46 protein-coding genes and 1 tRNA gene (2 of these 47 cut by a window edge) are annotated in these 57,671 nt (G+C 63.0%); 19 read left to right on the top strand and 28 right to left on the bottom strand.

All coding sequences use genetic code 11. The features are described 5' to 3' along the window. The 3 genes from VKV28_08225 to VKV28_08215 form a co-directional block, all read right to left on the bottom strand. Positions 1-22, bottom strand: partial view of a DUF2007 domain-containing protein gene (locus VKV28_08225; protein HLH76776.1) — the 5' end (the start) only. The gene continues 212 nt to the left of window position 1, outside the view; 22 of the gene's 234 nt are visible here — the first part of the coding sequence; the start codon lies at positions 20-22; the stop codon falls past the left edge of the window. A 177-nt stretch (positions 23-199) separates the two neighbouring features. Then, positions 200-847, bottom strand: a complete 648-nt coding sequence (locus VKV28_08220) for a DedA family protein (protein ID HLH76775.1) — start codon at positions 845-847, stop codon at positions 200-202. A gap of 82 nt (positions 848-929) precedes the next feature. After that, positions 930-2,744, bottom strand: coding sequence for a glycoside hydrolase family 15 protein (locus VKV28_08215; protein HLH76774.1), 1,815 nt, complete (start codon positions 2,742-2,744; stop codon positions 930-932). A gap of 242 nt (positions 2,745-2,986) precedes the next feature. On the opposite strand from VKV28_08215, the gene VKV28_08210 reads away from it, so the two are divergent. Both VKV28_08210 and ggt read left to right on the top strand, forming a co-directional pair. After that, positions 2,987-3,397 carry a c-type cytochrome gene (locus VKV28_08210; protein ID HLH76773.1) on the top strand — a complete coding sequence of 137 codons (411 nt, stop codon included), beginning with the start codon at positions 2,987-2,989 and terminating at the stop codon, positions 3,395-3,397. 19 nt (positions 3,398-3,416) lie between these two features. Further along, the gene (ggt, locus tag VKV28_08205) at positions 3,417-5,144 is read left to right on the top strand and encodes a gamma-glutamyltransferase (GenBank protein HLH76772.1); all 1,728 of its coding nucleotides are present in this window, start codon (positions 3,417-3,419) and stop codon (positions 5,142-5,144) included. A gap of 4 nt (positions 5,145-5,148) precedes the next feature. Here the strand turns inward: ggt and VKV28_08200 are convergent, their stop codons facing one another. From VKV28_08200 to VKV28_08185, 4 genes are all read right to left on the bottom strand, one after another. After that, positions 5,149-5,637: a YkvA family protein gene (locus VKV28_08200; protein HLH76771.1), complete on the bottom strand. Its 489-nt coding sequence runs from the start codon at positions 5,635-5,637 to the stop codon at positions 5,149-5,151. 101 nt (positions 5,638-5,738) lie between these two features. Next, entirely contained in the window at positions 5,739-6,896 is a 1,158-nt protein-coding gene (locus VKV28_08195) for an LLM class flavin-dependent oxidoreductase (GenBank protein HLH76770.1), read from the bottom strand. A 309-nt stretch (positions 6,897-7,205) separates the two neighbouring features. After that, on the bottom strand, positions 7,206-7,712 hold the full coding sequence (locus VKV28_08190; GenBank protein ID HLH76769.1) for a hypothetical protein: 507 nt from the start codon (positions 7,710-7,712) through the stop codon (positions 7,206-7,208). A gap of 14 nt (positions 7,713-7,726) precedes the next feature. Beyond that, positions 7,727-8,260, bottom strand: a complete 534-nt coding sequence (locus tag VKV28_08185; protein ID HLH76768.1) for a hypothetical protein — start codon at positions 8,258-8,260, stop codon at positions 7,727-7,729. Between the two features lie 288 nt (positions 8,261-8,548). On the opposite strand from VKV28_08185, the gene VKV28_08180 reads away from it, so the two are divergent. Then, a complete protein-coding gene (locus VKV28_08180; GenBank protein HLH76767.1) occupies positions 8,549-9,226 on the top strand; it encodes an HAD-IC family P-type ATPase in 678 nt (225 codons plus the stop codon). A gap of 48 nt (positions 9,227-9,274) precedes the next feature. Then, positions 9,275-9,823: a manganese efflux pump gene (locus tag VKV28_08175; GenBank protein ID HLH76766.1), complete on the top strand. Its 549-nt coding sequence runs from the start codon at positions 9,275-9,277 to the stop codon at positions 9,821-9,823. A 26-nt stretch (positions 9,824-9,849) separates the two neighbouring features. Here the strand turns inward: VKV28_08175 and VKV28_08170 are convergent, their stop codons facing one another. Beyond that, positions 9,850-10,431 carry a histidine phosphatase family protein gene (locus VKV28_08170; GenBank protein HLH76765.1) on the bottom strand — a complete coding sequence of 194 codons (582 nt, stop codon included), beginning with the start codon at positions 10,429-10,431 and terminating at the stop codon, positions 9,850-9,852. A gap of 431 nt (positions 10,432-10,862) precedes the next feature. On the opposite strand from VKV28_08170, the gene VKV28_08165 reads away from it, so the two are divergent. Further along, a complete protein-coding gene (locus tag VKV28_08165; protein ID HLH76764.1) occupies positions 10,863-13,112 on the top strand; it encodes a protein kinase in 2,250 nt (749 codons plus the stop codon). Positions 13,113-13,125: 13 nt separating this feature from the next. Here VKV28_08165 and VKV28_08160 read toward each other — a convergent pair whose 3' ends face one another. Further along, the gene (locus VKV28_08160) at positions 13,126-13,575 is read right to left on the bottom strand and encodes a c-type cytochrome (GenBank protein HLH76763.1); all 450 of its coding nucleotides are present in this window, start codon (positions 13,573-13,575) and stop codon (positions 13,126-13,128) included. A 187-nt stretch (positions 13,576-13,762) separates the two neighbouring features. Between VKV28_08160 and VKV28_08155 the strand changes: the two genes are divergently transcribed. Further along, the gene (locus VKV28_08155) at positions 13,763-14,857 is read left to right on the top strand and encodes an amidohydrolase family protein (GenBank protein HLH76762.1); all 1,095 of its coding nucleotides are present in this window, start codon (positions 13,763-13,765) and stop codon (positions 14,855-14,857) included. Between the two features lie 34 nt (positions 14,858-14,891). Here VKV28_08155 and VKV28_08150 read toward each other — a convergent pair whose 3' ends face one another. From VKV28_08150 to VKV28_08135, 4 genes are read right to left on the bottom strand one after another with little or no spacing between them, the layout of a single operon-like run. Then, positions 14,892-18,035, bottom strand: a complete 3,144-nt coding sequence (locus tag VKV28_08150) for an efflux RND transporter permease subunit (GenBank protein HLH76761.1) — start codon at positions 18,033-18,035, stop codon at positions 14,892-14,894. 15 nt (positions 18,036-18,050) lie between these two features. Then, positions 18,051-21,236 carry an efflux RND transporter permease subunit gene (locus tag VKV28_08145; GenBank protein HLH76760.1) on the bottom strand — a complete coding sequence of 1,062 codons (3,186 nt, stop codon included), beginning with the start codon at positions 21,234-21,236 and terminating at the stop codon, positions 18,051-18,053. Positions 21,237-21,256: 20 nt separating this feature from the next. After that, positions 21,257-22,414, bottom strand: coding sequence for an efflux RND transporter periplasmic adaptor subunit (locus tag VKV28_08140; GenBank protein HLH76759.1), 1,158 nt, complete (start codon positions 22,412-22,414; stop codon positions 21,257-21,259). A 30-nt stretch (positions 22,415-22,444) separates the two neighbouring features. Next, positions 22,445-24,052, bottom strand: coding sequence for an efflux transporter outer membrane subunit (locus tag VKV28_08135; GenBank protein ID HLH76758.1), 1,608 nt, complete (start codon positions 24,050-24,052; stop codon positions 22,445-22,447). Between the two features lie 227 nt (positions 24,053-24,279). Here VKV28_08135 and VKV28_08130 point away from each other — a divergent pair, with 227 nt between their 5' ends. The 7 genes from VKV28_08130 (at position 24,280) to VKV28_08100 (ending at position 29,750) form a co-directional block, all read left to right on the top strand. Then, positions 24,280-24,513: a hypothetical protein gene (locus tag VKV28_08130; protein HLH76757.1), complete on the top strand. Its 234-nt coding sequence runs from the start codon at positions 24,280-24,282 to the stop codon at positions 24,511-24,513. A gap of 10 nt (positions 24,514-24,523) precedes the next feature. Continuing rightward, positions 24,524-25,735 carry a CoA transferase gene (locus VKV28_08125; GenBank protein ID HLH76756.1) on the top strand — a complete coding sequence of 404 codons (1,212 nt, stop codon included), beginning with the start codon at positions 24,524-24,526 and terminating at the stop codon, positions 25,733-25,735. Beyond that, entirely contained in the window at positions 25,736-26,923 is a 1,188-nt protein-coding gene (locus VKV28_08120; protein ID HLH76755.1) for a CoA transferase, read from the top strand. A gap of 119 nt (positions 26,924-27,042) precedes the next feature. Further along, a complete protein-coding gene (locus VKV28_08115) occupies positions 27,043-28,047 on the top strand; it encodes a hypothetical protein (GenBank protein HLH76754.1) in 1,005 nt (334 codons plus the stop codon). Between the two features lie 326 nt (positions 28,048-28,373). Beyond that, a tRNA-Pro gene (locus VKV28_08110) sits at positions 28,374-28,451 on the top strand. Positions 28,452-28,542: 91 nt separating this feature from the next. Then, complete coding sequence (locus VKV28_08105; GenBank protein ID HLH76753.1) at positions 28,543-29,154, top strand: glycerol-3-phosphate acyltransferase; 612 nt, start codon at positions 28,543-28,545, stop codon at positions 29,152-29,154. 257 nt (positions 29,155-29,411) lie between these two features. Beyond that, positions 29,412-29,750 (top strand): P-II family nitrogen regulator, encoded by a 339-nt coding sequence (locus VKV28_08100; protein ID HLH76752.1) that lies wholly within the window; start codon positions 29,412-29,414, stop codon positions 29,748-29,750. Positions 29,751-29,785: 35 nt separating this feature from the next. On the opposite strand, the gene VKV28_08095 is transcribed toward VKV28_08100, so the two are convergent. Then, positions 29,786-30,115, bottom strand: coding sequence for a hypothetical protein (locus VKV28_08095; protein HLH76751.1), 330 nt, complete (start codon positions 30,113-30,115; stop codon positions 29,786-29,788). A 177-nt stretch (positions 30,116-30,292) separates the two neighbouring features. Here VKV28_08095 and VKV28_08090 point away from each other — a divergent pair, with 177 nt between their 5' ends. Next, a complete protein-coding gene (locus tag VKV28_08090) occupies positions 30,293-31,633 on the top strand; it encodes a glycine--tRNA ligase (GenBank protein HLH76750.1) in 1,341 nt (446 codons plus the stop codon). A gap of 82 nt (positions 31,634-31,715) precedes the next feature. Next, entirely contained in the window at positions 31,716-34,457 is a 2,742-nt protein-coding gene (ppdK, locus tag VKV28_08085; GenBank protein ID HLH76749.1) for a pyruvate, phosphate dikinase, read from the top strand. A gap of 443 nt (positions 34,458-34,900) precedes the next feature. Here the strand turns inward: ppdK and VKV28_08080 are convergent, their stop codons facing one another. Genes VKV28_08080 through cas10 form a run of 7 tightly spaced genes read right to left on the bottom strand, consistent with a single transcriptional unit; the run spans position 34,901 to position 42,567 of the window. Then, positions 34,901-36,151, bottom strand: coding sequence for a TIGR02710 family CRISPR-associated CARF protein (locus VKV28_08080; protein ID HLH76748.1), 1,251 nt, complete (start codon positions 36,149-36,151; stop codon positions 34,901-34,903). 8 nt (positions 36,152-36,159) lie between these two features. Then, positions 36,160-37,251, bottom strand: coding sequence for a hypothetical protein (locus VKV28_08075; protein ID HLH76747.1), 1,092 nt, complete (start codon positions 37,249-37,251; stop codon positions 36,160-36,162). Beyond that, complete coding sequence (gene cmr6 / locus VKV28_08070) at positions 37,248-38,372, bottom strand: type III-B CRISPR module RAMP protein Cmr6 (protein HLH76746.1); 1,125 nt, start codon at positions 38,370-38,372, stop codon at positions 37,248-37,250. The genes VKV28_08075 and cmr6 overlap by 4 nt, the downstream gene beginning before the upstream one ends. Positions 38,373-38,377: 5 nt before the next feature. Then, a complete protein-coding gene (locus tag VKV28_08065; protein ID HLH76745.1) occupies positions 38,378-38,722 on the bottom strand; it encodes a type III-B CRISPR module-associated protein Cmr5 in 345 nt (114 codons plus the stop codon). Continuing rightward, the gene (gene cmr4 / locus VKV28_08060) at positions 38,722-39,633 is read right to left on the bottom strand and encodes a type III-B CRISPR module RAMP protein Cmr4 (GenBank protein ID HLH76744.1); all 912 of its coding nucleotides are present in this window, start codon (positions 39,631-39,633) and stop codon (positions 38,722-38,724) included. Before cmr4 ends, VKV28_08065 begins: the two co-directional genes overlap by 1 nt. 22 nt (positions 39,634-39,655) lie before the next feature. Beyond that, positions 39,656-40,807: a type III-B CRISPR module-associated Cmr3 family protein gene (locus VKV28_08055; protein HLH76743.1), complete on the bottom strand. Its 1,152-nt coding sequence runs from the start codon at positions 40,805-40,807 to the stop codon at positions 39,656-39,658. Between the two features lie 14 nt (positions 40,808-40,821). After that, positions 40,822-42,567, bottom strand: a complete 1,746-nt coding sequence (gene cas10 / locus VKV28_08050; GenBank protein HLH76742.1) for a type III-B CRISPR-associated protein Cas10/Cmr2 — start codon at positions 42,565-42,567, stop codon at positions 40,822-40,824. A 1,961-nt stretch (positions 42,568-44,528) separates the two neighbouring features. Here cas10 and VKV28_08045 point away from each other — a divergent pair. Beyond that, positions 44,529-45,278, top strand: coding sequence for a HAMP domain-containing sensor histidine kinase (locus VKV28_08045; protein HLH76741.1), 750 nt, complete (start codon positions 44,529-44,531; stop codon positions 45,276-45,278). A 9-nt stretch (positions 45,279-45,287) separates the two neighbouring features. Here VKV28_08045 and VKV28_08040 read toward each other — a convergent pair whose 3' ends face one another. Next, a complete protein-coding gene (locus VKV28_08040) occupies positions 45,288-46,871 on the bottom strand; it encodes a phospholipid carrier-dependent glycosyltransferase (GenBank protein HLH76740.1) in 1,584 nt (527 codons plus the stop codon). 338 nt (positions 46,872-47,209) lie between these two features. Further along, positions 47,210-47,623: a nuclear transport factor 2 family protein gene (locus VKV28_08035; GenBank protein ID HLH76739.1), complete on the bottom strand. Its 414-nt coding sequence runs from the start codon at positions 47,621-47,623 to the stop codon at positions 47,210-47,212. 156 nt (positions 47,624-47,779) lie between these two features. Here VKV28_08035 and VKV28_08030 point away from each other — a divergent pair, with 156 nt between their 5' ends. Then, complete coding sequence (locus tag VKV28_08030; protein ID HLH76738.1) at positions 47,780-48,151, top strand: 2Fe-2S iron-sulfur cluster-binding protein; 372 nt, start codon at positions 47,780-47,782, stop codon at positions 48,149-48,151. A gap of 12 nt (positions 48,152-48,163) precedes the next feature. After that, positions 48,164-48,889, top strand: coding sequence for an FAD-dependent oxidoreductase (locus VKV28_08025; protein HLH76737.1), 726 nt, complete (start codon positions 48,164-48,166; stop codon positions 48,887-48,889). 100 nt (positions 48,890-48,989) lie between these two features. Here the strand turns inward: VKV28_08025 and VKV28_08020 are convergent, their stop codons facing one another. The 5 genes from VKV28_08020 to VKV28_08000 form a co-directional block, all read right to left on the bottom strand. Beyond that, positions 48,990-49,931, bottom strand: coding sequence for an alpha/beta hydrolase (locus tag VKV28_08020; protein ID HLH76736.1), 942 nt, complete (start codon positions 49,929-49,931; stop codon positions 48,990-48,992). 68 nt (positions 49,932-49,999) lie between these two features. Then, positions 50,000-52,303: a molybdopterin cofactor-binding domain-containing protein gene (locus VKV28_08015; protein ID HLH76735.1), complete on the bottom strand. Its 2,304-nt coding sequence runs from the start codon at positions 52,301-52,303 to the stop codon at positions 50,000-50,002. Positions 52,304-52,335: 32 nt separating this feature from the next. Continuing rightward, positions 52,336-54,636 (bottom strand): molybdopterin cofactor-binding domain-containing protein, encoded by a 2,301-nt coding sequence (locus VKV28_08010; protein HLH76734.1) that lies wholly within the window; start codon positions 54,634-54,636, stop codon positions 52,336-52,338. A 3-nt stretch (positions 54,637-54,639) separates the two neighbouring features. After that, the gene (locus tag VKV28_08005; protein ID HLH76733.1) at positions 54,640-55,110 is read right to left on the bottom strand and encodes a (2Fe-2S)-binding protein; all 471 of its coding nucleotides are present in this window, start codon (positions 55,108-55,110) and stop codon (positions 54,640-54,642) included. 131 nt (positions 55,111-55,241) lie between these two features. Further along, positions 55,242-56,444 carry an acyl-CoA dehydrogenase family protein gene (locus tag VKV28_08000; protein HLH76732.1) on the bottom strand — a complete coding sequence of 401 codons (1,203 nt, stop codon included), beginning with the start codon at positions 56,442-56,444 and terminating at the stop codon, positions 55,242-55,244. A gap of 145 nt (positions 56,445-56,589) precedes the next feature. On the opposite strand from VKV28_08000, the gene icd reads away from it, so the two are divergent. Then, positions 56,590-57,671 carry the 5' portion of an NADP-dependent isocitrate dehydrogenase gene (gene icd, locus VKV28_07995; protein HLH76731.1) on the top strand. It continues 166 nt past the right edge of the window, so 1,082 of the gene's 1,248 nt are visible here — the first part of the coding sequence; its start codon is at positions 56,590-56,592; the stop codon falls past the right edge of the window.

Genomic DNA, 57,671 nt, shown 5'->3' with positions numbered 1-57,671 from the left:
CGGGATTGATCGCGTCGTTCATAAGCTCCTCCATTCCTGGTAGGGTGCTGGGAAACCCAGTCCTGCGAGGCCGGTGCACACGCCTGAAAGCAGCACCCTGCGTAAAAGATGGTTTCCTTCCTCAATCTTCTCCCCCTGACCAGGGGGAGATAAGAGAGAGGGAGCAGGTTGCGGAGGCTTTTTCCGCAGCCTGCCAAGCTTAGCACGGAAGCTGCTTTGCCAGCGCCGTCTTGGAGGTCGGCGAGCGTAGGCGCAGATAGACAAAAGCCGCGGCCGCCAACACAATCAGGGCAACGATCGCATTGTCGAAGCGATGCAGATAAGGAGCCAGGGCGCGCCAATGCTGCCCCAGCTTCATGCCGGCGAAGGCCAGCGCCAGGCACCACAGGTAGGAGCCGAGCAAGGTGTAAATGCTGAAGCGCCACAGCTCCATTCGCGCCACGCCGGCGGGAAAGGCGATAAAGGTGCGAATCACCGGCATCAGGCGGGCAAAGAAGACCGTGAGCGAGCCCCAGCGGGCAAAGAAGCGCTCGGCCAAAGCCAGTTCGTGCTGGGAGATGAGGACGTAGGCGCCGTAGCGAATGAAGGCGCGCCGCCCGCCGGTCAGACCGACCAAATAGGCGACGTAGGAACCCAACAGGCAGCCGATCGCGCCGGCCACCGCCACGGCTTGCAGTTGGAAGCGGCCGGTGGAGACCAGGTAGCCGGCAAACGGCATGATCACTTCCGAGGGCAGCGGAATGCAGGCGCTCTCCACCCCCATCAGGGCCACCACTCCGCCGTAACCCAGGGTCGCGATCGCTACGATGATCAGCGCCGACACCTGGGACATCAATTGCTCAGCCATGTGCAATTCTTTCCTTGCTGGGTTGAAGTGGCGGGGCTAGTTTAGCCGCTCGCGCGCAGCGGTAAAGCATTTGTAGCCCGGCTCAGGTCTCGGGCCCTTCGCTGCTACTAACCGCCCGCAAGCGCCGATTGAGGTCGTAAGCTGCGCTGATCAGGGCGACATGGGTAAAGGCTTGAGGAAAATTGCCCAAGTGCTCGCCGGCCGCGCCCAGCTCCTCGGAGTAAAGGCCCAGGTGGTTGGCGTAGGACAGGGCCTTTTCAAATAACAAGCGGGCCTGCCGCACGTCACCCGCGCGCGACAAACATTCGATGTACCAGAACGAGCACATGCCGAAGGTTCCTTCCTTGCCCGACAAGCCATCGGGAGTCTCGTAGCGATAGACCAGGGCGTCATCGAGCAGCTCGCGCTCGACCACATGCAAGGTTGATAGCCAGCGCGGATCGACCGGGCTCACGATCCGCATCAGCGGCATTATCAAGCAAGATGCGTCCACCGCGTTGGCGCCTTGATATTGCGCAAAGGCGCCACGTTTGGCGTCCCAGTATTTGGTCATGATGTCGCGATAGATCTGGTCGCGGATCGGATGCCAGCGCTCCAACGGCGCGGGCAAGGAGCGGCGCGTAGCCAGCCGAATCGCGCGGTCCAGCGCCACCCAGCACATCGCCTTGGAATAGAGATAGTCGCGCCGCTCCGAACGAAATTCCCAAATCGATTCGTCCTTGTCGCGCCAATGCACGCAGACCCATTCGATTAGGCGGGTAAGGTTGAGCCAAGTGTCATACGCGATCGGCTCGCCGAACTTGTCGTAGAGATAGACCGAATCCATCAGCTCGCCATAGATGTCCAATTGCAACTGGCTTAGCGCGCCGTTGCCAATTCGCACCGGCGCCGATTTGCGGTAGCCCTCCAGGTGCGGCAGGGTTTCCTCGGGAATGTCGGAGCGGCCGTCGATACCGTAGACCACCTGCAGGGAGCCGTCGGGTTTGAGTTCGGCGCAGCGCTGTTCCAGCCAGCGCATAAAGGCCCGCGCCTCCTCGGTGAAACCCAGGCGCATTAGGGCGTAGAGCGAAAAGGAGGCGTCGCGAATCCAGGTATAGCGATAGTCCCAATTGCGCGAGCCGCCAATTTGTTCGGGCAGGCCGAAGGTCGGCGCCGCCACCATCGAGCCATAGGTCTGCGAGGTCAGCAGCTTCAACGTTAGCGCCGAGCGATTGATCATGCCCAGCCAGCGGCCGTGATAACTGGAGCGCGCCAACCAGCGGCGCCAATAATTCATCGTGTCTTTGAAAGCAGTGGCGACGTAGTCGGGCGCGGTGGCGGGCGAATCCTCGCCCGAGATCGCCGGTTCCAGGACGAAATCCACGCTCTCGCCTGCTTTCAAGGTGAACTCCGCCACCGCCGCCCCCTCGTGCGCGCGCAAAGCCACCGTGGTGCGCAGATTGAGCGCGGTACGATCGGTGCCGGCGGAGATGAAACGGGCGCCCTGCTTGCCGATCTCGAGGTAATGATGGGCGCGAGCGTAGTCGAAGCGAGGTGCACAGATCATGCGGAACTTGACTTCGCCGCGCACCGTGCGTGCACGTCGCACCAGCGTGTGCGGCTCGCTGACCTCCTCCACCGGCATGAAGTCCGACACTTCGGCTACTCCCTGCTCGGAGAGAAAACGGGTGAGCAGAATGTTGGAATCGGGCAGATAAAGCTGTTTGTGCCGGACCTCCTCCAACACCGGCGCTAGGCCAAAGGTGCCACCGTGATGCTGATCGAGCATCGCGGCAAAAATCGTGGGAGAGTCGAAACGGGGAAAACACATGAAATCGATCGAACCGCTTTGGCTGACCAACGCCACGGTGTGCAAGTCGCCTACGATGCCGTAGTTCTCAATCGGGTGATAGGCCATATGTCCTCCCCGCCGCGTCTACCCACCGGCGAAAGTTTCATCTCCAGCATAGCAAGCCTGCCGCCAGCAGGCGCCAGGGCGCGCGCAGCGTACCCGCGCCGCCGGCCATGCTATTCTGCTCGCTTGGGCGCGGCTTTGAGACGGCGACCCTGCGCTATCTGACGTGGCGGAGGCCGGCATGCCATTGCTTACGCGACCACGAAGCGCACCATTATGAGGAGACGCGATACGAGGAGAAAACCATGAGGCAGCTATTTGCAATCGGCGCGGCCGCCATCCTGACCTCGCTAGCGCTGGTCCCGCGGGCGCGCGCCCAGGTCTCCGCGGGCGAAGCCGACTATCGCGACCATTGCGCAGTTTGTCATGGACCCACGGGAGCCGGCGATGGGCAGGCGGTGATGGTCCTGACCGGAATGCAGCCGGGAGATCTCAGCCTCCTGGCCAAGAACAATGGCGGCTCGTTTCCCACCGCGCGCGTGTTTGCCGCGGTCACCGGCCGCGACTCAATTCCGGCCCATCATCTGGGGCCCGGTGGGATGCCGCTGTGGGAAGGCGATATGCGCCGCGCTGGCGGTCCCAGTCTGACCAGTCCCGCGGCCGCTCAAGCCCGCGCCTGGGATCTGGTGCGCTACGTGCAAAGCCTACAGCGCTAAGCCGGTCAGGAGCGGGGAGATGATGGAAAGTAGTCAACTGCAAATCGCCAAAACCGAGTTGCATGTGGAAAACGGATGCGTGGTGGCGGCGCAGCCGCTGGCGGCCCAAGCCGGGGCCCAGATCCTGGCCGACGGCGGCAACGCGGTCGATGCCGCCGTCGCCACCGCCTTCGCCCTGGCCGTGGTCGAGCCGATGATGAGTGGGCTGGGCGGCGGCGGAGCGCTGCTGGTGGATCTGGCGAACGGGGGCGGCCAGCATGGAATCGATTTCCATCCGCGCGCGCCGATGGCCGCCTCGCCCAGCATGTTTGCACTCGATCGCGCCCGCAGTTCGGTAGGCATGTATGGTTGGCCGGCGGTGGTGGATGACGCCAACCTACTCGGCCATCGCGCCGCCGGCGTTCCCGGCGCGGTGGCGGGGTTGTGCCGCGCCTTGGAGAAATGGGGCCGGCTGAGTTTGGCCCAGGTCATGGCGCCGGCGATCGAACTGGCGCAAGAAGGTTTCGAGCCCGACTGGTTTCTAAGCGCGATGGTGGCCGCCGACGGCCGTGAAATTCGGCGTTGGCCCGCGCTGGCCCAGGTCTTTCTGCCCGACGGGTTGCCCCCGCCCGCCCGTATTCGCAGCTATTTGGCCGCGCCGCGCCTGCGCCAGCCGGACTTGGCGCGCACCCTGCACCGAATCGCCAGTCAGGGCGCGGCCGAGTTCTATCATGGCGAAACCGCTCAGCTCATCGTTGACGAGATGGCGCGCCGAGGCGGCCTGCTGGGTCGCGCCGACCTCGCCGCCTATCGCCCAATCGAGTACGACGGGCTGCGGGAAGTGAGCTATCGCCAGATAACTATTTCTTCGATCCCCAGTCCCAACGGCGCCACCACGATGCTGCAGGCGCTCAATCTGCTGGAGGGTTTCGATCTGGCTGGCGAAGGCTTTCTGAGCGCTGCCGCCTTGCATCTGATAGCCGAGGCGCAACGCCTGGCCTTCGCCGACCGGTTCGCCCATCTGACCGATCCCGCGGTTGCCGCGGTACCGCTTGATGGCTTGCTTTCCAAGCAGTACGCCGCCCAGCGCCGGCGGCTCATCGATCCCCGCCGCGCGGCCGCTCATCCCATGCCCGGCGATCCCTGGCCCTTCGACCCGCATGGCGGCACGCTTGGGGCCAACCCCAGCGGGCGCGAGCGCGAAGGCGGTCACACCACCCATCTGTGTGTCGTGGACCGCGAGCGAAACATGGTCTCGCTGACCAACACGCTACTGGATTTGTGGGGCAGCCATGTGATGGTGGAGCGCACCGGGGTCCTGCTCAACGACGCGATGGCGTGGTTCGATCCGCTACCCAATCGGATCAATTCGATTGCGTCGGGCAAGCGCCCGTTATGGGCGGGTAGCCCGGTGCTGGCACGACGCGACAATCGTCCCTGGTTGGCGCTGGGCGCGCCGGGTGGGCGCAGGATTATCTCCGCCGTGCTGCAGGTTTTGCTCAATCTGATAGATTACCAACGCGGGCCGCAGGATGCCGTAGCTGCGCCTCGTATCCATGCCGAAGGAGCGACGTTGGAGCTCGATTCGCGGCTGCACGCGCAGGCGGCTGCGCACCTGCGCGCGCTAGGCCACCAAGTTCAGCAGTCGGAGGAAAGCTTTCTGGTTGCGAACTTTGCGCGCCCAGTGGCCATTACAATCGAGCCGACCCACCCGCAGTTGCGCAGCGGTGTGGATGTCCTGCGCCCGGCCACCGCGGTCGGCTTCTGAGAGCTTACGACTCGACTTGTGGTTGCCCTTCGCTTCTCGTGCAAGCGGCCGAGGCCGTAAATTGCCCCTCGCGATCCCGCGCCACCGCCGCCAGACCCGCGCGTCCCAACCCGCGCATCAGGATCGCCAAGCCCTGAGGCGAACCGGGCCAATGTCTGGCCAAACGCTCGCGGCCGCTGCGGTCGGCGACCAAGCGCAGCACCACCAAGACGACCAGGATATCGTCGGCGCAGCCAAGGATCGGGATAAAATCCGGAATGATATTGACGGGCGCCGCGGCGATGTAGAAGCCCGCTCCACAAACCGCCATTCGAGAGCCGCGCGAAAGGCTGCGATCGCCCGCCAGCCGATAAAGCAAGCGCAAGGTATCGGGCATCAAAGTCAAGGCTTGGCCCAGCGACAAATCGCGCGGCTTGAGCAGCCAGGCCGCGAGCCCCGCGGTTGCCCAGAGCGATACCAAGGCCACCAGCGTCACAATCATCCAATGGCTCATGGAATGCCATTGTCCAATGCGATGGGCGGGGCGTTAAGGGTTTTTCGCGTGCCGGCGCGCCAATGGCACGCGGGCGCCTAATAGGTCGCCCGCGCGCGCACTTACTGCGCCCGGCCGCGGCTGGCCAGTTTGTCGATCTCTGCCTGAACGGCGGCGCTGGCCTGACTCACGAATTCGTCGCGATGGCCCACCGCAAAGGCGTAGCTGTCGCGCCGGGGCTCGCGACTGCCTTGAAAATGGGGATGGACATACTGCGCCATCAGCTCGTAATGGCGGCGAGTGGCAGGCCAGTCCGCCCAGTTGTGCGCCAGCTCGGTTATGACTCCGAATCCGCCCGAGCCCTTGAACAATCGTTCCAGATATTCGATCGCGTCGTCGGGGGTGCCGATACATGCGGTGCCGCTTTCTACCAGGAATCGCGAGGGGTCTTCCACCTCAGGCGGTAGGATGGGAAAAGTGGCGATTTCGCGAAAATAACGGCAAAACTTCTCCAAACCAAAGCTGACATTGGCGTGCGCCTGCTCGCGGCTCTCCGCGATGTGCAGCATTCCGACGATGCGCCAGTTGCGTCGATCGGGCTGATGGCCATGGGCGCGCGCGGTCTGCGCGTAGAGCGCCCAATTCGCGGCGTGCCGCTCCAGCGCTTGCGGCGAGGTCCCGCCGATCGACAGCATGCCGATCCCGTATTTGCCCGACGCCAGGGCCCCCACTGGCGAGCGCGAGGCCGCCACCGCCATCTCCAGGTGGGGACGGCTATAGCTGGCAAGTTGCAGCCGCGCCTGGTCGAGCGTGAACCAATCGGTCTTGCGGCTGACACTTTCGCCGCGCAGCAGTGCCACAATGACTTCCAGCGCCTCTTCCATCATCCGCCGTTGATCGCCCGGGGCGATGCCGATTTTCTTGGCGTCATGCACCAGCGCGCCGGGACCCACTCCGAACATGGCCCGCCCGCGGGTGAGATGATCGAGCAAGACCATGCGGTCCGCCAGGATAAAGGGGTTGTGATAAGGCAGGGAGACGACACCTGTACCCAAGCGAATATGACGAGTGCGGGCAGCGGCGGCCGCAATTATCAGATCGGGCGCCGCGATGATCTCGAAACCGCCGGAATGATGCTCGCCGATCCAGACTTCGTGATAGTTCAACCGATCCAGCAGCTCGATCAGCTCCAAGTCGCGCTCCAGCGCCAGGGTGGGGTTAACTTCGAGCTCGTGGAAGGGCGCCAGAAAGACGCCGCTGCGTAAATTTCGCTCGTCCATAACTGAGCTCTCAGCAGGACCTGTTAGATTAATTTTAACGCTCCTATAATCTGGAGAGCTTTGCAAATTCTGCGCGCCAGCATCTTGGCCAGCGCGCTCAAACCTCGCGAAACTGCGACAGGTGCGGCGTACAGGCTACCGGCGTACAGGCTACGCGATTACGTTGGCTTTTAAAGGACATGGCCGCTTTCATCACCGCCCGCCACGCGGGCGGTGCATCTGACACGTCAGCGATCCCGACGGTTACATGACCGAGCTTTCTTCCGACTCAGAAGCTAATTGACTCCGTCGAAGGCTGCGCTTTTCTCCTCACATAGCCTCGCAGGTGCCGCCCAGCACCAAAGTACTACCCATTATGGGCGTTACATAAATCACTTTGCCGCCAGCCCCGACCTCCAGGCTGGAATTCTCCTGCGTGCCGATGCAGTACTGCGAATTGTTCCCCGCATCGCCGGTATATTCCAAATTCCAGCTTCCGGTGCCGTTGGAGTTTAGGGTGTAGGTGCCCGAAGCCAACAGGTAGTTGCAAGTGGCGTAGGTGCCGTCTTGAGATGAGAGGACCGCGACCTTCTTGCTGGCGGTAATCGTTCCAGTCCCATTGGCGCTGAAGGTCGCGACCCCGTGGACATTTACGGTTTCCCCGGAGGGGAGAGTATTTACGCCCTGCAGGATACAACTATAGTTGCCATTAACGGTGGCGTTGGAATAGGTGGTTGCGGACTCGCCAGCGCTGGTTGCGCCCGAGCTGTCGGAGCTGCAAGCGGTAAGCAGCAGGACCAGGGATCCAAGAAGCGCGCCCCGCAGAGCCCGTTTCAAACTTCGGCTTGTTTTCACTGAGCAGTACATCTGGCTACCGACCCGTTCCAATATGAAGGACTGTTATCAATCAGGTTCACCGTGTTGCCGCTGTTGCTCCAGGTTGCGACGGCTGCCGTGAATGGCCCGAAGGCGCCACAATTTCTCTTCGGTAGCGGCAGGCTCGCGGGCTGCCAACCTTGGAGATATTGATTGCCGTTGGAAAGAGTCGCGACCGCACTTGAAGAATCGATCTGGTAGGTGTTCGGTGGTTGGGAGAAATTCCACAGCCCGCCGCTGGAGGCCGTGCTTTGGAACTGGCACCACAGGTTCGCCTGCTCCCAGATTTCTGATGTCACGCCGTAGGTTCCGTAACCAACATAGCTGCTGTTGGGATAGAGAAAAAATTGCGCCGTGGACGGATTGGTCGGCGCACTGAATGCTGACGTATAAAAAACCTGGGGCAGTGTTACCGTGCAGACGTAGGAAGAAGGCAGTTGCTGGCACGATTGGCCGCCACATACGATTGCAATCCCGATCAACAACAACCACGCCCGAATTCTTGGCATCTCCCTCCCCTGCGTCTGAAAGCGATTTAAACCGGAATTTCCGTATACGGACCTAGCCCCTGTGCGAAGGGGTCTTGAGCGTGATGACGTGATCCCGGTTGCATCCGTATATCCGGCCTCTGGAAATGGGGCGTTTGTGATGGCCCCGGCCCTGATGGATTTGCGCGCGTCTTGATCAATTTAACGGCCTTTAACCGGCGTTTCCATTATGACCCATTAACCGACGCTGGATGCTGCCTATTCCGCTCCAAATAAGTCAAGGCCCGCAGCCTTGTGAGACGTCGAAGCGTGCTGGGGTCTGAAAACGGACCAAGCGGCCATCTTCATGGCGCCAACAGCGCGCCGCCGCCGCCGCCGGCAGGTGAGCAGGGGTTTTCCACGCTATTACTGGCGGTGGAGGGCGAGCTGATCGCCTTGCTGCTATACTCCGATCAGATTCGCCCGGAATCGGCCGGCGTCATCGGCGCTTTGCGCCAACGCGGAGTGCGCGAGCTGGTGATGCTCACCGGAGACAACCAGGCCGCCGCGCGGGCGGTTGCCAACCAACTGGGCATCACGCATTTTCGCGCCGAGGTGCTGCCGCAGGAGAAGGTCGCGGTGGTCAAGGAACTGCGCGGGCGTGGACGAACGGTGGCGATGGTCGGTGACGGCATCAACGACGCTGCCGCGTTGGCTCTGGCCGACGTCGGCATTGCGATGAAAAATGGCGCCGATATTACTCATCAAACCGCCAACGTGGTCCTGATGCATGATGATCTGTCCAAGCTGCTGCTCGCCCTTGACCTATCCCATCAGGCCATCAACCTGGTCCATCAAAACTATGCGCTCGTGGCTGGCCTCAACGCAGTGGCGATGGCACTGTCGGTGGTGGGCGGGGTGCTTTCGCCCGAACTAACCGCGCTTTTGAGCAACGGTTCCGCAGTCGCCGCTAGTCTCAACGGCTTGCGCCCGGTGCTGCGGGTGTGAACGCCTCCCCGGCCCCGTCTGCCGCGGGTGCTGCCAAGACGAGCAAAAATGTTCCTGAAGCTGGCGATCCTGGCGGTGGCCCTGGGCTTGGACGTGTGGGCGGTGTCGGCCGCCGTTGGAGTAGCGCGCCCTGACCCCAGCCACAGCCTGCGGCTGGCGCTGCTATTTGCCACGGCGGAAATCGCCATGATGCTGGGCGGCTACGCCGTGGGACAAGGCGTAGGCCATCTGCTGGGCCAATTCGCCGCCTACGTTGGCTTTGCCCTACTGGCGCTGATCGGATTGTTGATGATGTTTCAGGCTGATGCCCCACGCCGCTTGTCGCTGGCGGGCGGGGCTGGGATAGCGCTCACCGCGCTTTCGATAAGTCTGGACTCGCTGGGTGTGGGTTTTGCGCTGCCCGCCGCTGGAGTATCGATGCCGGCGCTGGTCGCAACTGTGGCCGTGAGCACGGTATCGTCCACCTTTATGGGACTGGCCCTGGGCGCGCGCTTGGGTAAGCGCTACGGCTCAGTCACCGAAGTCATCGCTGGCGCGCTGCTGGTGATCCTGGCGGTGGTCTTCGCGCTAGAGCGCTGGCACGGAGGGCGCTTGTAATCCGCAATCCGCTCAGGAGCTGCCCCTCAAAGCGGGGCCACTCGATTCCACAGCCACAGCACGCGGTTGTGCCGCTCGTGGCCCAAAAGGCTGATCGAGCCCGGCTCCAGCCCCAGCATCCGGCCAGCGTCAGGGGGGAGTTCCAACCAGCAGGCGGCCAGGATGCGCAGGATGTGACCGTGGGCGAAACAGGCGACGTCGCCCTCGGTCGCGAGGGCGCGCTGGATCACGGCTCGAGCGCGCGCCGCGACCTGCTCCAGGGTTTCACCTTGCGGCACCGGGCCACTCCAGATCGACCAGTCGGGGACCTCCTTGCGAATGTCGGGGGTGGTGCGCCCTTCGTAGATTCCGTAGTCGTATTCCTGCAGGTTGGGTTCGATCTCGGCCACCCCGCCATAGCCGGCCAAGCGGCAGGTCTCGCGTGCGCGCTCGCGCGGGCTGGTCAGAACCAGGGCGAAGGAGCGGCCAGCAAGCTCTCGGCCCACTGCCAGCCCCCGCTGGCGGCCCAGATCGGTCAGCGGAATTTCCGTACGCCCGGTATGCTGACCTGATTGAGTCCATTCGGTCTCACCGTGACGAATCAGCCAGATAAGCTTACCGCTTGCCATAATAGCTTCTCCTTACGACTACGGCCCGCTTTTCCCAGGAGCCTTGGGCCGACGCAATTTCCAAACCCGCAGATGCGGTTGGTTTCTAATATGCGTTGTAAACATCTGATTCAACAAAAATGCTACCCTAAAGAAGCGGTAGCTTGCGCCGGAATTCCGTCTACCACAATTCGATCCAAGTGGGCCGAACTGGCCGATCGTGCAATATCCGCACTTGGCAAAGGGATGGCGAGACTGTTAAAAAAATTTGCGCGGTTTTCCCCTGCAAAGTTCTTACCTCGTGCCGCTGAACCAGAGCGGACGCGAGGTTTGAGTCCACTTTGCCCGGGGCTGTGGCTCGGGATGCGCGCCGTTGGGGAGATGCGGCCGGCTTGGTACAGTAACTCCAATGCGTGCGCTGACCGCGCAGCGCTCGTTAGGGCTTGAAGAACTTGCCAGACCAACACCACGATCTGCTGAGCGAACATTATCGCATCATTCGGCCGTTGGAAGGCGGGAGCGGCAAATGGGTCTATCTCGCTCACGATGTGCATGCGATGGGCCGGATCTGCGTACTGGTCGAAATCGTCGACCAAATCGACGAGCCGGCCCTGCAGGCGAGCGCCGTGACGGCTTTCAATCACGAGGCCGAGCTGATAGCGGGCCTGCGCAATCGTCATCTGCCAGCCCTGTACGCCTGGTTCCATCATCAACACCATCATTATTTTGCTACCGAGTTTATCGCCGGCCAGAGCCTGGCCGCGCGCCTAACCGAAGTCGGCGGGCGGCTGGATCAGCCCCATGTGATTGATCTCGCGCTTGCGCTTCTGGATGGCTTGGAAGCCCTGCATGGCACGCGGCCGCCGGTGGTGAGCCACGACCTTAGTCCCAGCGCGATCATCATGACGCCTGGCGGCCGCTTCTATCTGGCGCACTATCCGCTCGCCCGCCATTTTGCCCTTCAGCCTCATGTCAGTGCCCGGATGGAAGACTATGCGCCAGCCGAGCAATACGCCGGTTTGAGCGAGCCGCGTAGCGACCTGTATGCGTTGGGTGCTCTGATGTACCATCTGCTGGCCGGTCAGCCACCGGCGCGCAATTCGCCCTTCGTATACACCAGCGCCAGAGCGGTGCGGGGCACCGAGTCGGGTCGGGTCAGGTCGCTGGCCAGGGTGCCGCGCGCGGCGGTGCTGACCCCCTTGCGCGAGTTGTGCCCGCAATGCGCACCCGAGTTGGCGGAATTAATTACCCAGGCACTCGATCCCGAGATTGAGCGGCGTCCTGACGGCGCTGCCCAGATGCGGGCGCGTCTGCTCAGCCTGCAAAGTCGTCTGCCTACGCCCGAATTTGCGTCCGCCACGCCCGCGCTTAACGCTCCGGCGGTGATCGATGAGGAGTCGCAACCCGGCGACCATCCAGCCCCAGCGTCGCTGTCCGGGCGCGAGATGGAACTGCGTCTGCGCGAGTTGGTTGGCGAGGCGCTGACCGCGGCGCTGAGCACGCTTGCCTGTCCGTATTGCTCTCGCCGGGTGCAGGCCGGCGCTAGCTACTGCCCCTTTTGCGGCCAGCCCTTGGGCACGCCAGCCCTGATGGCGCCGGCTGGCCGCTCGCGTGTGCCAGCCGATGATCGAAAATGGCGCCGATGGTGGGTGGTTGGGTTGACGTTGGCGGGCTTGATGTGGCTGCTAGCCGTTGCTGTTTACTATCGGCACGCGGCCTCCCCGAGCGCCGATCTTTCGCGCGCGCGCCCACCCAAAGCCGCAGGCAAAGTAGCCACGCACCTCAATCCGTCCCCTTCTCCCGCCCTGGCGCGCTTGCTGCAGGATGCCGCTAAGCTTCAGACCCTGCCCCCGGGCGGCAGCGCGCAAGCGCTTCGCGAGGATCTGATCCTGCGCGCGGCCCGGCTCAATCCGCCTGCTCCACTGCCGCCCTGGGCCCGTGATTTAATCGACCAGGGCGAGGCGGAATTGCGTGCCGCCACCAGCCCCGAGGAGTATAAGCGAGCGGCCGCCAAACTGAATCGCGGGTTGCGCGCCGCTCCCTGGCTGGCCGACGCATATCTGCCTCTGGCGCAGGCGCTGGCCCAAAGCGGCGATCGGGAGGGCGCGATGGCGGCCTACAAGAACTATCTTTTAGCGCCGCCAAAGGGTGCCGACGTCGGCGCGGTGCGTCGCGCGCTGCTCGCTTTGCAAAACGGCGCACCGAGCGGGGAGGTCGATCAGGAACCCAGCTTGCCCGCCTCGCAGGAACCGACGGAGCCGCGAGCAGCGATCGCAGCCAGCCGGCCGGCGGCGCGGCTCCCGGATTTAGCGGGCTATTGGTATCGCGTCGCGAGCGGGATGGCGCCGCCCAGCAGCTCGCAGCGCATCAAGATAACTCAGGCCGGCGAGCAGGTCCGGCTGGAAATCGTCGACGATTGTGGGCGAGCAAGCTGCGCTCCGGGTTCGGATGCCTGGCGACCCTATCATTCCGATCCCGACGACCCGTTGTCGGACTATGGCGGTCGCTACTTGCTCAGCGAGCAAGGCTTGAGCTTCGGGCCACATCAATGGCGCCTACCCGCCGAGTTGGGCGACTGCGTCATCAGCACGCGCCGGCTGGGCGATATTTCTCCCGACCATAAGGCGATTGTGATCCGCAGCGTCAACAGCGGCAGCAAGTGCCGCCTGTATCAAAGCGACATCCATCTCTGGCGCCCCTAGCAGCGCGGGCGGCTCAGTGCTGCTGCAGCGATGCGATATAGTTGGCCAGCGCTTCGATCCGGGCGTGGACGCGCGCCTTGTCCGCCTTGGTAGGAATGATGGCGGTGGAATTCTGAAACTCCACGCCCCAAAACGGCATATCGAAGCGGCGATGGGAGGGGAAGGTTTTGGTCCCGTCGATGGTGTCTTCGACCTTCTTGTAGGGGAACACGCCGCCATTTTGTTTGGCCAATACGGTCAGATCGGGCGGCGGCGTACCGCCTAGAGTCTGATAATAGGGCCCCTTGCCCTTGGCGTTGGTACCGTGGCATCCGGCGCAGAACTTATCGAAGTCCTGCTTGCCCGAGTTGGCCTGGGCGCGGGCGCTGCCGAGCAGTCCAATCTGCAAGGCTAGGGCGGTCAGCGCTAAGCAGCCGCCAACGGTCAAAACACGCGCGATTTTTCTCTGGTTGTATACTGCCACGCTTCCCATCCTTGCTGTAAAGGCCTTGGACCAAGGAGCCAAAGCAATCGCTATCCATGGTCTGCCGCTTCAATCTTCGGCCGGCATATTTTGCGCTCAAATGCCGCCTCGATGCTACCTTTGCTGGTACAAGCGGCATCCGCTGTGCTACTTCGTCCCCAACTTCAGTTTCGGATAGGGTGGGCCAATGAGCGACAAGCCTGGGTCGGCAACCAATGGTAGTGATAGTCGCGGCATATCCCAGTCACTTTCGCGTCGCCAGCTTCTGGCCGGATTAGGCGCGTTGGGCGCCGGCCTGCTTTCAAGCCGCGCCGCCGGCGCAGCCGGTGCCGGGAGCGTGGCGGGCGGTGGCGGCGGGCTTATCGACGTCCACCATCACATGATTCCCGCCGCGTTCATGAAATTGCAAAAGCATCAACTGCTGCGAGTCTCGGAGCCGCAGCCGGCGGTGATGCAATGGACGCCCGAGCATTCGCTGGCCGACATGGATGCGGGCGGGACCCGCACCGCGATCATCTCGATCGTCGATCCCGGGGTGTGGGTGGGTAATGCTGCCAACAGCCGGGCGTTGGCCCGCGAGGTCAATCGCTACGGCGCGCAGCTCAAGGCCGACCATCCCGGCCGCTTCGGCTTTTTCGCCGCCTTGCCGATGCCCGACGTGGACGGCAGCCTGAGCGAGCTGGCCTACGCGATGGATACCTTGGGCGCCGACGGGGTGGGCTTCTTTTCCGATACCCTCAATCGCTACCCGGGCGACCCGCGCTTCGCGCCGATCTTCGATGAACTCAACCGGCGCAAGACGGTGGCGTATTTCCATCCGATGGCCACCGATTGTGCAATCCAGATGCTGCCGCGCGTTAGCGGCAAGCATCGAGTCACGGCGCCGATCTTCGAGTTTCCCTTCGACACCACCCGCGCCATCTGCAGCTTTCTGTACGCCGGTACCTTCGAGCGCTGCCCCGATATCACCTTCATCTTCGCCCACGGCGGCGGCACGCTGCCGATGCTGGCCGGCCGTATCTGCCAGGGTTCACAGGAGCGGATGAGTCAGCTCAAGCGGCTCAATTTCGATACCGCCAGCGTGACCAATCCGCCCGCGATGGCCGCGGTGCTGAAGTTAGTCCCAGCCACCCAGGTCTTCTTCGGCACCGATTATCCCTGGGGGCGCACCGCGGCCGCGCGTCATCAGTTGCAAAGCCTGGGGCTGGCTGATGAGCAACTGGCGGCGATCGAATTTGGCAACGGCCAGCGCGCTTTCCCGCGCTTGCATCAGGCCGGCTGAGTGGCGCTGCCCGCGCGACGGCGGGTTAGGAGCGCTAAGCGTGGCCCAAGCGCGCGCTCAAGCGACGCATCAAAATGTAGAACACCGGCACGAAAGGGATCGCCAGCAGGGTCGAGGCCAGCATCCCACCGAAGACCACCGTGCCCAGGGCCTGTTGGCTGGCCGCGCCCGCGCCGCGTGCGGTCAGCAGCGGCACCACGCCCAGAATGAAGGCCAGCGAGGTCATCAGGATGGGGCGAAAACGCCGGCGCGTGGCCTCGATCGCGGCCTGTTCGGCGGACATCCCCTCGGCGCTGAGGTCGCGGGCAAATTCGACAATCAGGATGGCGTTCTTGGCTGCCAGCGCGATCATCAGGACCAGCCCTATCTGGGTATAGAGATCGACCGGAAAGCGGCGCATCACCAGCGCGATGAGAATCCCTACCAGGGCCACCGGCACGGTCAGAATCACCGCCGCCGGATCGGTCCAACTCTCGTATTGGGCGGCCAGAATCAGGAAGACCAGCGTGATGGAGAGGACGAAAATGTAGATCACCTGGTTGCCCACCAACTTCTCCTGGTAGGACAGCGCCGACCATTCATAATCCATCGTGGGCGGCAGCACGGCGCCGGCGATCCGCCCCATCAGATCGAGCGCCTGACCCGAGGAGCCGTAAGTTGGGTTAGGGATGCCGATAATCGGCGCGGCGGGATAGAGATTGAAGCGGGTAATCAGTTCGGATCCGAGAATTCGGCGGATATCCAGCAGTGCTCCCAGTGGCACCATCTGACCGCCCTCGTTGGCAACATAAAGCCGGGGGATGTCGCGAATCTGCCGGCGCGCGTCGGCTTCGCCCTGAAGTTGGACCTGGAAGCTTTGATTGAACTTATTGAACAGATTGACGTAGCTGGAGCCCAGGTAGGTTTGCAGGGTTTGGAAAACCGCCTGCAAGGGCACCGCTAACGAATGCGTCATGGTGCGGTTGATATCGACGAAAATCTGCGGGCTGTGCGCGCTGAAGGTACTGAACACCGCGAGCAGAAAGCCGCGCTGGCGCTCGGCACCCTCCACGATAGCGTGGGTCGCCTTCTCCAGATCGCCCAGATCGCCGCTGCCTCGATCTTCCACCATCATGTCGAAGCCAAAGGCGTTACCCAGGCCCGGGATGGGCGAGGGCGGCATTACCGCGAAGCGTGCCGCGCGAATCCGATCGAGGCGGCCAGTGAGCTCTTCAAGCAGCCCAGCCTGCGAGAAGCCGGGCGGGCGGTGATCCCAATCGTCGTACACCACGAAGGTGGTGACCACGTTGGCCACCTTGGCCGAATCGAAGGCGGAGTAGCCGCCCACCGTGACCCATCCCTTGATCCCGGCGACATTCTTGAGGGTGTGGTCGATTTGTTCCACTACCCGGCGCACTCGCGGTTGCGAAGCGCCCGACGGCAGCGCCGCGGCCACGATGCAGTAGCCCTGGTCCTCCAGCGGCATCAGCGCCGTGGGGTAGATTGAAAACAGAAAGCCCGCGATCGCGACCACCGCCACGAACAGCGTGGCCATCGCCGCGGGATGGCGGGTCATGCGAGCCACCATCGCGACGTAGTGCTCTTCCAGCGCCGCGTAACTCCGGTTGAAGCCGCGGTAGAACCAGTTTACCGGCCGGTCTTTAGCCCTGGGGCGCAGATAAAGGGCACACTGCGTGGGTTTGAGGGTGAGCGCGTTGAGCGCGCTGATTACTGCGGTGGCGGCGATCACCAGCGCGAACTGGCGGAACATCTGGCCGGTGATGCCGGGCAGAAACGAAGCGGGCAGAAAGACCGCGCTGAGCACCAGCGTGACCCCCATCACGGGACCGCTCAGCTCGCCCATCGCCTTGATCGCGGCATCCTTGGGCGTGAGTCCCTGCTCGATATAACGGCTGGAGTTCTCCACGATCACGATTGCGTCATCGACCACGATGCCGATAGCCAGGATAAGCGCGAACAGGGTCATCAGGTTGACCGTGAAGCCGAGCAGCGCCATCGCGGCGAAGGCGCCGATAATCGTCACCGGCACGGTGGTGGCGGGAACCAGGGTGGCGCGGAAGTTCTGCAGAAAAAGCATGATCACGATCAGAACCAGCACGCCGGCCTCGATCAGCGTCTCATAGACCGAATGGATCGACTGGTTGATGAACAAAGTGGTGTCGAACAGGGTCAGATATTTCAGCCCAGTGGGAAAACTCCGGCTCATCTGCGCCACCTCGCGGCGGCATTGCGCGGCGACCGCCAGCGCGTTGGCGCCGGGCAGCGCATAGATCGCGATATGCGCGCTTTCCTTGCCGCTAAGGTTGGAAAATAGCCCGAAGCTTTGTTGGCTCAGTTCCACCCGGCCGATGTCCTTGATGCGCACCAGCGCAGCGCTGAGGCGTGTGGGCTGGCCGGGCAGGGTGCTCGCGGGCTCGCTCTTGACGACGATGTCCTCGAACTGCGAAACCTCTGACAGCCGCCCCAGGGTCGTGATGGTGAACTGATAGCGCTGACCCGCTGGCGCCGGCGCGCCGCCTATCTGGCCGGCGGCGACCTGTAGGTTCTGCTGCCGGATGGCCTGTTGCACGTCGCCAACGCTGAGGTCGTAGCTCTTGAGCTTGGCCGGGTCCAGCCATACCCGCATGCTGTAGGGAGCGCCGCCTAAGACCGAAACCTGGCCCACGCCAGGTAGCCGCGCCAACGGCGCCTGCAGGTTGATCAGCGCGTAATTGCTGAGGAAGGCGCTATCGAAGCGATTGTCCTCGGAATAGAGGCTTTCGATCAGCAGGATGTTGGTGCTGACCTTGCGCACGTTGACGCCCTGTGCCTGAACCTCGGGCGGCAACTGGGGTAGCGCGCTGTTAACCGCGTTCTGCACCAGCACCAGCGCGTGATTAAGGTCGGTGCCGATGGCGAAGGTGACGGTCAAGGTGTAGCTGCCGTCGCTGCCGCTGGTGGATTCCAGATAGAGCGAATCTTCCACCCCGTTGACTGCGTGCTCGATCGGGATGCCGATATTGCTGGCGACCACGGCCGCGCTGGCGCCGGCGTAGTTGGCGCTGACCTGGATGGTGGGCGGAACGATTTCAGGGTATTGCGCCACTGGTAGCGAATAGAGACAGACCGCACCCAGCAGCACGATCACGATCGCGATTACGTTGGAAAGGATCGGCCGCTCGATGAAGAATCTCGACATGGGCCGCGCTCACCCTTACTCCACGCTCGGCTTGGGCGCGGCCTTGGTCGATTTGTCCCGCCCACCGCCGCTGACCTCTTCCATCACGATGTAGAAGATCGGCACAAAGGGAATCGCCAGCAGGGTAGAGGCCAGCATCCCGCCGAACACCACCGTGCCCAGCGCCTGTTGACTGGCCGCGCCTGCGCCGTGGGCGGTGAGTAGCGGGACCACGCTCAAGATGAACGCGATGGAGGTCATCAGGATGGGGCGAAAGCGCCGGCGGGTGGCTTCCACCGCGGCGGCGGTGGTTTCCATTCCCTGCGCCTTGAGGTCGCGAGCGAACTCGACGATCAGGATGGCGTTTTTGGCGGCCAGCGCGATCATCAGGACCAGCCCTATCTGGGTGTAGAGATCGGTGGGAAAATTGCGCACCAGCAGGGCCACGATCACGCCCACCAGCGCCATCGGCACGGTCAGCACCACCGCTGCCGGATCGCTCCAGCTCTCGTATTGGGCCGCCAGCACCAGATAAACCAGTATGATGGAGAGCGCGAAGATGAGGTAGGCTTGATTGCTGATGAGCTTTTCCTGATAGGCCAGTCCGGTCCATTCATAATCCATCCCCAGCGGCAGGCGGGTGCTCGCCGCTTGCTCCATCAGACTCAGGGCCTGACCCGAGCTGAAGCCGGGCGCGGCTTGTCCAATTACCGGTGCGGCGGGATAGAGGTTGTAACGGGTGAGCAGCTCGGAGCCCAGGGTGCGATGTACGTCGAGCAGGCTGCCCAGCGGCACCATCTGGTGGTAGCGATTGTTGACGTAGAGGTTGGAGATGTCGCTAAGCTGGCGCCGGTACTCGGCCCCGGCCTGCACCCGCACCTGCAGGCTCTGATTGAACTTGTTGAACAGGTTGACGAAGTTGGAGCCTAGATAGGTTTGCAGGGTTTGGAAGACGTCGTTGAGTGACACGCCCAGCGACTGGGCCATCGTCCGATTCAGATCCAGGTAGAGCTGTGGACTGTTGGCGTTGAAGGTGGTGGTGACGCCGCGCAGGCCGGGCTGGGCCGCGGCCGCCATCAGCACCTGTTCCACCCCGCTCTGCAAATGGTTGAGGCCGCCGTTGCCGCGCTCCTCGATCATCATCTGAAAACCGCCGCCCTGGCCCAGGCCGGGAATCGGCGGCGGGACCTCGACCACGAAGCGGGCGCTGCGGATGGCTTGCAGGCGCCGGCGCAGCTCGCTGACGAACGCATTCTGGGAGAATCCCTCGGGCCGCTTGCCCCAGTCCTGGTACATCACGTACGTGGTCACCACATTGGACAAGGTGGCTTGATCCAGGTCGGAGTAGCCGCCGCTGGTAATCCAACCCTTGATTTCGGGGAGCTGCTTGAGCACGCTGGCCATCCGCGCCGCCAGCTCGCGCAGGCGCGGTTGCGCGGCCCCGGGCGGCAGTTCTGCGACCACGATGCAGTAGCCTTGATCCTCGGGCGGGAGAAAAGCGGTGGGATGGTGGGCGAAGAGGTAGCCCGCGATCGTGACGACCACCAAAAACATTCCGGCCATCGCGTGCGGCCGTCGCGCCATCCGGTTCACCAGCCCGATGTAGCTGGCTTCCAACGCCCCATAGAGGCGGTTGAAGCCGCGATAAAACCAGTTGACCTGCCGCCCCTTGGGAATCGGCCGCAAGTAGAGCGCGCACTGGGTGGGCTTGAGAGTGAGCGCGTTGAGCGCGCTGATTACTGCGGTGGCGGCGATCACCAGCGCGAATTGGCGAAACATCTGGCCAGTGATGCCGGGCAGAAAGGAGGCGGGCAGGAACACCGCGGTCAGCACTAGGGTGATGCCGAGCACGGGCCCGGTGAGCTCGCTCATCGCCTTGATCGCGGCATCCTTGGGCGTCAGTCCCAACTCGATATAACGCGCCGCGTTCTCCACGATGACAATTGCGTCATCGACCACGATGCCGATGGCCAGGATAAGCGCGAACAGGGTCATCAGGTTGACCGTGAAGCCGAGCAGCGCCATCGCGGCGAAGGCGCCGATAATCGTCACCGGCACGGTAGTGGCGGGAACCAGGGTGGCGCGGAAGTTCTGCAAAAAGAGCATGATTACCAGCAGCACCAGCACGCCGGCCTCGATCAGCGCTTCGTAAACCCCGTGGATGGAGTCGCGCACGAAGCTGGAGGTATCCAGCAGCGCGATGTATTTGAGGCCGGGCGGAAACTTGCTGGCCATCCGCGCCATCTGTTCGCGCACCTCTTGCGCGACGCGCAAGGCGTTGGCGCCGGGTAGGGTATAAATGTTGATCTGAGCGGCGTGGCGCCCGCTCAATCCCGAAAAGGTCGTGAAGGCCTGTTGGCTGAGTTCCACCCGCGCCACATCCTTGATTCGAACCAGATCGGCGGTCTGAGAGGGGCTGGCGGGCAGTTCGGTCTGCTCGAATTGAGATGGCGGAGGCTTGACCTTCAAAATAATATTCTCGAACTGCGCGATTTCGGACAGCCGGCCCAGGGCGTTGACGGTGAACTGGAAGATCTGGTTCTTGGGCACCGGCGGACCACCCAATTGGCCCGAGGCGACATCGACGTTCTGGCTCTGGATGGCGTTCTGCACGTCGAGCACGGTCAAGCCGTAGGCCTTGAGCTTCACCGGGTCCAGCCAGATCCGCATGCTGTAGGGCCCGGCCCCGAGCACCTGCACGCCGCCCACCCCGGGCAGCCGCGCGATGGGATTTTGCAGGTTGATGATCGCGTAGTTGCTCAGAAAGGTGTCGTCGAAGCGGTTTTGCTCCGAATACAGCGAACCTATCATCAGCACGTTGGTGCTGACCTTTTGCACGCTCACCCCTTGCTGCTGAACCTCGCTGGGCAGTTGGGAGAGCGCGCCGCTGACCGCGTTTTGGACCAGTGCCACCGCGGCGTTCAGATCAGTGCCGACCGCGAAGGTCACGGTCAGGGCATAGCTGCCGTCGCTGCCGCTGGTGGATTGCATGTACAGCGAGCCTTCGACGCCGTTGACCCCGGCCTCGATCGGGATGCCCACGGTGGTGGCCACCACTTCGGCGCTGGCGCCGGGATAGTTGGTGCTGATGCGGATGGTGGGCGGAACGATATTGGGATATTGGGTGACCGGCAGCTTGAGCAGGCACACCAACCCCAGCACGATCGTAAGAATCGCGATCACATTGGCCAGAATGGGCCGTTCAATGAAGAATTTCGCCATCGCTTGGGCCCGGCTCGCGCTCAGCCGGCGACGGCGGGCGCGCTCTGGGGCTGCGGATTGACTTTGCGTCCCGGAATCGCCTCCAGCAGTCCTTCCACGATGACCCGGTCGCGGGGAGTCAGGCCCTTTTCGATCACGATCAAGTCGCCCACCTGAAAGCCGCTTTTGACCGCGCGTCGTTCCACCACGTTTTGCCCATTGACCACCAGCACGTACTCGCCCTGCTGATCGAAGCTCAGCGCGTCGCCCGGGATCAGCAGGGCGTCGCGGGTTTGCGGCGCCAGCACGCGCACGCGCGCGAACAGGCCGGGCAGCACGGTGAGGTCGTGATTGGGAAAGATGCCGCGTACCTGCAGCGTGCCGGTGGTTGGAGCCACCGCGATCGAGGCAAAATCCAACCGTCCCGCGTGCGGAAAGCCCGTCTCGTTGGCCAAGCCGAAATAGGCCGCCACAAAAGGCTGCTCCAGCTTGAGCCCCTCCCGTTTGCGCTGACTGATGACGCGCAACAGGTCGCGCTCGTTGATCGTGAAGTAAACATAGATGGGATCGAGCTGGTCGATTTCCGCCAGCGTGGTCTGATGGCCGGCCGCGCCCACCACGTTGCCGGGATCGACCAGATGGCGCCCAATCCAGCCGTCAAAGGGGGCGCGAATTTCGGTGTAACTCAAATTGAGCTTGGCCAGGGCCAATTGCGCCTGCGCGCCCAACAGGCCCGCCGTCGCCGACTGGCTTTGAAATTTCCACGAATCGACTTCGGTTTGAGTCGCGGCATGTTTCTTTTCAAGCCCCGAGTAGCGCGCGTACTCGACCCGGGCATGTTCCAGCGCGGCCTGTTGCGCCATTACCTGGGCCTGGGCCTGGGCGACCTGGGCCTGGTACTGGCTTTGCTGAATGGTAAAGAGCAAGGCTCCTTTTTTCTGCTCCTGGCCGTCGATGAAATGGATCTTTTCCAGATAGCCTTCCACTCGCGCCACCAGTTTGACCGAGTTGAAGGGGACCGTATTGCCGGTGAAGTCCAGGTAATCGGCGACGCTTTTGCGGATCGGTTGCACCACCGTGACCACCGGTGGCTGCAGCCCTGGGGGTGTGGGCTTGGGACCGCAACCTGCCAGCAGCATGATTGCGGCTATCAATGCCGCCCATCTGGCGGCTGGGACGTAACGCCATCGTTCGCTCATACGCGGGTCTTGCACTTTCGATCGGTTTCCTTAGAACTCGGGCGGGCGCACGAGCCCTCCTTGATCGCCGGGCCCGGGCAGGCCGGGTGCCTGCGGGCGCGAGATCGCGCCCCAGTTGGTACGCGCCGTCATCTCGGCGCGGGTTTGCGCGGGCAGAAAATCGTGTCCCAGACGAAGCTGCCAGCCGCCCCCAAGGGCGCGATAGGTTGCGATCAGCCCCAGCGGTACCGCGCCGTTGGCAATCGCCAGGCTGTTCTGCGACTCGTACAGATTCTGTTCGGCGGTCAGCACGGTGGTGAAATCCACCGTGCCCTGCGCGTATTGGGTATTGGCGATTGCCAACGCGTCAGCGGCGGCCCGCACCGCGCGGGTCTGGTAGAAGACTTGGCGGCGCGCGGCGACGAAGCTGGCCAGGCCGTTTTCGACTTCCTGTTGTGCCTTGAGCACAGCGTTTTGGTAATCGATCAGCAATTCCTGAAAGCGCGCATCCTGGTAGCGCACGTTATTGGTAATCTGACCGTAATTTAGGATGCTCCACGACAGCGAAGGGCCCGCCGCCCAGGCCAGACTCTGGCCGTTGAAGACGCTATCCAGACTGCCACCGACCACGGTGGTAGCGATCGTCCCGAGGTTGCCAACCAAGGTCAGCGCAGGTAGCAAATCCGCCTTGGCGACTCCGATTTGCGCGCATTGTGCGGCGGCTTGCAGTTCGGCTAGGCGCAAGTCTGGGCGCCGACGCAGCAGATCGGCGGGAATCCCCACCGCGGCGCGCAGCGGAGCGGTGGGAATTGGTCCGTTGGCTCCCACGAGATCCGAGGCGGCCGCCGGGGTGATGCCCAACAGCACCGCCAGCGCATCCTCACTTTGCTGAAGCTGGGCTTGAAGCTGCGGAATCGCAGCCTGCGTGGTGGCCAGCACGTTTTGCGCCTGATCGACGTCGCGCTGGGTGACCACCCCGCCCTCGTAGCGAGCCTGGGCGATCGCCAGCGATTGCCGCTCGACCACGACGTTGGCGCGGGCATACTGGAGCTGCTGCTGGATGGTGCGAATCTCAACGTAGGTGCTGGCCACGTCGCCGGTGGTGGTTACCAGCACTTCGTCGTAATTGGCCACGGCGCCCAGGTAGTTATCATCGGCAGACTGTATGCCGCGGCGGATCTTGCCCCACAGGTCCAGCTCCCATCCGGCTTGAACTTCGAAAGTGTCTTCCCAGAACTGATTATTGAACAGTTTGAAGGGAAGGGTGACCGGCAGCCGGTTGTAGTTGAGCCCGGCACTCAAGGTTTGTTGCTGTGGGTAGAGTTCGCCCAAGGCCTCGCCAAGCTGAGCCCGTTCTTCCAAAACCCGCGCGCCGGCCGCTTGCACGGTCAAGTTATGCGCGTAAGTCAGGTTGATCAGTTCGGTCAGCAGCGGATCGTTAAAGACCTGCCACCAGTCGCGATACTGTTGATGGCTGGTATCCAGGGCGGGGCTACCTTTTTCGACCCAGGAGGTCTGCACCATGGTTGGCGGGCGGTGATAGTCGGGGCCGATCATGCAGCCCGCCCACAGTATGGCCAACAAGCCATGCAGCCACCAAGAGTGGCGCTGGCCAGCGTGGCTGGGCACGGTAGCCCTTAAGCCCGGACGTGACTCCATCGTAAGCGGCGATCCCCCAATTCGCCGGTTCCATATATTGCTTGATAGGTCGCCAATGCAACAGTTAGGCGAGAACATCTCCAGTTTGCGCTATAATTCCACTATGGCGATTGCCTTGTCCTCGGGCGCTCGAGGCGATTTGAAAAAGACCGCGCTGGCTCATAAGATGGCAGGTTGCCGAGCCGCGGCGGCTGTCCGAAGTAAGTAGATCGAGGGGAAAGCAAGCGATGGCGCTTAGAAAAGTTACCTATTTCGATCACAATGGGCTCGGCCTGCGTCCCACCGACGACGACGGCCAGGCCAAGCCTTGCGCATTGGGCGTGCGCTGGGTCAATCCCGATACGCTGGAGACAATTTACCTGCGCCCCGGGCGGCGTACCGGGCCCAAGGGAGAGACACTGCAGGAAGTGGCACCCAGCTTACAGATAGTTCCCCCCGACGGCGGGGACAAGGTTTGCTGACGCGGGGCTAATGGTGGCAAGCGAGGGCGCGCTGGCGGGATTGCGCATCTTGGATCTGACCGGGCTACGCGGCGCGCTGTGTGGGCGGATGCTGGCCGACATGGGCGCCGACGTAATCAAGGTCGAGCCACCCGGCGGCGAGCCGACCCGCACGCTGGGCCCTTTCGCCGGCGACCAGCCCCATCCCGACCGCAGTCTGAAATTCTGGTTCTACAACCTCAACAAACGCTCGATTGTGCTGGATTTCGGCCATGCTCGCGGCGCCGAACTGTTGCTGCGGCTGGTCGAATCGGCCGACGTGGTAATCGAAAGTTTCGACCCTGGTTTCCTCGACAGGCTGGGCTTGGCGTGGGATGTTCTGCGCCAGCGCAATCCGGCCCTGATCCTGTGCTCGCTGACCCCCTTTGGCCAAACCGGACCCTACCGCGATTATCTGGCCGACGACTCGATCTTGAGCGCGCTGGGCGGGATGCTCTACGTCAATGGTTTTCCCGGCGAGCCGCCGCTGCGTCCCTTGGGACTGCAGGCCTATCATTTCGGCTCTATCATGGGCGCCTGCGCGATCATGTGTGGCCTGTTCGGACGGCTCCGCGAGGGACGCGGCCAATGGATCGACCTCAGTATCCACGAGGCTACGGTCTGCGGCCTGGAGCAAGTGCCCGGCCAGTGGCGCGAATTCCAAATCAGTGAGCAGCGCCGCGGCACCCAGCATTGGACCGGTGGCTTTCGCGCGGTGCGATGCAGCGACGGACGCTATCTGCTCAACTGTACGTTGGGCGATTTCAACACTCTGTTGGAATGGCTGAAATCCGAAAATGCGGCCCAGGATCTGGTCGAGCCGCAATGGCAGGACCCGATGTACCGGCGGGCTCATGCCGCCCACATGTTCGACGTGATCGACGCCTGGATCAAGCATCACACCGCCCAAGAGACCTTGGAGCAGGCTCAGCTCTTGCGCCTGGCGTTCTCGGTAGTGCGCTCCACCGAGGAGCTGCTCGACGACCAGCAACTGGCGGCGCGCGGCTATTTCGTCGCGGTGGACCATCCCGAATTGGGCCGCCAATTCCTCTATCCCGGCGCGCCTTATCAATTCGGCGCTACCCCCTGGCGGCTCTATCGCCGGCCGCCGCTGCTGGGCGAGCATACCCGCGACGTGCTCACCCAGGAGTTGGGAATCAGCGTCGAGGAGCTAGAAGTACTGCACGCCGAGGGAGTGTGCTGAATGGATCTGCCGCTGCGCGGAGTGCGCGTCATCGATTTTACCTGGGTGGTCGCAGGTCCCTTGGCGACGCGGATGCTGGCCGATCACGGCGCCGAGGTTATCAAGGTCGAACGCAAGGCGGTGATGCAACGCCGGGTGGGTACCTGGGCGGAGCTCAACCGCAACAAGCGCTCCATCGCGGTCAACATGAACCGGCCCGAGGGGGTCGCGCTGGCCAAGCGGCTGGTCGCGGTGGGCGATATCGTGGTCGATAATTTCTCAGCCCGGGTGATGGGCCAATGGGGGATGGATTATCAAAGCCTGGTGAAGGTCAAGCCCGACATTATCTGTCTTTCGATGTCTGGGATGGGTCATAGCGGGCCGCTGGCCAATTACGTCACCTACGGCGCTACCCTGCAGGCCTGGTCGGGAATCACCATGAAAATGGCCACCGACGAGCGCCCCGCCGGGTTCGGTTATTCCTTCTCCGACATGGTTGCCGGCCATACCGCGGCGCTCGCCGCCTTGATTGCGTTGTGGCATCGCGCCCGCACCGGCCAGGGACAATTTATTGATCTGTCGCAATTTGAGGCACTGGTTGGCGTGCTGGGAGTAACGGTGCTCGACCAGAGCGTCAACGGGCGGGTTCAGCAGCCCTCGGGCTGGCGTCCCCAGGAGACTCCGGCGGCCCCGCACGGGGCCTATCGATGTCAGGCCGAAGGCGATGACAACGATCGCTGGGTGGCCATTTCGGTGCGCTCCCATACCGAATGGCGCCGGCTGGTGGCGGCGATGGGATCGCCGCAATGGGCCTCCGAACCGCGCTTCCATACCTTGTTTTCGCGTATCACCAATCGCGAGGCGCTCGACCGTCACATCAACGAATGGACCGTGCAGTTCACTGCCGCCGCCTTGATGGAACGGCTGCAGCGAGCAGGGGTCGCGGCCGGGGTGGTGGCCAACGCGAAGGATTTGTGCGAGCGCGACCCCCAGCTCAAGGCGCGCCAGTTCTGGCAGCCGGTCAGCTTTCCCGAGGGTGGCGGCACCGAAGCCATCACGCTGCCCTTTCGCTACTCCGATACCGCGCGCCCGCCGCTGCGCCATTCACCCAAGATCGGCGAAGATCGCGACTACGTGCTGGGCGAAGTCCTGGGCCTGTCGGCCGCCGAACAGCAACAATTGATCCAAGCTCAGGCGGTTTGGGAATAAGCCGCTCCGACCCTTTCCGCCAGCGCGAGGCGGCTTGTCCTTGACGGCGCGACCCGCCGGTGCCACAGATCGGCTCGTCGGCCGCGTACCTCGCTAGCGGCGTGACGGGAGGAGATCCGATGGCAGAGATTGTGTTGGGAATCGGCACCTCGCATGGACCGATGCTGACGATGCCGCCGGAGACTTGGTATCAGCGCGTCTTGCACGATCGCAAGCGCGACGAGCTGTGGTATCAGGGCAGCAAGCGCAAATTCGAGGATTTGGTGGCGATGCGCGCGGGCGAGCATTTAGAGCGCCAACTTACCGACGAGGTCAAGCGCGCACGCTACGACGCCTGCCAGAAAGCGTTGGCCAAGCTGGCCGCGGTCTTTGACGAAGTCAAACCCGATGTGGCGGTGATCTTCGGCGACGACCAGAACGAAGTCTTCAAGCCCGAGCTTAATCCCGCCTTCGCGGTCTATTGGGGCGAGACTATTCCCAACCAGATGCACAGCCGCGAGCATCTGGAGCGGATGCCGCCCGGAATCGCTATCTCGGTGCCCGGACATATCCCGCCCGAGGGCGCGGTTTATTCCGGACAACCGGCGCTGGGGTTGCATCTTATCGAGCGGCTGATCGCCGAGCGGTTCGACGTCTGCGCGATGCGCGCGCTGCCGCCCAACCATCAGACCATTCCGCACGCCTACGGCTTCGTCTATCGCCGGATCATGTCGGATCGTCCCGTGCCCAGCGTGCCGCTGCTAATCAACACCTTCTACCCGCCCAATCAGCCTACGGTGGAGCGCTGTCAGGAGTTCGGCCAGGCCGTGCTCAAGGCGATCAAAGCCTGGAAGAGCAACGCGCGCGTAGCCCTGATTGCATCGGGTGGCCTGACCCATTTCGTGATCGACGAAGAAGTCGATCGGACCATTATCGAGGCGATGCGCGAGCGGCGGGTGGACAAGTTGGCGGCCCTAGGCGAGAACACCTACCAGGCCGGGACCTCGGAGGTGAAGAACTGGATTCCGCTGGCGGGCGCGATGGCCGAGCTGAAGTACGACATGAAGCTGGTCGATTATGTGCCGTGCTATCGCTCCGAGGCTGGAACCGGCAACGCGATGGCCTTTGCGTACTGGCGCCCCTGAACCGCGGACGGGCGTCTCGCCTGGTCAGGGGTGGAGCTGCGGCTGATGGTGTTCTCTCTGATTATCTGACGCGCCGGCTGCCAGCATGGCGTCGCGGAATTTGTGTAAGAGGCGGCGTTGGCTGTGGGGGCCCTGGGTCGGGGATGGCCCACGGACTTAAGCATCGGTCTTGCCAGATGATTGCCCGAGCCCGCCCGCTCACGTGTTTGGATCACGGGCAAGGCGCCCGTCCCGACGCTAGGATTAGCTTCCCAGGGTGCGGCTCGCTTTGTGCGGCGCGCCGATGCTATAAGGTTGGCTTGGTCGAGCGTGGGTTCGACCGTTGCCGGGGTGTAGCTCAGCCTGGCCAGAGCACTGCGTTCGGGACGCAGGAGTCGCTGGTTCAAATCCAGTCACCCCGACCATCTATCAGGCCAAGGGCGCCGGGCCTCCCCGAGGCGGCCAGCCGGCGCCGTTGGCAACACGTAGGTTTAGGCCGCTGCGGCGGAGGGCGGGATGGTTGCGTTAGCCTCCTGGGGGGTCTTGATTCTCGCATATTTGATCGGTTCGCTTCCCGTCGGGGTGTGGGTCGGAAAAGCCTTTGGGGTTGACCCGCGTGCCGTGGGTTCGGGCAACGTCGGGATGACCAACGTCGCCCGTAGCATCGGCGGCCGGGCGGCGGCGATTACCTTCCTGGGCGACGTCCTCAAGGGCTTGGTGCCGGTGATGGGGGGACGCGTCTTGGAGGTGAGCCCCGCTGGTCTGACGCTGATTGCGCTGGCGGCCTTTCTGGGCTCCTTATATTCGATTTTCTTGTTCTTCGGCGGTGGGCGCGGGATCTCCTCGGGGTTGGGCATCTGGCTGGGATTGGCGCCGCCGGTGGCCGTGATGATCCTGCTGATCTTCGTGCTGGGGCTGGCGCTGACCCGGATTGTCTCGGTGGGCTCGGTCAGTGCCGCCATCGCCCTGCCGCTGGTGCTAGGACTGTGGGGTTATCCGGCCAACTTCTTGCATCTGGGGTTGGCGATGGCGCTGTTGGTGCTGTGGCGCCATCGGCACAATCTGCGCCGGCTGATCCGCGGCCAGGAACCTGAGTTCAGGCTGACGCATGGCGTTTCCGACGGATAAATGGCGCCAGCGGCTGCCTAGCCACCCGGCAATCGCTCGAATTTTCACCATCAAGCCGCTCTCCGCCAAGGCAAGCGGTGCGGCTAGACTTGGCATCGAGGTTGCGTCCTGGGCTCGGGTGGCACCGCGCCATTAAGGGTGGTCGGCACGAGATGGCATCGGGATGGGGGTACGCTATACTTAAGGTTCAGGATGGTCGCGCGGCAAAATGGCGGTAGGCAATTTACCGCCCTGGGGTATGAGGGAGATCAAACACTATGAAAAAGGTTGAGGCGATCATCAAGCCGTTCAAGCTGGACGAGGTCAAAGAAGCTCTCTCCAGCATCGGTGTGCAAGGACTGACGGTTAGCGAAGTCAAGGGCTTCGGCCGGCAGAAGGGACATACCGAGCTTTACCGCGGCGCTGAATACGTGGTCGATTTTCTTCCCAAGGTCAAGCTAGAAATTATCGTAGCCGACGAACTATCCGCTCAGGTTGTGGAGACGGTCGAGCGCGCGGCCCGCACCGGACGGATCGGCGACGGCAAGATCTTCGTGTTGCCGATGGAAGAGGTAGTGCGCATTCGTACCGGTGAGCGCGGTCCCAACGCGATCTGAAGTCACCTATCCCTCTCTCTCGCTTAGCCACAGGCTCAGCCCAGATTGGATTTGGGGACGAAGCCGCGATACCCCTTGTTGGGACCCTCGATTACCTCGATTTGAGCACCGAGATGATCGCGTGAAATAATCCGCACCCGCGTGCGATCGTCCAGCCTTTTGGCCAGGACGTTTTCCCCCAGATTTCCCACGATCGCCATCGGGCCGCCCTGGCCCTCCAGACTTTTGACCTTGACGAAGGTAGCCTCGTCGGGATAGACCGCCACGCTGGTCTGTCCGCCGCTGGCGCGCAGGTAATGGCCGCAGCCAGCGCTCACCAGCGCCACAATCGCGATCAGGCCCAGATAGATGCCGCCTCGCCTCATGATAGTCCTTTGCGCGCCCCGTGGTCCGGTGCGCGACCCCGTTAGTGTAATCTTTTCGAGCGCCTTTGGCGCCGGTGCGGCCTGACCCCCGTCCTACTCTCGCGCCGAGCGCAAGCCGCGGTTAAGATTGATGCTTCGCGTCGCGCCTGAGCGCGGCCGTATCAGCAGGAGGGAAGCTTGTCCCAGGAACAAACCACCCCCACCGCGCCGGTTCGGGTTACGATGGAAAAACTGGTCAACCTGTGCAAGAGGCGGGGCCTGATCTTTCCCTCCAGCGACATCTATGGCGGCCTGGGCTCGACTTGGGATTACGGGCCGCTGGGGGTTGAACTCAAGCGCAACGTCAAGGAGGCGTGGTGGCGCGAGATGGTGCAACGGCGTGCCGACGTGGTCGGCATCGACGCCGCCATCCTGATGCATCCGCGCACCTGGGAGGCCTCCGGCCATCTGCAGAACTTCACCGATCCGCTGGTGGATTGCAAAAGCTGTCAGCAGCGCTTTCGCGCCGACCAGGTCGGCGCGCGTTGTCCGGCCTGCGGCGGCGAGCTGACCGCGGCGCGCCAATTTAACCTTATGTTCAAGACCTTCATGGGGCCGGTGGAGGACACCGCCAGCACGGTCTATCTGCGCCCGGAGACGGCGCAAGGAATTTTCGTCAACTTCGCCAACATCGTGGATACCCAGCGCGTCAAATTGCCCTTGGGTATAGCTCAGATCGGCAAATCCTTTCGCAACGAGATCACGCCGGGCAATTTCGTCTTTCGTACCCGCGAGTTCGAGCAGATGGAGATGGAATTCTTCATCAAGCCCGATCCGGCGCAGGAAGCTCAGTGGTTCGATTACTGGCTGGAGCAGCGCTTCAGCTGGTACCTCAATTTCGGGCTGCGGCCCGACCATTTGCGCCGCCGCCCTCACGGCGCCGACGAACTCTCCCATTATTCGCGCGGCACCACCGATATCGAGTACCTCTACCCCTTTGGATGGGGTGAGCTGGAGGGAGTGGCCAAGCGCGGCAGTTTCGACCTGGACCGCCATGCCGAGATGAGCGGGCACGACTTGAGCTATTTCGACGAGGAGAGCCGTAGCCGCTTTCGTCCCTGGGTGATTGAGCCGGCGGCCGGGGTCGATCGGGCCCTGCTGGCCTTCTTGCTCGACGCCTATGATGAAGACGTGATGGATAACGAAGAGCGCATCGTGTTGCGGCTGGACCCGCGCCTGGCACCGGTGAAGGTCGCGGTGTTTCCGCTCTTGCGCAAGGGTGGGATGCCCGAGAAGGCGCAGGCGATTTACCAGGCGATGCAGCGGCGGTTCAACGCCGCCTATGATCAGGCGGGGTCGATCGGGCGCCGCTATCGCCGCCAGGACGAGGTGGGGACGCCGTTTTGCGTTACAGTTGACCATCAAAGCCTGGCCGACGATACCGTCACCCTGCGCGCGCGCGATTCAGCGCAGCAGGAGCGCGTGCACGTCGGCGCCTTGGGCGAGGAGATCGCCCGGCGTATCGGCTGGGAGCGCTAGTCGCGGGGCGGGTGCTCTTGCACGGCCGCTTGGCGGCGGCCTTTAATCAGTTCAGCAAGCTCAGCGAGGAGAATTGAAGCCGATGGCGCGTCTGCATCCCGAGATTTATTTTTTTGGCGGTGGCGTGGCTGAGGGGCGCGCCGATATGCGCGAACTGTTGGGTGGCAAGGGAGCTAACCTGGCCGAGATGGCCTCGCTCAAGTTGCCGGTGCCGCCCGGCTTCACCATCTCCACTCGCGTCTGCACCTACTTCTACGAGCATGACGAGAGCTATCCCAAGGGCTTGGAGAAGGCGGTCGAAAAGAGCGTGGCGCGGATAGAAAAAACGCTCGGTCGCCAGTTCGGATCGGCCGACAATCCGCTGCTGGTCTCGGTTCGCTCGGGGGCCCGGGTCTCGATGCCTGGGATGATGGACACCGTGCTCAACCTGGGGCTGACCGATCAGACCGTGGTGGGGTTGGAGCGGGTCAGCCGCAACCCCCGCTTCGCCTGGGATTCCTATCGGCGCTTCTGCCAGATGTACGGCGACGTGGTGCTCAAGCTCAAGCCCGAGGACAAGCACGATCCCGATCCGTTCGAGGAGCTGATCGAGCATAAGAAAAAGGCGCGCGGCGTCAGCGGCGACCTGGAGCTGTCGGTCGACGATCTCAAGGAACTGGTGGCCGATTTCCGCGAGTTCATCAAACGGCGCACCGGCCATGATGTGCCCCAAGATCCCTACGAACAGCTCTGGGCGGCGATCGGCGCGGTCTTCGGCTCTTGGCAGAACGAGCGCGCCATCAGCTATCGCAAGCTCAACGGCATTCCCGACGATTGGGGTACCGCGGTCACGGTGCAATCGATGGTGTTCGGCAACCTGGGCGACGATTGCGCCACCGGCGTCGCCTTCACGCGCGATCCAGCCACTGGCGAGAAGGGCATCTATGGCGAATACCTGCCCAACGCCCAGGGTGAGGACGTGGTTGCCGGCATTCGCACGCCGCTGCAAATCAGTTTGCGCGCAAGCCAGCACTGGGCCCAGCGCAACGGCGTCTCCGAAGCGCAGCGCCAGGCCCACCATCAGAGCCTGGAGGAGAGCTTTCCCAAGGTTTACGGCGAGCTGCTGAAAATCGCCGGCCGCTTGGAAAAGCATTTCCGCGACATGCAGGACATGGAGTTCACGATCGAGCGCGGCCACCTGTTTATGCTTCAGACCCGCAACGGCAAGCGCACGGCCGAGGCCGCGGTCAATATCGCGGTCGAGATGGTGGGCGAGAAGCTGATCGATCGCAAGACGGCGCTGGGGCGCATCGAGCCCCTGCAACTGGATCAGCTGCTCCATCCGCGCTTGGATCCCAAAGCCGACAAACACGTCCTGTGCCGCGGCCTGCCGGCCTCGCCCGGCGCTGCCGCCGGCGAGGTGGCGTTCTCGGCCGAGGAGGCGGTGGCGGTGGCCGCCGCCGGGCGCAAGGCGATCCTGGTGCGGATCGAGACCTCGCCCGAAGATATCAACGGGATGCAGGCGGCCGAGGGGATCTTGACCGCGCGTGGTGGGATGACCAGCCATGCGGCGGTGGTCGCGCGCGGGATGGGCAAATGCTGCGTGGCGGGATGCGGCGAGCTGAATATCGACTATCGCGCCGGCAGTTTGGCGGTCAACGGCCGAGTACTACACCGCGGTGAGTACCTGACCCTAGACGGCTCGACCGGTGAGGTGTTCGACGGGATGGTGCCGACGGTGGAAGCGGCGATGTCGCCGGTGTTCCAGAAATTCATGTCGTGGGCCGACGGGGAGCGACGGCTGGGAGTGCGGGCCAACGCCGATACCCCGCATGACGCGGCGGTGGCGCGGCAATTTGGCGCCGAGGGTATCGGCCTGTGCCGCACCGAGCACATGTTTTTCCAGGCCGACCGTATCGATGCCGTGCGCGAGATGATTTTGGCCGAGGACGCCGCCGCCCGCGCCCGCGCGTTGGCGAAGATTATTCCGATGCAGCGGGCGGATTTCATCGGTATCCTGCGCGCGATGGAAGGGCTGCCGGTTACAATCCGCCTGCTCGACCCGCCGCTGCACGAGTTCCTGCCCAAGGAGGAGCACGAGCTGCGCGAGTTGGCGGCCAAAATCGGCGTTAGCCAGGAACAGTTGACCAAGACGCGCGATCGGTTGGTGGAATTCAATCCGATGCTGGGGTTGCGTGGCTCGCGGCTGGGAATCGTGTATCCCGAGATCTATCGGGCTCAGGCCCGCGCGATTTTCGAAGCCGCGGCGCAATTGGTGGGTGAAGGCGTCAAGGTGCTGCCCGAAATCATGCTCCCGCTGATCGGCGATCGGCGCGAATTGGAGCTGCTGGCCGAGGATATCCACGCGGTGGCGCGCGAGGTGCTGAGCAACGGGGTGCGGCTGAAGTACAAGGTCGGCACCATGATCGAAGTCCCGCGCGCCTGTATCGTCGCCGATCAGATTGGCGCCGTGGCCGATTTCTTCTCCTTCGGCACCAACGACCTGACCCAGATGACCTACGGCTTGTCGCGCGATGATTCCGGTCAGTTCCTGGGCACCTATGTGGAGCGTGGGATTTATGCGCGCGATCCGTTTCAGGGGCTGGATGCCGCCGGCGTCGGCGGCCTGATGCGGATCGCGATCGAGCGCGGGCGCAAGGCTAATGCCAAGCTCAAGCTGGGGATTTGCGGCGAGCACGGCGGCGATCCCGACAGCGTCAAGTTGTGTCATCGCTTGGGATTGGATTACGTCTCCTGCTCTCCTTTTCGGGTACCGATCGCGCGGCTGGCGGCGGCTCAGGCGTCGCTGGAAGGCAACAAGAAGGCCCGCTTCAAGGACGTGTAGCAGTGTGCGGATAACCAGCGGAGGCAAAGAGCCGAAGCTTCGAGGCTGCGGAAGGCAAAGTCGAATGATCCCTTGAACGCGGCGAACCGCGCCGCGGCGAGGTATGGTGGGTCGCCTGCGATCCTTCGCTGGGCGGCGCAATCAGAAAAACCCGCCCCGCGACCACGGTCAGCAACGACGCCGCCAACCGCCACCTCAACCTGGTTTAAGTCGTACCGATTAGTAGTAACGTCGAGCGGCTCTACCCCGCTGAAGCTCACGTCACCGTGGGTGGCACGCGCCGCAAGCCGATGGCGGATAAACCTAAGGATGGGCGAGATCGGCGCGCCAGGCACCCAGTTAGAACTACCCTGTTCTGGATTTCATATCCGGGTTTTCGCAGGGGTTGGGTAAGCCAGGCCACGGCTGCCCCTGCGCCATCCTGAGCGTCAGCGAAGGATTCCCTACGACTTGGTCAAGCGCGGGAAAGCCGGTAGCTCGTGTTCTTCGAAGCGGCCGAGTTTCATAGCCGCATCCCAAAGCCTACGGAAGTCCTGCTCACTCGCCGGCTGGAAGCCATGCGCCAGGATCGAGCGGTTGCGGGCGGCCAGGGGAGAGCGCTCGCGATCATGGAGGTTGAGATCTTTGAATGCCCTGCCTATTTCGTCACCAAGCGCATCCAGGAGTTCATAGGCGTCCTGCAGGCCGAGGCGCAGTTTCCCGCGGTCGGCGCGTAACTCCCAGCGTTCGCGGAGCGGTTCAGGAACCATCGCCAGCGCCACATCATCGGTGCTCGCGATGGCGTGGCGTTCGGCCAAGGCTAGCTGCGCCAGCGACTCGATTGCTCGATAGAGGCGCGCAATCGCGTCATCGTGGCGCCCCTCGTCCCGGCGTCTGCGGGCATTGGCCAGCAGATCGGCAACCGTCAGGCGGGATAATGGTTTGGCGAGTTCCCGCAAAGACCCACGGTTTCGCTCGATGCTATCGACAACCGCCTGACCATGGGTTGTTCCCAGCTCGGCCAGCAGGTCGTTCCTATTCTTAATCGCCGCATTCAGCTGCGAAAGGGCCGCCGCGTGTTGAAAGCGATCCCATAGTCCATATGCTTCGCAGAGCTGATGGAAGGTCGAGAGCGTCCTCTTGACGGACTCGTCGTCGACGGCCCGGCGTGCGCTATCCAATTGTTCCACGGCGGATGCGAACGCCTGCCGATCGAATAGCAAGCAAGCATCTTCGATAGCTTGATAACCCAGCGCGTTCCAGGGATTCTGAGTCGATCTGTGCTCCGTCCCGGATACCACTATGCCGACGCCGCCCTTCGTCCGCTCCTTGCCGGTTACGTACGAGAATGTGCAGGGCCAGCGCCGTGCAACGAGCGCCAAGGCCGCGGACATGCATTTGGTCCCTCCCGTAAAGCCGATGACTACTTGGTGGGCTGGCCCTCTCCTCTGCCAAGCTATAACCTCTTCGTTCAGCCCGCGCATTCGGCTGACACATTTCTCGAACAGATCCTGAGCGTCCCCAACGTCTATGTTGTTCCATGCGCCCGGCGGCAAGCTGCCGCAACCCTTGGCTATCTCCTCGGCCGCAGCCCTGGTGCCCGCGCTGGACACCAACAGCAGCCGTGCGGGCTGCCATTGGCGGATCGTCTCGACGATGGGCTCCGGGCTCCCTCCCACTGTGCAGATCAGCAGGTACCGTGAATCGTTCGGCATGACGCCACTCACAAATGGGGACCGAGCGAATCGGCGATGAAACGCTCGTTCTCGTAATGGCCGAACAGCCGCCATGCGGCGCCATCGCTCCAGAGATAAAACTCGTGGGTTGAGGGAGGTGAGGGGTTCCCCGAGAGCTTTTTGAAAGCCTCTGATTTCACCAGCGCGCGCACCCTGTCAAGGTGAGCCGAGAGCGCGTCGAGGGCGTCATTGACCTGCATCCGCCGCGCCTCTTCCAGTTCGCGGAACGCTTCACGAACGGGCTCCCTTATCACAAGCTTGGGCGAGAGCGGATCGAGCAGGCCCTCCGCAAACAGCTTTTTGCGCACGCGGCTCCACACGACATCGCCCCAGACGCTGGTCGTGGCCTGACCGTCATCGAACATCAGCAGCGAATCTGATACTCCGACGGCGTCGCGCTCGCTAACCTGATACCCATGCTTCAGCCGCCTGAACACGCTCGTGTATGGGCGTATTTCGTCGGCTTCGGCAAGCCGTACTGGCAAGCGGGGAATCTCCATCAGTTCAGAAGAGCCCTCAAAGAAGAATACGCAGCCGTCGGCGTAAATCATGCCCAGAGCCTGAAGGTAGGCGTTGACGGACTTGAAACCGCCGGTCAGGTTGAAAAGCGCTCTCCAGCCGCGCTGCCGATGACCCGGGATCCATTCTTCAATCTGGACAGTGAGATGGGCGATCGCTTCGCGGAAGGACAACAGATTGTCGGTTCGCAGGCCGGACGCTGTTAAAAGCTGCACTTGCTGACCGTCCTTATCGAGGACGGCTTTTACAAGATCTACCGCGGCCTTGCCCACGGCCGTGTCGCTGTGGACCAAGAGATGCTGAACGCGGCTTGGCTTCCATCGGTCGAGCACGGCGCTTATCCCGTTGATTTCCGCGCTAAGCCGGCGACGCTCGGAGGCGTCGGCTTTCTCCAGGCGCTCGCCGCGCTTAGCCACATGTGCTTCAAGCCGCACGGCATCCGCGCCTTCCAGCGCCACATTGTTCGTGATGGACTTCAGCCAGCGCTCAGTCTCCTTATCGGCGTTGTTGGTAAGCACGCTGGTGCCGCAGGTCGATAAAAGCAGCAACTGGGTTATCATCTTCTCCGGTTGCCTCCGCGGTTGGCAGGGGACTTTCGGCTTGGCGGCCGCTGGGCGCGTGCCTCGTCTGCGGCGGTAGGATAGCGGAACCCGATTTCACGTTCATTGACGTGGGCGACGATGAGTTCGAGGATGTCGCCCGCCGCCTTGTCTGCGGGAACGTCGTTCGTATTGTTAATCGCACCGCTTAGCCCCGAGCCCTCATGGACCGCTTTCCAGCCTCCTTTGTTGGTCCGTTGTTCGAGCAATCGGGCCTGAACTCTCTCGTTGGTTTTCGGCAGTACAACCGTCTTGGTAGAGGCGGGCGGCGGCTGTGGGCCGCTTTGTGTCGCTTCGAGGGAAACCAGCCGCCCGTAACCACTACTGGTCTTGCCTCCCACCCCCCAATCGGCCAGGGCCTTTAGTAGGAGTTTCATCGCGAGCGAGGTCCAACTCTCGGCCAGATCACGCTGTGTACCAGTGGGGCCGATCCAGGAAACGCGAATTTCGAATGTGCCAGCCACCGACAAAAAGGAGACCGGATTTGGGCTATCAAAGTCAGTGGGCGGTGCCTCGTTAGTCTGCCACTTCGGGTGGTGCGGCGTCATCACATCTAGGCGCAAGGCACCGTCGAGCGCCTCGGGGACCAACCAAGCATCGTGAAAGGCGATTACGCCGCCGTCCTCGGTTTTGCCGAATAGCAAGGTGTGGTAATCGCCGCGGCGTTGGAAGCGCCGATTCTCTTGAGATGCTTCTGGGGCCAGCCGCTGTCCCCAGACCTCATGGCAGTAGTGGGAAGCCAGCCCCTTAAGCGCCGAGCCCGGTATGATCGGAACGCCGTAGGTATGATGGAGACGCAGTCCGGTCTCCAGGACATTTTCCGATCCCAGCCCAACGATCAACCGGCTGGCCGTCGTTAGCTGCCGGGCAAGATGTAGATCGTCCTCGGGAAATGATCGAATCCAGCGCGCGAAGGCTTCGGCATAAACCGGCCCGGTATTTGGCGCTGCCTTCTGTGCTGCGCTCAGGAGCGCGCGGCGCTCTTGCGGATCCTTTTGAGCGGAGAGGTATTTCTGCAGAAGTAGGCCTGGATGGGTGCCAGCCTCGCGCCGTTGGCCCAGATCGATGATCGCTTGTCTCATGAATGTCATTTGGTCTGCGCAGCCTCGGCGTACCGTTTAAGCCAGCCCGCGGCTTGCAGCGCACTGCGGCTCAGGCGGACGTAGGCCGCAACGGGCTGCGTCCGCGTCGCCTCGGCCAGACTTTCCGCAGACGAGGCTTCACGATGGCCTGCCGCAACCAGAACCGCCGCCAGATCGTTCAAGTATTCGGGGTGCTTCTCGTGTCCGAAGGCGAGGGCCTGCGCGAGGCCGCAGGCGTGAATCAGCGCTGGGAAGGAGCGGGCGAAACTGGCAAACTCCTTAGTGATTTCGCGACTCTCGATTGTTTGGAAGGCGGCCTGGGCCATCTTCTGGCTTTTGGTTGATTCCATTAGCGCCCCTCGCTGGTGTGGCTGAAGACGCATCGCACGCGTCCGCGGCCGACGGAGGCCTTGCCGCCGATCTGGAGCGCAAGGGTTTCGCTGGCGAACTTGCGAATCAGGTCGTCCGGCGTGACATCGGCGTTGGGAGTATAAATTCGATCGCAGCAAATAAGTCCCGAGAGGATGGTCTCCGCTGGCAACGCCTCTTCGTTCCAGAGCTGACCCGTCGCCACCGTCTTGAAATTGTCGTCGATCTTTACTCGGGTGGAAACCTCGGTTCCCGTTTCCGTGAGGAAATCGAAAATTGCATTGGGCAGGATTGCGAAACGCTCGACAAAACGATCGCGCCAGGCTTTGTCCTCGTCGCCGGCGAAGATCCAGTCGCCCAGCCGCTTGGCCCATGCGGTGGCTACGGGGCACTCGTTGCCCTCGAAATCGAGGTCTTCCAGGAAAATACGTCCGTTGTCTTCCAGCTTGGTATTTGTGGTGCGATGAATATGGTTTTCAGCAACCGCCGGCGGAATCGGCGGGAGGTCGGCCATGCCGGCGAGGCTGAGATCGCGATGGAGCAGCTGCAGGGCGAGCTGGGAGGTGCACCAGGCGAAAGTACCCTGAAAGCTGCGCACTGGTAGGCAGACCAGACGCGCGTCGGTGGGAATCAAGGCGCCGGCGTTGGATTCCTTGGAATCCCGATCGGATGCTCGTCCGAAGGCCAGTCTGAGGTAGTTATCACTGTTGCGCTTGGCCTCGGTGGCGCCGTAATGATCGGCCCACACTCCCTTGAATGCGGAGGCCGGAATCAGCGGCCAGCCCGTGACCTTGTCTCGCTGGATCGGAAGGTCGATATATCCAACATCCTGGCCGGTGCCGACATGGGTTGGCGACAGCGTGTGCAGCCAAAAGATCTGTGTATGTTTCATCGCGTCTACCTGCGGCCCGTAACTACCAGACACCCCATAGCGCCAGGCCAAAGCCGTCTCGCCGGTCCTGCTCGTCGTCGCTAACCGATTCCAACCAGCGGTGGGCCAAGTCCGAAGCGTTGCCGGCCCCGTTTTCGGTCTCGAAGAAGTAAACGCCGCCCGCTGGAACCATCCGCTTGATCGGTTTTGGGCCGCGCGGCGCCGCCAGCGACCAACCGGAAACCGCTCGCCAGCGCTGGATGCTAACCCCAACCAAGCGCAAGCGAACGGCCGCACCGGGAGGTGTGCCGACCAGTTCGTTATTTAGCCACGCCGGACGCCAACCCTCCGCGAAGATGGCGGGTGTGGCCAGCATCATCTTTACGCGCGGCGCGTTCGCCAGCTTCGCCGCGATCGTTTTGGGGCACTGCCAGGCCTGTGTGTCGGTTGTTGTCTTGCAATGGATCAGGCGGCGCTCGCCGCCCATTGGATGTAGCAGGTCCAGATTTGCTGCCGCCTCGGCGCACCACTCTTTGGCGTCTAGGCGAGCCGCCAGCTTGATAGGCAAGAACCGGTCCTTCCTATTAGCTCCGGCGGGGGCACCGTGTCGAGGCAAAGCACCGAGAGCCAGCGCGGCGGTGGTGAACAGGGCGCCCTCTTCCGCTGCTCCCGCGTCCGGATCAATGTGCACGTGAGTTCGATAATCGGTCTTGGGATGGCGCAGGAAGCGGCAATCGAGCGCGATCTCTTCACCGGCTAGCCATTTGGTGCACTCATCGGCGGGCCACCAGGCAGGAGCCGGATCGGGCTTCAGGTCCTGAGGTGCCCGCGGGTCGGCCAGTTGGACAGGGCGCAGACCCGGTGACGGCCAATCGCATCCGCCGCTATGAGATGCTTGCGGCGCCGCGCGCCACGCCTTCCCTTGATGGACAACACAATCCTGCGGCGCGGGAAAGTACAGCTTCCTACAGGCGAGCGGAAGCGGCCCGGCAATTCCGACTCCGAGTAAGTCCTGAACGACCGATGATGAAAAGTCACGGTTCGCTGATATCGCCAAGGCCGATCGCAGCGATCCGGCGACCACCGAAGGTAGCAGCCACTCCAGCGCGCGCATCCGATTGCCCTGGTTGGCGCCAAAAGGACGGCTGTCACGGGAGACAACGGGGTCGCGGCAGGTGATCTCGACAATTGTCACGCGGAAGTCCCTCCTTAATTGCGCGAGTTGGGCTCCGCTTGCCTCATGGCCGCCCCAATCTGCCGGGCTATGAGAAGTTCGTTAACCAGGGTGCGCAATGCGCCGGCATCCGTGACGCGCTCGCGGATGAGTTCGTTGATTGCGTCGATCTGGGCCGTGCCAGCCGTCCGTTTTCCGGCCATTAGCAATAAGGCGTCTCTTTGTATCGCATCCCTGAGGCTGGCCCGGTCCGTCCACGCGTCATACACCTCGGCCAGCTTGCGCAGGTCGTAGGCGACGCGGCCTGAGATGGCGGCCGACCGCATCCAACCGGCCAGCCGCGCCAAGTGTTGATCCGGGTTTTCCGACCAGTTGGCGCGAAATCCAACTGGCCCTCGCCCACGCTTGACGACGTGGACCGCAAGCCCATCGCGGTCCCCCTGCTGGCCATCTTCGGGATGAGGGTGCTTGGCGTGTTTTTCAGCCTGGCGGCCATAGTCGAGCAGATCTTCCAACGGCTCCATGAAATGAGCGATCGCCAGCCCCACGGACAAGGTAGGAGTGGGCGCACCCTTCGCTGTCTTACCGGCTAGGGCGTCGCCGAAGGCGTCGTGCAGTGCGCGGGCGCATCCCAGGCACCGATCGACCGGCAAGAAAGCCAGAACATCGTCGCCGCCCGCATACACCATAACGCCGCTATGGGCATTAACGATATCGCGCGCATTGCTCGCGAAGCTGGCGAGCGCGCGGGAGAAATTGCGGTGCTGGTTCGGCAAATCAAGTCGCGAGAGCGCTTGACCCATCCGATCGCCGTCGGCGACCAAGACGGCGAGGTATGGACTGGGCTCGCCGTACTGTCCTATCAGCTCTGTGAGAGCTGCCCTTAGCGGGTTCAGGTCTTGATCCTTGATTTCTGTCTCCTTGATGAATTCTGGGTGTCTCGAGCGAAACACCGCCGTGCCCTCGAAGGGAAAGAGGGCATAATGGGGATGGCCGCCTGGGGATACGTCGAGCCGATTCAAAATCCTTCGACCGGCTAGTTCGGCGCAGGCCTGTTTGAGCTGGCTTAGATGTTGCTCCGCGCCGCGCAGCCATGGATCCGCAGCGACGCGCGCCACCGAAGGGTAGTGCACCACCTGCCCTTCAGGGCCCCAGGTGCGCTTGACCAGCCCGACGACGTCGAGCTCTTCGCCCTCGCTCAGGCGCAGCGGGCGGCGGTGTCCGTAAAGCCGCTCTTTCAACAACACGCTCTCGCGCAGACCGTCGAGCGATGACTTGGGAATGCCGGCGTGCCCCTTGGCAGGTACAAAGTCGCGGCAAAGCTTGCGAGCGGCCAGCAGCCGCATCAGCGCCGCGCGGTCTTGCGAGTAGCTTTCAGGTGCGTAGGGATGCCACGCCGCATAGAACTCGATCACGTCATCGATCTGCTCTTCCCAGATTCTTTGTCGGATCACGTCTTGGTACCGGGTCAGCACGGACCGAGCGAACCCGCGCCAACGCTGTTGAGCGGCAGCCTTGGCGGCGTGCGCTACCTGCTCGGGTTCGAACTGTGAGAGCTTGGCCAAGATTATGTTGGCGACGTTGAACGAATCGCGATCGAGCTGGGCATCGTCCAGCGGCGCGGGAAAGATCAGCTTTCCGTGCGCCTTAACCGCCTTGGCTGCCGCCTTGCTAATCTCGGAGAGCAGATAAGACCCAAACCACAGGTCTCGGGTGCGCCGCGCCGCGCTGATGAATTCCTGCACGGGGCCAACGCTAAGAGCGAGGAGATTGCCGCTCACGGTACAACCTCGGTGAACCCGGTCTCCTTAAGAAAATCGGCGAGTGCGCTCAGTGCGGAAGCGTAAGAACGCATCGGGCGGAGCACGCCGAACGAGGAATTTACGACCCGGTCGATCGGCAGGTCGTAGGATAGGTCACCTCCGTCGGCCCGCGCGCGCTCACCGATAAGCTTTAGCTTCAGCCCGCTCGGGATGCTTGGTTTTATGATGACCACTGCAGGATGCCACTTGCCCTGGTGCCACAACGGTCGCGTTATCGCCGGCGCTAGCATGCGATCAGAGCCGCCTACGCCGTCCGGGAGAACAGGTGTCAGTTGGACGTCCTGGGGATCTTTGTAGGGTCGGCCCGGACGCGTTTTCCCAGGGGAATCGGCGAAATGGAAGTTGATCGGCAGCCCTAAAATCGCCCTTGGGAACGCTGGCAGGAGATGCTCTGGGACGACGGGAACCGAGTGATCCTGGGAGTTCTCATCTGCCGGCGTGGCGTTGGACGGTGTGCCCGGTGGTGGCTTTAAGGAAGAACCTGTTATTTTTCGAATCGAATCCGCTTCGGGCCAGTGGCTCCGTCCGGGCACTCTAACGGTCTTGGGGCCAATGACCTTCTGGTGCTTTTTTCCTCTAGGGGATTGCCGAAAATTTCGGTACGCCTTGACCGATTCCTTCCATGCCGCTACGGCGTTGGATTGCGGCGGTGCAAGGTAAATGCTGCCAGGTAGGTGCGGTAGTGCGGATGCGAGTTCTTGACAGAAAACCGCACCACATCCCCTACGGCTGCGAGCACCGAGGCCGCCGAACGTGCACCAGGCCCTCAGTGCCTCGATAATATCCAGGCCGATGTCCTGGACCACCTCCGGTAGGACAGCCCTATGTTCTTTCTTCCTTTGTGCGTTCTGTCCTCTGCGTCGCGATTGAAGACCCTGCGCGTCATCCCAGGCCAATTGCAGCCGAAAGACGGGGCCCTCCCTTGCGACCTGCCGCCCACTTTCTATCGCCGAGAATAGGGCGTATGCGGCAGGGTCCCCTGCGCTTCCGTATTCGCCGGGGTCGACCGGCAGGATCCGCGGCTGCTCGGCTACATGTACGCGTAGGGGACTAGGGAAGTCGGTGCTTCCAAAAACCTCTTCTTCCCGCTGCCACATGCGGCTGCCAAGTTGGTGCCCGATGACAATTCGCCACCAGTAGCGAAGTTGGCCCCGAATCGATGTCCCTCGGATGGGCAGGCTTTCATCGGGTATGCCGGCCTCCGCACCGCCACCGAAGAGAGGCGTGACCAGCGAGATGTCGTACTCTCTGACGACTCGCGCGGGTGACTGAACTGATGGAGCTTCAGGGCAGGCAGGAATGTCAGCAGGTTTTGGCATCGCAAAGCCTCAGCATCTCTCGCCTGTTCCGCGTAATCTGACGGGCAGGATGCTCTGTGCTGCTATGATGAGCCTTATGCACCCTAGCCGCGGCAAATGTCAAATAGTTTAAAACACCGAGAAACAGCTAATGGCGCGTTTCCTAGATAAGTTGAGTGAAGCCGGTACCGGCTTGGGCCTAGTGGGGTGGGACGCCATGCCGCCATTCGTCGGCGCGGGCAGGGTCGCGCGCGCCACTGCACCCCGAGCTGTGCGAGATCCACCGCCTGTGCTCGCTGCGCGTAGGATGACGTACTGGCGGTTGGCCGCTTCACAGGCTTACGCCTCGCGACGTCGAGGGGTAGCGGAGCCAACTCGGTCGCATCGGGCGGTTTGCGCGCTAGTTGGCGGCGGAACCGCCGCTGCGGGAGGCGGCAGGTGATTTTGGCTATCCAGCCCGTTCTCGAGCGCTTTTCTGAGTCAGTTTTTGTTCCTTTCTAAGACATTTTTTCCCTCGATTTAGGTAATTTTCCCAATAGCGCGTGCTGCTGTTTCTGCTTTATTTGAACCCAACTGAGGCGCGGTGGCTGTGGCGGCGGAACCTCCCAAGGAGTTTGGCCTGTGCAGGAAGCGCAATTGCTCCCCGTCACGCCCGTGGCCACCGGCGCTATCTTGGGTTCGCTGGTCGAACCCAACGAGTTGCTAGCCAACCTGTGCCATGAGTTGCGCGCGCCGTTGACGGTGATGACGGGCTACCTTGAAATCTTAATCGAGGATTGGGGCGAGCGGCTGGGGGCGGAGCCCGGCCAGATGCTGGATCGGATGCGGCTGAGCGCGGCCGAGTTGGCCCATACCGTAGAGAACCTGATCGATTGGACCAATCCCGCCCCGCCGCAGCCCGAGCAGTTTAACTTGGATGGCTTGCTAAGCGAACTTGCGCCCGCGCTGGAGGCGATAAGCCGGCGACGTGACCTCGTGTTGCGCTTTGACGTAGCGCCTGAGTTACGAGCCGTTTATTGCGATCGCAAGATGCTGCGATCGATTCTTTTCAATCTATGTTCCAATGGTTTGAAGTTTACCGACCGGGGCATGGTGAAGGTGCGGATAGCGCCGCTCAGCGCTGGGCGCGAGGGGCTGGCGCTGGAGATTATCGATAGCGGCCGGGGAATCGATCCTGAAAGCCTAGCCCTTATCTTTCGCCCCTTTGTGCAGCTATCGCATAGCAATCGGCGCCTCAGCCGCGGCCTGGGACTAGGACTGGCCCTGGTCAAGCGGCAGGTGGCTGCGATGGGCGGATGTGTCGAAGTCGATTCCCATCCGGGAGCGGGAAGCCGCTTTCGAGTCGAGCTTCCGCGGGTGGTGCCGGCCTAGGCGCGTTACTTAAAGGGGGGCAGCGCGTCTGGATGGGGTGCCGCCCGCGGTCCCGCCGCTGACGGCCGGCGGTGCGGACGCGACATGGTACAGCAGAACTGGTTGGCGCCGGCCGTGAGGCGAGCGCAGGAGCACCCGGAAGCCCGCCAGCGTGCCGCGCTGAGGTGACCATAAGCGAGCCGGTATGATGATATAGCCGCCCGGCGCGCCATCGAGGTTGGCCGGGATGAAGGGTGCGGTGCGATGCAGGTAGAAGAGCAGCGGTGCCGCGTCTTCATCGACGAAGCCAGCCGCGTAAAGCGGCTCCCCAGGTTTGACCACTCCTAAAATCGCCTGCGCCGTCTGCCGATAGCTCATCTTGGCACATTCATGCCGCTCTTCCAGCGGAATCATGAACAGATTGGTCAGCACCGCTAGCAGGGCGATGGCGGCGTAAGCCGTTTCCAGTCGGCGGAAACCGTAGCGGGCTTTGCAATAGGCCGCGAAGCGTTTGACTCCCCAGGCCAGCACGATCGCCGAGGCCGGCCAGATCGGTTGCATGTACCAGCGGCTTTTGTACACGGCGGCCGACAGAAAGAGCAGCGCAACCAGCCAGTAGATAGCCAGTAAGCGGGAGGCGTCGCGGCGCTGCACGGCGACGAGCCTGTCGTCGGTGCTATAGGGAGGCGGCGGCGGATTGCGGAAGAGGGCAAAAAAGACCGCGATTGGCACCAGCAGGCTGAGCGGCAGAGAGCTGAGCAGCGTGGGCGCGAGATAGAACCAGGGTGGCATGCTGGCCCATCCCCAGCCCATCAGATGGCCCATGTTTTCGTCGAATAGCCGATGTAGAAAGTTTTGCTTGCCGGCCAGATAACAGGCTCCGTACCAGCTCGTGGCGACCGCTAGGCTGAGCAGGACGGGCAGGGGGCGAAGCTGCCGCAGGGCTTGGATGAAGCGGCGCTCGACCAGCAAAAAGATCACCATCGCCAATCCGGGCAGGCCGGCGCCGATCGGCCCCTTGGCCAGCACCGCCAAGCCCAGCACGATGCCTAAGAAATAGAGTCGAGCAGCGCCTACGCGACGCGTCTGTCCCTCCTCGGGAAACGCGCGCAGCCACCAAAGAAAGGCCAGCAGCGCCAGGGTCTCGTAAAACGCCAGGGTGGTATCAACCCGTCCCAATCGTCCCAGGCGGACGAATTCATGCTCGCCGAGCAGGGTCAGGCCGGCGAGGATGGCGCCGTCGGGACCCAGTATCCCGTAACTGAAACCGCTCACCAGCGCGACCGAGCCGGTGGCGTACAGGGCCGAGGTAAGGCGGAAGCTAGCGGGGGTGACGGTATGGAGGTCGAGCAGCTTATGGATGGCCAGCGCGGTCCAATGGAACAGCGGTGGCATGTACATCGGTGATTGGCCATTTTCCAACGGGAACATCTGGCCATGTTCGACCATCTGCTGGAGTAGCACGGCCTCGATCGCCTCGTTGCCGCGACAGATGTCGTGACCCAGGCGATTCATGGTGACGATAGACGCCAGCGCAACCATCGCGAGCACGATCGCCCATCGATTGCGCACTATGCCTGCCGGATAAGCGGCGGCGCCCAACTCCTCAAGCATCGCGGTCCTACGTTTATGGAGCGCAAAAGGGGTGGTCAATAGGGGATTGGGACTGTCGCCCTTGGTCCGCGATTGGCTAAGCCGCTTGTCATGGGAGCGGCTATGAATGCGCCGCGCGCGCGCCTGATCCTTAATCGTGTCGCTTGCCCGGAACAGGTTAACGAGGTGGGGGGCCAGGCGGGCACAAACCGTAGTGCCTTGTCTTGAACGGGCCGCCGTGGCCGCCGTTCGTGCGCGCGGGCCGGGTTTCGCCTGCGCCACCGAGGTTCGTCAAGCTGTCTCAGAATCTTCGACCTCGCTGCTCGGCGCGCACAAAAAAGGGTTTCTTTGGAGGGGTGCTACTGTACCCGGGGCACTGCGTCGGACGGCATCGCCACCGGCGATCCGTGATGGAGAATGAGCTTCCACTGCGCGCCGACGAGCTGGAATACGTTGGTGGCCAGCACCGTGGCGCGGCTGACCCCGTCATAATCGCGCTGCGTGAGGGTTTCCTCCACCACTATCACCGCCAAGCCGCCATCCAGGGTGAGCTGGACTTCGGTCACCTCGACCTTGACTTCGAAAGCGGAGGCGAAGATCCCTTCCCAACTGTTCATGATGGGGCCCCAGCCCAAGAGCGGACGCCAACCCGGATGGATACAGATAATGTGGGGCGCGCGATGCCAGATCGCCTCCATCTGCGCCAGCTCCAGGCTCTCGAAGGCGCGGTAAAAAGCCGCGTTAACCTGCCGGACCGAATCTGCGTGTGCCATTGGCTTGTTGCGCCGCGCGCCTGCCGCCCATGTGCGCGCAAGCGGTTTATCGGGCCTCCCACAACCAATATGCTTAAAATGAAAGGAATAGGGAAAGAGTTCGCGTGGTGGGGGCAGGGAAATCCTCTGCGCGCGGGCCCCGGCGGGTGAGTCTTGATGGCACGAGTGCGAGTCATTTACGAAACCGGCGAAGCCGATAAAACGATCGAGTTCAGTCCCGCTCAAGCGCCGTTTCAACACGACGGCGAGCCGGGCTCGCTGCTCGACGTGCTGCTTGGCCACGGCGTCCATCTGGACCACGCCTGTGGCGGCAATTGCGCCTGCACCACCTGCCACGTGATCGTTAAAGCCGGCGGCAATGCTCTGTCGGAGGCGGAGGAACGCGAAGAGGATATGCTGGACCGGGCGCCCGGGTTGACCCCGACCTCGCGCCTGGGCTGCCAAGCGGTGATTCAAGACGAAAACGCCGACATTGTAATACTGGTTCCGCGCTTTACCATCAACCAGCAAGTCGCGGAGAGCCGCTGAGAGGCATTGACGATGGCAGCGAGCGCCAACCGGTCGGATTACCACGGCGTCATCGAGCGCATCGTGGACCATCCGGCGCAGACTCGATCATTCTTCATCCGCTTGCCCAAGGAGCGCGCCCTCGGCTTCATTCCCGGGCAGTTCATTTCGCTTGTCTTACCCTTGGGCGACAAGCCGGCGCTGCGCCCCTATTCCATCGCCTCCGATCCCGAGCATGGCGATCTGTTGGAGATAGTGCTCAACCTGGTACCCGGAGGGTTGGGGTCGGCCTATCTGTTCGCGCGCCGAGTGGGCGAGGAGCTGACCTTCACCGGTCCCTACGGCCTATTTACCTTGGAGCACGCGCCCACGGTCGAGACCGTATTTGTCGCTCAGGAGACCACGATCGCACCGATCCGACCAATGATCCGCCGCGCGCTGGCCGAAGAGGGTAGCGCTGGGCTCCATCTGTTATACGCGGCGCCACGCGAGCAGAATTTGCTTTATCGCGAGGAGTTGATGGCTTTGGCGCGCCGCCATCCGCGCTTGCGTTTCGATCCGGTGATCACGCAAGAGCCCTCATGGCCGGGGATGCGCGGGCCGCTGCGCGAGCATCTGCGCGCCCTTTACCTCGACGCCGACGATCGGCGCGATCGCCAGTTCTATCTGTGCGGAGTGGGGCCGGAAGTTTTAACGATGCGCGACCTGCTGCGCCAAAACGGCTACGCGCGCAAGGCGGTGCAGTACGAAAAATGGTAGGTCGCGGAAGATCTAGTCGTGGGACGGGCCCGTGTGTCCGCCTTCACAGGGGCGGGGCCACTTACCCGCCAGCATCAGCAGAAGCGTTCGCCCAGGGTTTTTACATATAGCCGCTGAAGCCGGCGCGCAGATGGGAGGTGAGCTGGGCTATCGCCCGCCGTCCCATGTCAAGGCTGTCGGCGAAGCCGATAAAACCGTGAATCATCCCCGGATAGCGGGTACAGACCACCGGCACGCCGGCTCGGTCCAGCTTCTCGGCGTAGGCCTCGCCCTCGTCGCGCAACGGGTCGAATTCGGCGGTGAGGATCAGCGCCGGGGGCAGGCCTTGCAAACTCTTGGCGTGGAGCGGTGAGATGAAGGGATTGGTGCGGTCATCTTTGGGGTCGAGATAATGGTTCCAGAACCAGGCCATCATGTCGCGGGTTAGAAAATAGCCCTCGCCGTTGCTTTGGTAAGAGGGTGATTGCATGGTGGCATCGGTCACCGGATAGAGCAGCAACTGGAAGGCCAGGCGCGGGCCGCCCCGATCGCGCGCGGCCAACGCCACCACCGCCGCTAGGGTTGCGCCGGCGCTCTCGCCGCCCACCCCAATCTGACGGGGGTTGCAATGCAATTTGCGGGCGTTGGCCGCGACCCATTGCGTAACGGCCAGGCAATCCTGTGGCGCGGCGGGAAATTTGTGTTCGGGCGCCAGGCGGTAATCCACCGATACCACCACGCATCCGGCGCCGTCGGCCAGAAAGTTGCACAGCGGGTCGCAGCCCTCCAGGCTGCCCACCACGAAGCCGCCGCCGTGAAAAAAAACCAGCGCCGACAGTTCGCCCGATTGAGCCGGCGTGTAGATTCGCACCGGGATGGGACCGTCGGGACCTGGCACCGTCGCGTTTTGGCATTTCGCCACCGGTGTCCAGTAGCGGCGCCGGGTCTTGAGCCGAGCCTCGCCCGCTGCCCGCGCCTGCTCGGGCGTCAGGGTAGTGATATCGGGTGCGCCCAGCGCTTTCATCGCGTCCAACAGGGCTCGCGCTTGCGGATCTAATGGCATCAGTTGCCTCGCTCCCTTCAATTGTAGCGCGGACGCGGCGCCTTGGGCAGCTTTCCGCCCGCGCGCGGCTAAGCCGCCGCCATCGCCTCTCTCAGCCGTGCCGGAGTCATCGGCACGGTGCGCAAGCGCACACCAGTGGCATCGAAGATAGCGTTGGCGATCGCCGCCGCCGTGCATCGACTAGAAGGTTCGCCGGCTCCGGCGGGGCCGAGCTCGGGCCGATCGATCAGCTCAACTTCGATCGCCTCGGGTACGTCAGGCGAGCGCACGATCGGATAGCTGCGCCAGTCCACGCTGGTGACGTTGTGGCTGTCCCAGGTTGCTTCTTCCTTGAGCGCTCGGCTCATCGATTGGATCAGGTTGGCTTCAATCGCACCGGTCAAGCCGGCGGGGTTGACAATTAGCCCGCAGTCATGGGCGATGACAAAACGCTTGACCGTGATGGCGCCGGTTGCGCGATCGACCTCGACCTCCGCGATAGTGGCCAGATAGGTGGGTGGAAAGTACCCCTCGCCGTGGCGTGGTGCCACGGCTATCCCGCGACCGGCCACCACGGTGGCGCCGCTGGGGTTGGGCGCGGGCGAGGGGCGAGTTTGCCAGCGGGCGCGGCGGGCGGCCGCCTGGATCACTGCGACCGTGCGCGGATCGGTGAAATGGCGCAGGCGGAATTCAATCGGATCGACCTTGGCGGCCGCCGCCAATTCGTCGATGAAAGATTCCACCGCGAAGGTGGTCTGCGGTCCCTCGGGATCGCGCATGTGACTGGTGCGCAAGGGCGAGCCCTGGGGATAGAGCGGCGGTACGATATGGGCGCGGGCGCGTAAGGCCGGGACTAGATATTTGGTCGCGTTGCGGCCGTACTCGGCGTATTCGTTGCCCGCCGTGCTATTGGGAATGCCGATTAGCTGAGCTGCCAGCAGATTGCCGGGATGATAATAGCGCGGCAGCACTTCGTCGCCCGAAAAGGCCCACGACTCGAAGTCCAACGCCGCGATCTTGCCCGCGGGATCCACTGCGCCGCGCAGCTTGCAGACCACCGCCGGTGCTTTGGTGCCCCAACCGGTCATGTCGTGGCGCATCCACTGTACCCGCACCGGACGGCCTACTTCCTTGGAAAGGAGAACTGCGTCGGCGGCTGCGTCGGCGTAGCCCGGGCGGCCGTACGAGCCCGCGTCGGCCACCCACACGATCCGCACTTGGTCGGGCGGTACGCCGAGCAGGCCGGCCAGGCCGCGCTGCAGCATCGGTGGCTTTTGCGCCCCGGTCCACACCGTTGCCGAGCCGTCCTTGCGCACCCACGCCACCGCGCATCCGGGTCCCATCGTGACGTGCGACTGCATCGGCCATCGATAGGTTGCCTCGACGCGTTGCTTGGAGCCGGCCAGCGCGCTTTCGACGTCGCCCTGGCTGAGCGTGGTCTTGCTCGCCTTGGGCGCCACCGTGACCATGTGGTCGTATAACTGCTCCTGCGGTAGCAACTGGGTCCCGGGCTGGTTCCAGTTGACTTTCAACCGCGAGGCGGCTTCGATGGCGCTCCATTCGGTTTGTGCCACCACCCCTACAAAACCTTGGCGCGCCACCACCTTGACGATACCTGGAATGTCGCGTAGCGAGCTGTCGTCGACGCTGACCACGGTGGCGCCCACCACGGGCGGGCGGATGACACGGCCGTGCAGCATGCCGCGCGGGCGGATATCGCAGGCGTAGCTGAACTGTCCGAACACCTTGGGGGCAACGTCCAGCCGCGGCACCGAGGTCCCCACCACGGTGTAGTCTTTGAAGCTTTTGGGCTGAGCCGCGCCGAACACGTCAAGCTTGGCGGGCCCGCCGCTGACTCTGAGCTTTTGGTTGAAGCGGCGATCGCCGGCCAGCTTGCCGTAGCTGACCCGGCGCGCGCCATCGCCCCTGACGCTGACGATTCCGTCCTGGCACACCAGTTGCTCGACGGGTGCCTTAAGCCGGGTGGCGGCGCGCTGCAGGATAATGAGATGGGCCTGTGCCGCTGCGTTACGCAGAGGTTTGGCGCCCAAGGCCAAGGTCGTGCTGGCGCCGGTTCCCTCCTGATCGGGCGTGCGCGCGGTGTCGCCCATCACCACCGCCACCCGCTGCGGCGCCAGATACAACTCCTCGCCGACGATTTGGCTGATCGCGGTGCTAACGCCCATCCCGACATCGACCTTGCCGGTGAACACGGTGGCGTTGCCGTCAGCCCCAATCTCCAGCCAGGAATCCAGCTTGGCGTTGTTGGGAGTAGGAAAGATCTCGCTTGCCGCCAGCGCCTGGGACAGCGTGCTGGAAAAGCTGAACCCAACCACCAGCGCGCCGCTTCCCTTGAGGAAGCGGCGGCGCGAAAAACCTTTTGCGGTGCTCATCCTATCCTCCCGGCTTTGGCGATAGGTCAACTTCACGCGGCTCCCGCCAAGGCCGCCTTGATTCGCGCCGGAGTCATCGGAGCCGAGCGCACCCGCACCCCGAGCGCGTCGTAAATCGCGTTGGCAATCGCGCCGGCGGTGGGGCGGGTGGAAGGTTCGCCCGCGCCCGCCGGCTCGATCTCGGGTTGGTTTATCAGCACCACCTCCACCGCTTTGGGCAGTTGCGGCGAGCGTACGATCGGATAAGTGCGCCAGTCGACACTGGTCACGTTGTTTTGGTCGTAGGTGACTTCCTCCACGAGCGCCCGGCTCATCGATTGGATCAGGTTGCCTTCCACCGTGCCCTTGAGCGCCAGCGGATTGATAATCCGCCCGCAATCCTGGGCGCAGACCAGCCGAGTAACGGCGACCTCGCCGCTTGTGCGATCGACCTCGACCTCGGCCACCGTGGCCACGTAAGTGGTGGGAAAAAAGCCGGCCGCCCCGCGCGGGGCAAAGCTTATCCCGCGCCCCTTGGCGACTTGCTGCCCATCGTTCTTGGCCGGCGAGGGCCTGGGGTCCCAGCCCGCAGCGCGGGCTGCCACCCTGATCACGTTTTGCGAGCGGGGGTCGCTCAGATGGCGCAGGCGAAAGTCCACCGGATCGGCGCCGGCCGCCGCTGCCAGTTCGTCGATAAAGGATTCCACCGCGAAGGTGGTCTGCGGTCCCTCGGGATCGCGTAGGTGACTGGTCCGCATCGGCGAACCCAGCGGATAAAGCGGCGGCATGATATGAGCCACCGCCCGCTGATTGGCGGTGATATAGGCGGCGCTGCCGCGTCCGTACAGGGCATAGAATTCGTTTTCGCTGGTGGTATTGGGAAGCCCGCTTAGCTGAGCCCCCAGAAAGTTGCCGGCGGCGTCGTAATGAGGCGAAATCTCGGCCCCCGAAAAGCCCCACGATTCGAAGTCCAGGGCTGCTATCCGGCCCTCTGGGGTAAGCCCGCCGCGCAGCTTCATCACGATTGCCGGCGCCTTGGTGCCCCAGCCCGTCATGTCATGGCGCATCCACTGCACCCGCACCGGGCGTTGCACGGCTTGCGAAAGCAGGGCGGCGTCGGCGGCAACGTCGGCAAAACCTGGCCGGCCGTGGGAGCCCGCATCCTCTACCCAGATTACCCGCACCTGCGAGGGCGGGACCTTCAGCAGGCTGGCGATCCCTTGGCGCAGCACGGGCGGCTTTTGCGCCCCCGACCAAATCGTCACCTGGCCGTTCTTGCGCACCCAGGCCACCGCGCATCCCGGCCCCATCGTGGCGTGGGACTGGAAAGGCCAATCATACTGGGCCGCCAGCCGACGATGGGCCCCGGCCAGCGCGCTTTCGACATCGCCTTGCTTGAGCGGATTCTGGCTGGCCTGAGGCGGCGTGGCGAGCATGTGCGCGTAAAGGTCGCGCATCGGGATAAAGTTCGCCTTGGGCTTGCTCCAATTGACTTTGAGCTGCGTGGCACCTTGTATAGCCGCCCATTCGCTGTTGGCGATTACCCCCACAAAGCCCTCGTGCGCCACCACCTTGACGATTCCTGGGATGGCGCGGAGGGAAGCTTCGTCCACGCTCGTCACGGTCGCACCAGCTCCCGGAGGCCGTACCACCCGCCCGTGCAGCATCCCTGGCACCCGCACATCGACCATATAGGTGAACTCCCCCATCACCTTGGGCGCCACATCCACCCGCGGGTAGGAGGTCCCCACCACGGTGTAATCCTTGGGATCCTTGGGCCGGGCCGCGCCGAATACGTCCAGCGTGGCGGCCTTGCCCTTGACCTTGAGTGGTTCGTTGAAGCTGCGATCGCTAACCAGCTTACCGTAGCCGATTTGACGCTGGGGATGGTCTTTGACGCTGACTACGCCGTTGTGAGTAACCAATTGGTCAGCCGCAACCCCCAATTTAAGCGCGGCGCGATTAAGCAGGATGCGATGGGCCTCGGCGGCGGCGTTGCGCAGCGGCTTGGCGCCCAACGAGATCGAGGTGCTGGCGCCGGTGCCGCCCTGGTTGGGCGTGCGTGCGGTGTCGCCCATGATGATCGTGACTCGCTCGGGCGCCAGGTAGAGTTCCTCGGCGGCGATTTGAATAAGCCCGGTCTTGACCCCCATCCCGACATCCACTTTGCCCGAGTACACCGTGGCATTGCCGTCGGGGTCGATCGCCAGCCACGAATCGAGTTCGCCGCTGGCCGGCATCGCCATCGTCGCACCCTGAGCCAGGGTCTGGATAAGCGGGCCCGAGAAGCTGAAGCCAATGATCAGTGCGCCGGTGCCTTTGAGGAACCGGCGGCGTGAAACGGTCGTGTCCATCGCCTAAGCCTCCCGCATTTCCTGCGAGGCGCGCCGCACCGCGCGGAACATCGCAGTCTGCGCGCCACATCGGCAAATTAGACCGGCGAAGGCTTGGCGGATTTCGCTATCGCTGGGATTGGGATTGCGATCCAGCAAAGCCTTGGCGCTCATTATCCAGCCGTTGATACAGTAGCCGCATTGCATCGCTTCTTCCGCGATCCAAGCCTTCTGGATCGGATGGGGATGCTGGGGCGTGCCGATTCCCTCCAGCGTCACCACCTCATGGCCGCGCGCCGCCAGGGTGGGGAAGGAGCAGGAACGAATCGGCTGGTTGTCCAGCAGCACCGTGCACGCTCCGCATTGGGCCAGGCCGCAGCCAAAGCGCGGATTCTTGAGAGCCAAATTGTTGCGCAGGGCATAGAGCAGCGGCATCTTCGGATCCGCTTCGATTGTGCGCGTGCGGCCGTTTACCTTAAGCGAGATTCGCGCCATTGATCCATCCTCCGCGCGCAAGCGGCATCGCGCTCGCCACGCACTGGCGAAGCTAGCGCAGCCGCGAGCGCGGCGGCAAGTGCGGCAACGGGCAGGGGAAGGGGGTACAAGCCGCCGAGACTTGTTCCCCCCTAGCCCTTGGGCAGACCCAGTACCCGTTCGCCGATGATGTTGCGCTGAATCTCGCTGGAGCCGGCGGCGATCGTGTTGGCGCGCGCGCCGAGCATCCGGCCCATCCAGCGGCCGTTCTGCAACGCCCCCACCGCGCCCGGCGCCAGTTGCGCATAAGGCCCCAGCAACTCGCTGGCAAAGTTTTGGATGCGCAGGTTGAGTTCGGTGGCGGCCAGCTTGCCAAACGAGCTTTCCGGTCCGGGCACCTGCTCCCGCAGCATCGCGGTCAGCGCGCGATAGCGGGTCAGGCGCAGGCAGCGCGCTTCGATCGCGAATTGAGCCAGGCGCTGGCGTACGTAGGGATGGCGTGCCGCGGGCACGCCGTCGAAACTCACCTCGCGCGCCAGCGCGATCAGGTCCTCCAGCATCCGCTCCACCGGATGGCGCGCGCCGCCCGAGATGCGCTCGTACATCAGCGTGGCCAGCGACACTTGCCAACCGGCGTTAAGCTCTCCGACCAGGTTTTCGCGCGGCACCTCGACGTTGTCGTAAAAAATTTCGTTGAAACCGGCCTCGCCCGTCATCTGGACCAGCGGGCGCACCGTAATGCCTGGGCTGCGCATGTCCACGATTAGATAAGAGATGCCCTTGTGCTTGGGTGCCTTGGGATCGGTGCGCACCAGCAGTACTTGCATGCTGGCCCGGTTGGCCAGACTGGTCCACACCTTCTGGCCGTTTACGATGAAGCGGTCGGGCCGCACTTCGGCCCGAGTGCTTAAACTGGCGAGGTCCGAGCCGGCGTTGGGCTCCGAATAGCCTTGGCACCAGATCTCCTCGCCCGTGAGCATCGGCGGCAGATAACGCTTGCGTTGTTCGTCGCTGCCCAGGGCAATGAGGGTAGGACCGACCCGATCGATAGCGATGATGTTGGCGCCGTAAAGCGGCAATCCCGCGGCCAGAACTTCGTCTTGGTAGATAACTTGCTCCACCAGCCCCGCCCCCGCGCCACCCCATTGCTTGGGCCAATGCAAAGCAACGTAGCCGGCGGCGTTAAGCGCGCGATGGTAGCGCATCAAACGCGCCCAGCGCTCGTCGCTGGCGGCATCTTCCAGCCCGCCCACCGGCTCGTCGGTGTCGCCCCAGATGTCAGCCTTGGTGGCGCGCAACCATTGGCGCAGTTGGGCGCGAAAGGCTTCCTGTTCGGGGCTGAAGGTGAAATCCATGCTGACTCCTGCGAACCAAAAAACTGAGCGGCTTCTTCGCTCGCTGCATTTTTGTATGATGCAAGGGCCGGTCAGGGTCAAGATTGGACGATCGGCGTGGTGGTGATATAACCCTGCACTCAGTTGAGGAAAGACAGGTCATCAAATGGCATATCAGACGTTTCAGGTCCCCAACGAGGGGGAAAAGATTAGGCTGCGGGCCGACCACACCCTGGACGTTCCCGACCAGCCTATTCTGCCCTATATCGAAGGTGACGGCACCGGGCCCGATATCTGGCGCGCATCGCAATACGTGTTCGACGAGGGTTGCCGCAAGATCTACGGCGGCAAGCGCAAGATTGCCTGGATGGAAGTGCTGGCCGGAGAAAAATCCTTCACCCGCTTCAAGACCTGGCTGCCCGATGAAACCGTCGAGGCCTTCCGCGAATATCTAATCGGCATCAAGGGGCCGCTTACCACCCCGATCGGCGGCGGCTTCCGCTCGCTTAACGTAGCCTTGCGCCAGTTGCTCGACCTGTACGTGTGCCTGCGTCCGGTACGCCATTTCAGGGGCGTGCCCAGCCCGTTGCTCCATCCCGAGAAGACCGACATGGTAATTTTCCGGGAAAACACCGAAGACATCTACGCGGGAATCGAATGGCCGGCGCAGTCAGCCGAGGCCAGAAAGATCATCAAGTTCCTGCAGGACGAGATGGCGGTTAAGGAGATCCGCTTTCCTGCCACCTCGGCTATCGGAATCAAGCCGGTGTCGCGCGAGGGCTCGGAGCGGCTGATTCGCGCGGCGCTGGACTATGCGATCGCGCACAAGCGCAAGAGCGTGACCCTGGTGCACAAGGGCAACATCATGAAATACACCGAGGGCGGCTTTCGCGATTGGGGCTACGAGCTGACTCGGCGCGAGTACCAGGGGCGTGCCATCGGCTGGGACGATTGCAACGGCAAGCCGCCGCCCGGCCAGGTGCTGGTCAAGGACGTGATCGCCGACATCTGCCTGCAGCAGGTGCTGACTCGGCCCGACGAGTTCGACGTAATCGCGACCCTCAACCTCAACGGCGATTATCTCTCCGACGCGCTAGCGGCGCAGGTGGGCGGCATCGGCATCGCGCCCGGGGCCAATATCAACTATCTCACCGGCCACGGCGTGTTCGAGGCGACTCACGGCACCGCGCCCCGCTATGCCAATCAGGACAAGGTCAATCCCGGCTCGGTGATCCTGTCGGGCGTGAT

Source organism: Candidatus Binataceae bacterium, assembly GCA_035294265.1.
GTDB lineage: Bacteria > Desulfobacterota > Binatia > Binatales > Binataceae > DATGLK01.
The sequence above is the reverse complement of the archived record's forward strand: the minus strand, read 5'-3'. Positions and strand labels throughout refer to the sequence as shown.

Excerpts from the sequence above, each read along its gene's own strand:
- VKV28_08195 (HLH76770.1), bottom strand. The coding sequence starts at position 6,896 with ATGGACGAGCGAAATTTACGCAGCGGCGTCTTTCTGGCGCCCTTCCAC.
- VKV28_08025 (HLH76737.1), top strand. The coding sequence starts at position 48,164 with ATGGCAGCGAGCGCCAACCGGTCGGATTACCACGGCGTCATCGAGCGC.
- VKV28_08140 (HLH76759.1), bottom strand. The coding sequence starts at position 22,414 with ATGAGCGAACGATGGCGTTACGTCCCAGCCGCCAGATGGGCGGCATTG.
- VKV28_08170 (HLH76765.1), bottom strand. The coding sequence starts at position 10,431 with ATGGCAAGCGGTAAGCTTATCTGGCTGATTCGTCACGGTGAGACCGAA.
- VKV28_08210 (HLH76773.1), top strand. The coding sequence starts at position 2,987 with ATGAGGCAGCTATTTGCAATCGGCGCGGCCGCCATCCTGACCTCGCTA.
- VKV28_08040 (HLH76740.1), bottom strand. The coding sequence starts at position 46,871 with ATGCTTGAGGAGTTGGGCGCCGCCGCTTATCCGGCAGGCATAGTGCGC.
- VKV28_08035 (HLH76739.1), bottom strand. The coding sequence starts at position 47,623 with ATGGCACACGCAGATTCGGTCCGGCAGGTTAACGCGGCTTTTTACCGC.
- VKV28_08155 (HLH76762.1), top strand. The coding sequence starts at position 13,763 with ATGAGCGACAAGCCTGGGTCGGCAACCAATGGTAGTGATAGTCGCGGC.
- VKV28_08135 (HLH76758.1), bottom strand. The coding sequence starts at position 24,052 with ATGGAGTCACGTCCGGGCTTAAGGGCTACCGTGCCCAGCCACGCTGGC.
- VKV28_08015 (HLH76735.1), bottom strand. The coding sequence starts at position 52,303 with ATGAGCACCGCAAAAGGTTTTTCGCGCCGCCGCTTCCTCAAGGGAAGC.
- VKV28_08125 (HLH76756.1), top strand. The coding sequence starts at position 24,524 with ATGGTGGCAAGCGAGGGCGCGCTGGCGGGATTGCGCATCTTGGATCTG.
- VKV28_08120 (HLH76755.1), top strand. The coding sequence starts at position 25,736 with ATGGATCTGCCGCTGCGCGGAGTGCGCGTCATCGATTTTACCTGGGTG.
- ggt (HLH76772.1), top strand. The coding sequence starts at position 3,417 with ATGATGGAAAGTAGTCAACTGCAAATCGCCAAAACCGAGTTGCATGTG.
- VKV28_08175 (HLH76766.1), top strand. The coding sequence starts at position 9,275 with ATGTTCCTGAAGCTGGCGATCCTGGCGGTGGCCCTGGGCTTGGACGTG.
- VKV28_08005 (HLH76733.1), bottom strand. The coding sequence starts at position 55,110 with ATGGCGCGAATCTCGCTTAAGGTAAACGGCCGCACGCGCACAATCGAA.
- VKV28_08200 (HLH76771.1), bottom strand. The coding sequence starts at position 5,637 with ATGAGCCATTGGATGATTGTGACGCTGGTGGCCTTGGTATCGCTCTGG.
- cmr6 (HLH76746.1), bottom strand. The coding sequence starts at position 38,372 with ATGAGACAAGCGATCATCGATCTGGGCCAACGGCGCGAGGCTGGCACC.
- VKV28_08080 (HLH76748.1), bottom strand. The coding sequence starts at position 36,151 with ATGCCGAACGATTCACGGTACCTGCTGATCTGCACAGTGGGAGGGAGC.
- VKV28_08075 (HLH76747.1), bottom strand. The coding sequence starts at position 37,251 with ATGATAACCCAGTTGCTGCTTTTATCGACCTGCGGCACCAGCGTGCTT.
- VKV28_08185 (HLH76768.1), bottom strand. The coding sequence starts at position 8,260 with ATGCCAAGAATTCGGGCGTGGTTGTTGTTGATCGGGATTGCAATCGTA.
- VKV28_08100 (HLH76752.1), top strand. The coding sequence starts at position 29,412 with ATGAAAAAGGTTGAGGCGATCATCAAGCCGTTCAAGCTGGACGAGGTC.
- VKV28_08220 (HLH76775.1), bottom strand. The coding sequence starts at position 847 with ATGGCTGAGCAATTGATGTCCCAGGTGTCGGCGCTGATCATCGTAGCG.
- VKV28_08130 (HLH76757.1), top strand. The coding sequence starts at position 24,280 with ATGGCGCTTAGAAAAGTTACCTATTTCGATCACAATGGGCTCGGCCTG.
- VKV28_08150 (HLH76761.1), bottom strand. The coding sequence starts at position 18,035 with ATGTCGAGATTCTTCATCGAGCGGCCGATCCTTTCCAACGTAATCGCG.
- VKV28_08145 (HLH76760.1), bottom strand. The coding sequence starts at position 21,236 with ATGGCGAAATTCTTCATTGAACGGCCCATTCTGGCCAATGTGATCGCG.
- VKV28_08115 (HLH76754.1), top strand. The coding sequence starts at position 27,043 with ATGGCAGAGATTGTGTTGGGAATCGGCACCTCGCATGGACCGATGCTG.
- cmr4 (HLH76744.1), bottom strand. The coding sequence starts at position 39,633 with ATGAAACATACACAGATCTTTTGGCTGCACACGCTGTCGCCAACCCAT.
- ppdK (HLH76749.1), top strand. The coding sequence starts at position 31,716 with ATGGCGCGTCTGCATCCCGAGATTTATTTTTTTGGCGGTGGCGTGGCT.
- VKV28_08030 (HLH76738.1), top strand. The coding sequence starts at position 47,780 with ATGGCACGAGTGCGAGTCATTTACGAAACCGGCGAAGCCGATAAAACG.
- VKV28_08010 (HLH76734.1), bottom strand. The coding sequence starts at position 54,636 with ATGGACACGACCGTTTCACGCCGCCGGTTCCTCAAAGGCACCGGCGCA.
- VKV28_08095 (HLH76751.1), bottom strand. The coding sequence starts at position 30,115 with ATGAGGCGAGGCGGCATCTATCTGGGCCTGATCGCGATTGTGGCGCTG.
- VKV28_08065 (HLH76745.1), bottom strand. The coding sequence starts at position 38,722 with ATGGAATCAACCAAAAGCCAGAAGATGGCCCAGGCCGCCTTCCAAACA.
- VKV28_08105 (HLH76753.1), top strand. The coding sequence starts at position 28,543 with ATGGTTGCGTTAGCCTCCTGGGGGGTCTTGATTCTCGCATATTTGATC.
- VKV28_08215 (HLH76774.1), bottom strand. The coding sequence starts at position 2,744 with ATGGCCTATCACCCGATTGAGAACTACGGCATCGTAGGCGACTTGCAC.
- VKV28_08000 (HLH76732.1), bottom strand. The coding sequence starts at position 56,444 with ATGGATTTCACCTTCAGCCCCGAACAGGAAGCCTTTCGCGCCCAACTG.
- VKV28_08020 (HLH76736.1), bottom strand. The coding sequence starts at position 49,931 with ATGCCATTAGATCCGCAAGCGCGAGCCCTGTTGGACGCGATGAAAGCG.